We start from the raw sequence: 57,085 nt of genomic DNA, 5'->3' as shown, positions 1-57,085 counted from the left end.
CGAAATGCAGCGTTGCCGCCGTGGGCGTCGCTGCCGGCCTTGCGGGCAGGCCGCGCTGGGCTTCCAGCGCCTCGATCATGTCGCGATGCAGGGCCATCAGCGGCTCCAGGCTGCCGCCATCCTCCAGGCGCAGGTCGGTCTCCCGCTGCGCCCAGAGGCCGAGGGAGATGAGCTGCCCGCGCAGCGCCGGCGGCAGCCTGTTGCCGGGCGACCCCAGATCGCTGATGAAGATGGACCACATGCGGTGCACCTTCTCCAGCGCCACGGCGCGGGATTTCGTGTCGGTGGCTGCGGCCATCAGGCCGTTGACGTAGCGGAAGGCGCGCAATTCGATGTCGCGCGGATGCGCGTGGGCGTTCTGGGTGGCGGCGTAGCGCGCTGCGCTCATGGTCCCTCCGGTTGACGCACATCGGCGGGGGCGCCGGAACCGCCGGCACCCCCGCCGTCTTCGACGACGCTTCAGCCGATCATCGGAACAGGCTGAGCAGCGACTGGCTCTGTTCGTTGGCGATGGAGAGCGACTGCGTCGCCAGCTGCTGCTTGGTCTGCAGGCTGGTCAGTCGCGCGCTTTCCTCCGCCAGATCCGCATCGACCAGGGCGCCGAGGCCTTCCTTGATCGAGTCGTTCAGCTGGGTGGTGAAGGTCGTCAGGCCGTCCACCTGGCGGATATTGGCGCCGAGGTTCGCAAGCCGCGTGCCCATCAGGTCGATGGCACCTTCCACCAGCGCGATCGCCTCATCCTGGCCCGTGCCCGCCGCCGGCGCCGCTTCCACCGTGGCGCCGGTGATGTCGGTGGTGACATCCTCCGAATTGCCGCGGATGTAGAGCTCGCCCTCATTGTTCAGGCCGGCATCCAGCCCGGCTTCCTTCATGCGGGTGATCAGCGCGGTGATGCGCGTCAGCGGGCTGTCCGTCGCCTCGAACTGCACGTCATAGACACGCACATTCGGGTCCGGCGTTGTGCCCAGCGCGGCGGTGCCGTCGCTGAATTCGAACACCAGGTCCACGTCTTCCAGCGCCGTCGCCGGATCATTGTCGAGGTCACGCTGCACCGTCACGGTCAGCACCTCGCCATTCGCCGGCGCCAGCGTGTCGTCGAAGGTCACGGTGCGCGCGGCGGAGGTGACGGACAGGCCCGTCAGGTCCAGCCCCGCGGCCGTGCTGTCCGTGCCCTGCACGGAGGTGACGGAACCCTGGATGTCGCGCACGATGTCGACGGAGGTGTTGGTGACGCCATCCACCGTCAGGCCGTTCACCAGCAGGTTCACGCCGTTGAAGGTGGCGGAACGCGCGAAGGCGTCGATGTTCTGCAGCGCGTTGGTGATCTGGTTGTTGATCTGGTCCGCGTCCAGGCCCTGCTGCTGGCCCTGCGTCATCGTCTGCTTCAGCCGGCCCAGCTCGTCGGAGATCTGCGTCGCCGCGTCACGCGCCACCGTCAGCGCGGACTTGCCGAACTTCAGGCTGTCCTTCACCGCCGTCATGCCGTTCAGGTCGGCGCGCATGTTCTGCGAGATCGCGAACACGGCAGGATCGTCATCCGCCTTGCTGATGCGCAGATTCGTCTCGATCCGCTGCTGGGTCTTGCCCATGTCCTTGCCGATATTGTTCAGCGAGCGGATCGCCGCCATGGCGGCGGCATTGGTGTTGACGGAGGACATTGTCCCCATCTCCTTGATCAGGCGTTCCGTGGTCAGGCCGGCCTTTTGCCTCCCTCCTCACGGGACCGGGCGCACCGCGTCGCTACGACGCCGCCGCTACCGGCCAGAGACCCGCCATCCGCGGGCCTTCCTCCATATCCTGCCACGCGGGGGATGAAGCTTGCGTAAAGCTCCAGCCTGCGTGGCAGGAAAACTATTCGGCGTGCGGCCGCATCGCCGTCGCCGCTGCCGCCGCCGCGGCGACGCCCACCATCGGCATCGGCAGCCCGGTCTGCACATCCAGCCCCAGCACCGTCGCCTCATGCCGCATCACGTGCCGCACCAGCCGCAGCGCCTGGTACCATTCATCCTGCTCCGCCATCGCCAGCGCGCGCTCCAGCAGCTGCCGCGCCATCGATGACGTCGTCGCTTCCTGGAACTCCGCCACCAGCCGGTGCGCGTCGGCCATGGCGGCCTCGCGATCCTCCTCGGGACCGACATAGGCGCATTGCAGGGCGAAATAGATGCGGCGCGCCGGGGTGTTCGCGGCCTCCGGGGCCATCACCTGCTTGCCGAACAGGAAACGCGCCTTGGCAACAAGCTCCACCCGGGTCCGGCTGCGGAAACGCAGCGACGCGCCGTTCACCACCATCAACTCACCGGCACGCATCTCGAGCACCAACGTGGACATGCCACTCTCCCAAGCCTGGCGGCATGGCGGCGGGGGGGTAGCGGCCCGCCATGCCGGGGGGCCGGCGAACGCCGGCCAACGCGAATCTTTCGCCACCACACAGCCTGCGCCGCGTGCTCGATCCTTCGAGGGCGCGCCGCGCGCCCCGGCACTGGTACCGGGGACGCACGTCGCAGACGCATCATCACCCATTCGGCTTAACCAGGGTTGAAGGCGGCGCCCCCGATCCATCCCGTCATCCCTCATGCCATCATCCCCTTCCGGAACCCTGCCACGCCACCGCTACCCCAGCATCGACACGAGCGAGAGGCGGGAGACCATCGTCGTCACGGTGTAGGAGGCTTCGAGCCGCTCCCTCACCTGCGCCAGCTCCGCGGAGGCCTGCGCCAGGTCCACCTCCGCCACGTCGCCGAGCTGCGTGCGCAGCGCCACCAGCATGTCCGCATGCCGCTCCCGCGTCGCATCGATGCGGGCGGAGGCGGCGCCGAGCTTGCCCTGTTCCGCCGCCAGCCCGCCGGTCGCGCCGTTCAGCATCCCGGTCGTGCCCTCCAGCAGCTCCTGCCAGCCCTCCCCGGTGTCGAACTGAGCCTGGCTGACGGAAGCGAGCGTCGCCAGCCCGCGCAGCAATTCGCGACCCCAGGAGGCCGTGACCTCATCCGCGCTGTCGCGGTTGGCGAAGACGCCGATCGAAACCCGTTCCCCGTCCGAGACCTGCAGCGCCCGGCGCGCTTCCGTCGTGCCGTCGCCTTCCAGGAAGGCGGAGAAGGGGGTGGTGGCGGGATCGGTGGCGATCGCCTGCGTATCCGCCAGCACCGTCGCGGCATTGGTGGCATCCAGCGTCGCGACCGATGCGGCGATGGCGGTCGCCATCGGCCCGGTCGTGATGTTCGCGGCATCCGGCACGGGCGGGTTCGTCACATCCGAACCGCCGAACAGGTATTCGCCGCCATGGCGCGTGTTCAGCAGCGCCGCCGCCTCCTCCAGCGCCGCGCGGGCGATGTCGGCCAGGGACTCGACGGCGACCGCGCCCAGGGTGCGCGCGCGCAACGCCTCCGCCGCCACATTGCTCGCCAGGTCGTGCAGCCGTCCGAGCACGGTCTGCGCCGCATCCGCCCGCGCCAGCGCGCGGTCCGCCGCCGCGGTGAAGACCTCCCGCTTGTTGATCTCGACCTTGAGGTCGATGGCCCGCCGCGCATCGAGGCCGAGGTCCCCATGCACCGCGCCCCGCTGCCCGGTGCTGACCTGGCGGGAGATCACGTCCACCCGCTGGCGCATCGACGCCTGTTCCAGCGCCATGCTGCCGATCATGGAGATCGTCGACATGGTCAGCGCACCGCGCCGAACAGCGCGTCCCACATCGCCTGGATGGTGGAGATCACGCGCGCATTCACGCCGTAGGCGGTCTGCAACTGCACCATCGACGCCACCTCCTTGTCCACATCGACCCCCGATCGCTGCTGGAGGCGGGAGGCCAGGACATCCCGCAGCCCTTCCGCGCGTTCCCTGGTGGCGGTCGCGGCCGCGCGGGTGCCCGCCTGTTCCGCGACCAGCGCGCTGCCGTAATCCTCCAGCGTCCGCAGCCCGCTGAGGGGTGAGGAGAGCGTGCCATCCGGCCCGAGCCCGCCGCTGGCGAAGCCAGGCTGCGGCGTGCCCGCGGCGACTTCCGCGCCGAAGGTGAAGTCGAGCACCCGGTCCAGCAGCGTCGCGAAGCCTGCCGGCCCCGTGGCGGTGTTGGGCGTGAAGGCCGTGGGCCCGCCCGGCGCCGCCACCACCGCATGGGTGCCGTCCCGCACCAGGGCGGGGTCCGCCACCACGTCCGGGTTCACCCGGATGGCGCCGGCGAAGCCCACCATGGCGCTGCCGGCATAGGGCTGGGTCACGTCGGGCACCGTGCCGGCATCGTCGGTGAACAGCCGCAGGCCCTGCGCCTCCATCCGGTAGGCCAGCTGAGACGCGGCGACATCCGCTTCCGCCTGCATCCGCGGCAGTGTCGCATCCCGCAATTCCGCCGCCGCGCCCAGCCGCCCGCCGGCGAGCCGGCGCGTCACGTCGATGCCATCCAGCATCACGCCGGGCAGCGTGCCGCCATTGCCGTGCCAGGCACCGGACCCCACCGTCGCATCGGCGAGCGTGAAGGGGCGGCCCCCTTCCTCCAGCGGCAGCGTGATGCCGCCGCGCGCCACCAGCGTCACCTCCCCGTTGCCGCGGCGGATGACCGTGATGTCGAGGCTTTCCGACACCTGCCCGATCACCTGGTCCCGCTGGTCCTCCAGCTCCGCCGTGCTGCGGCCGGACGCGGCCTCCCGCCGGATCGCGTCGTTCAGCCCGGCGATGGCGGAGAGGTTGGCGTTCAGCGCCTCCACCTCCGTCCGCATCGCATCCTGCGCCTGCTGCCGCGCCTCCCCGATCGCGGCGGAGACGCTGTTGAGCCGCCCGGCCAGCGTTTCCGCCGCGGTGACGACGGTGCCGCGGCGGATCGCATCCGCCGGCGCTTCCCGCAGCGCCACGATCGCGTCGCGCAGCCCGCCCATCAGCCCGCCGACGCTGTCGCCATTCTCGGGCGACCCGTGCGCCGCCTCCACCCCGCGCAGCAGGTCCTCCCGCAGCGCGCCCGCCGCGACATCGCCCTTCGCGCGGTCCTGCGCCGCGATCAGCGCCAGGTCCACGTCGCGCGCCACCGGCTGGCTGCGCACGCCGATGCCGGTGCCCGCCGCCGTCAGCGTGCGGCCTTCCAGCACCTTGCGCGTATGGCCATCGACGCCCGCATTGGCGATGTCGTGGGACGCGCGCGCCATCTGGCGCTCCAGCAGCCGAAGGCCGCTGCGCGCGACGGTGAAGGCGAGGTCGAGGCCCATCGCTCAGCTCCCCGGCGGTGCTGCCTCAGCGCTTCATGTTGATGGTGTCCTGCAGCATCTCGTCGCTGGCGGTGACGATGCGGGTGTTGGAGGTATAGGCCCGCTGCGCGAGGATGAGCTTCGAGAATTCCGCCGCGATGTCGACGTTCGACCGTTCCACGGAATTGGTGACGAGCTTGCCGACCCCGTTGGTGGAGGCGTCGGTCACGCGCGCCTCCCCGCTTTCCACGGTGCGCAGGTAGGCCTGGCCGTCCAGTTTCTGCAGCTTGTCCGGATCGTTGAAGGCCACGACGGGCACGCGCGCCACGATGCGCGTCTGGCCATTGTCGTAGTTCACCGCGACGTCGCCATTCTCCCGCACCGTCACGCCGTTATAGGCGCCGAGCGGCACGCCATCCTGCGACAGGTCGCGCACCGAATACTCGGTGCCCGCATACATGGTCAGGCCCGTCGGCACGCCGAAGCCGCCCAGGTTGATCTGCACCTCCTGGTTCCCGTAGCCGTAGTCAACGGTGAAGCCGAGGAAGGCGTTGTCCCCCGTCTCGGTCGGCGCGGGCGTGGTGCCGGTGGTGTTGGCCCGCATGGTGATGGAGGAGATCGTGCCGGGCGCCGCCGTCACCACCGGCGGGCCGGCGGCGATCTGGCCGCCGAACCGCACATCCACGAAACGGCCATCGGCGGGGTTCGTCGTGTCGTTCTCCGGCGTGATGCGCAGCCGCCAGGTGTCGGTATCCAGACGCCACCAGTCCAGCGTCACCTGCTGCTGGTTGCCCAGCGCGTCATAGATCTGGATGACGCTGCTGACCGGGTCCTCCGTCGGTGCCCAGGGGGCTGCGGCGGGGATCGCCGCCACCGCGTCCACATTGCTCGGCAGGTTCGCCGCCAGGTCGATGGAACTGGTCGGCACGGGGTTGTAGACGAGTTCGGAAATGCGGATCGGCGCCAGCGTGGTGCGGTCCGGCTGGCCGGTCGCCAGCATGGTCCAGCCTTCCAGGTAGTAGCCGCTGCCATTCACCATGTAGCCGTCGCGGTCCATGGCGAAGTCGCCGGCGCGGGTGAACATCTGCCGGTCGTCGAAGATCACGTCGGCGCCCGAGCCGCCGCGGGATTGCGCGACGGAAAAGAAACCCTGGCCGGCGATCGCCATGGCCAGCGGGTTCTCCACCTGCTCGATCGTGCCCTGCACGGTGTTGGTGTAGTCCGGCCGCGCCTCCACCGAGCCCGGCAGGTTCACCCGCAGGTTCGACCGCGTCAGCCAGTTGGTGAAGTTGGTGTCGGTGCGCTTGAAGCCGACGGTCTGGCTGTTGGCGACGTTGTCGGAGACATGGCCCAGCGCGCGGGCCTGCGCGGCAAGGCCGCTGATCGCGGTGGTCATCGAGCCGAGCAGCGACATGGTCCGGATGCTCCAGAAGGGTTTTGGGACCGGTGGCGTCGCCGCCCCCCGGGCCCGGTTGTCGCGGTGCCTTCGCACCCCGCCTGGCCGTGCCAGCGCAACCCGCGTGCCAGCGCCTGCCCCCCCGCCGGCAGGACCAGTCCTGCCGGCCGGCGGCAGATCCTGCCGGGCAGGGACCGGCTTCTGCCGCCGGCCGGCGGCCCGGCCCTGGCATGGCCGTTGCGCTGGCGGCCCCGAACCGCATCCGGCACCCGCATGGACCTTTCCATTCCCCTGGCCAGCCCGCCCGGCAGCGCCACGGCGTCCTCCGGCCCGCCTCCTGGCCCGCCCCCTGGCGGCCCGGCCGGGCGAGGCCGTTTCGGCCAGGTGCTGGAAGGCGCGGTGGCGGCGGGTGGCGAGGCCCAGGTCCCCGACAGGGCGGCCGCCCCCGGGGAAGGCCCGGTTGCGAGCCCCGGGGGCATCACCGGCACGATCGCGGACGCCACCAGCGCTGAGAGTCCCGCCGGTCCGCCGCCGGACATGCCGGCCAGTGCCTCCGAGGGGATCGGGGACGCCGCGGCGGGTGCCATGCCGCCAACCCCCGACCCGGCCGCGGACCTGGTGGCCGAGCCTGCCCCTGGCCTTCCGCCCGATCTCTCCCTGGGCCCCGACCCGGCGCCGGACGTCGCGGCCACGGCCGGACTCCTGCCGGTGACGCCAATGGCGATCGAGCAGGCGATGGCCGCGCTGCCGGTCGCCCCGCTGGCGCAACCCGCCTCGCCCCCGCCCGCCCTGGGCGCGACCACGCCCGCGCCGCCGGCCGCCCCGCCATCGGTGGCAACGAGCGCCAGCGCCCCCGGTGCCGCGGCTGCCCCGCCGGGTGGTGCCGTGCCAAGCCTTCCATCCTTGCAGGCGCCGGCGCCTGTCCTCGCCGATGGTGCCGCGCCGGCGCCCGCCGGAGCGGCCGCGGCCCCCCTTGCCCCATCGCCGCCGGCGGGGCCCGCGGAGGCCGCTTCGGCGCCACTGCCCGAATCATCGATGCCCGCCGCAGCACCGGCCCCGATGGCCGGCCCGGCGGCGGCCCAGGGCGGCGTGACGCGGACGGCGGAGACCCAGCCGGCGGAAACGCAGGCGTCAGCGATCCAGGGGGCAGCGGCCGGGCCTGTGCCCCCGGGTCCCGATGCGGCGCCGGACCCCGCGCGGCTGGCGGAGGCCGTCGCGGCGGCGATGCCATCCGGGGCGCCGGACGGGCCGGATGCCGTCCCGGTCGCGCCGCCTGGGGTGACGGGGGTCGCACCGGCCCCGCCATCCGCCGCCGCCGCGCCGGCTGGCGCGACCCCGGCGCCGAGCGCGATCCCGGCCCCGACCGCGGCCGCGGCCCCGGGCGCCGGCCCGCCATCCCAGGCGGCCAGCCCGGACCAGGCCGCGCTTCCCGCCGCCGCCACCCTGCCCATGGCCGGCGTGGTCGTCGTCGCCGGCCAGGCCGCCGCGGGAACGCGGCCCGCCGCCCCTCCATCCGGCCCTGCCTCCGCGCGGCACGGCAATGCCGTGGCGGTGACCGCCACCGGCGCCGACGCTGCCCCCGCCGTCGCCCTTGGCCCCGCCATCGGTCCCGCCAGCAGCCCCACGAAGCTGGACGCCGCCCCGGTCACCGATCCGGCGCCCCTGCCCGAGGGCGCCGCCCCCCTGGCCGAGGCCCCGGCCGCCGCGACCCCCGGTGCCGAGGCCAGCCGCCCGGTCCCGGCCATCGCCGTCGAGCCGCCGTCGAGCGGCCATCACGCGGCGACGCCGGCTGCCGAGCCGCGCGCCGATGCCGCGGCCACGCCGCCACAACCCCCCGCCGCCACCGATCCGGCGCCGCGCACCCCGCCCATGCTGGCCCGCGCCAGCGCCACGCAGGTCGCCTGGCCGGCCCGCCAGGTCGCGCCCTTCGCCGTCGCCCTGGCGCTGGGCGGCGAATCGAGCCTGACGCTGACGCTGGACCCGGTGGAACTCGGCCGGGTGGAGGTCTCGATCGACCGCAGCCGGGGCGAGGCCCTGGTGCGCGTGACGGCGGAGCGCGCCGATACGCTGGCGCTGCTCCAGCGCGACGCCCGCGACCTGGAACGCGCCCTGGCCGATGCCGGGCTCGGGGAGCGTGGGACAAGCCTGTCCTTCAGCCTCGGCGATGGCGGCGCGGCGCGGGACCAGGCGCAGCGGGATTCCCTGGCCCAGGGCCAGGCGCAGGGCGCCTCATCCCCCCGGGCCGCCGCGCCCCGCGATGCGGTCCCCCCGCTGCCCGGGAACGGGCCCCTCCATCGCCAGGGGGCCGCGCATCGCGGCCTCCTCGACCTTGCCGTCTGAAGGAGAAACGCCATGAGCGGCAGCATCAGCGCCACCAATTCCACCACCTCCGGCGCCCAGGCGACCGCCAGCAGCAACCGCCTGTCGGCCGACCTGAACACCTTCCTGCGGCTGCTGACGACGCAGCTGCAGAACCAGGACCCGACCCAGCCGATGGACGCCAACCAGCTGACGCAGCAGCTGGTGCAGTTCTCCACCGTCGAACAGCAGATGAACACCAACACCACGCTGCAATCGCTGCTGTCGCTGCAGCAGGCCGGGCAGCTGGGCCAGGCGGCGGCGCTGGTCGGCCGGCGCGTGACGGTGGAATCGGACCGCCTGCCGCTGCAGAACGGCCGCGCGGATGTGAACCTGCCCGCCGCCGGCACGGCCCGCGCCGCGCGGATCGAGATCCGCGACACCACCGGCAACCTGGTCCGCGCCCAGACCGTGCCGCTCGGCACCGCCGCCAGCACCTGGCAGTGGGACGGCAAGGATTCCCGCGGCCAGCTGCGCAACGACGGCAGCTACCGCCTGACCGTCACCGGCCAGGCCAGTGACGGCGGCACCGCGGCCATCAGCCACACCGTGACCGCGGAGGTGACGGGCGCGACGCGCGTCGATGGCGCGGTCACGCTGAAGATGGGCGCGGTGAACGTCGCCTATGACCGGATCAGGGACATCGTCGCCGCGCGCTGAGGGCGCGCGGCCGCCGCGCTACGCCTGGAGCCGCCGGATCGCCGCCACCATCGCCGCCGTGGCGGCGTCGAGCGGAGGCGCCGCGGTTGCGGCATCGGCGGCTTCCGCCTGCCCGGCCAGGGCCGGCAGGATGCCGCCGGCCAGTTGCTTGCCCAGCTCCACCCCCCATTGGTCGAAGGGATTGATGCCCCAGAAGGCGCCGAGGCAGGCGACCTTGTGCTCATACAGCGCGACCAGGGCGCCCAGCGTCTCCGGCGTCAGCGCCGGCAGCAGGATGGAGACGCTCGGCCGGTTGCCTGGGAAGGTCCGGTGCGGCGCCAGGCGGTCGATCTCCGCGGCGGGCAGGCCCGCCCGCGCCATCTCCGCCCGCGCCTCCGCCTCCGTCCTGCCGCGGGCCAGGGCCTCGGCCTGGGCGAGCGCATTGGCCAGCAGGATGCGGTGGCTTTCCGCATGCGTATGGTCCGGCCGCGCGACCAGCACGAAATCCACCGGCACCGGCGTGGTGCCCTGGTGGATCAATTGCAGGAAGGAATGCTGGGCATTCGTCCCCGGCTCCCCGAACACCACCTGCCCGGTGGCATGGGCGACCGGCGCGCCCTCCACCGTCACCCGCTTGCCGAGGCTCTCCATCTCCAGCTGCTGCAGATGGGCGGCGAAGCGCGACAGGCGTTCGTCATAGGGCAGCACGGCGCGGGCGGGGTAGCCCAGCGCATTCACGTGCCAGACCTCCACCGCCGCCAGCAGCAGCGGCAGGTTGGTGGCCTCCGGCGCCGACAGGAAATGCTCGTCCATCGCGCGCGCGCCGGCCAGCAGGCCCTCGAAGGCCGGCATCCCGCAGGCCAGCGCGATGGAAAGCCCGACGGAAGACCACAGGCTGAACCGCCCGCCGACCCAGTCCCGGAAGCCGAAGACGCGGTCGGGCGCGATGCCGAAGGCTGCCGTCGCGGGCAGGTTGGTGGACAGCGCCGCCAGATGCGCGCCCGCCGCCGCCTCCCCCAGCGCCGCCGCCAGCCAGGCCTTCACCAGCCCCGCATTGGCCATCGTCTCCTGCGTCGTGAAGGTCTTGGACGCCACCAGCACCAGTGTGCGGGCGGGGTCCAGCGTGGGGCGCAGCGCCTCCCACGCATGGGCGTCCACATTCGCGAGGTAATGGGCCCGCATCGGCATGCCATGCCGCCACAGCGCCCGCGTGACCATGGCGGGGCCGAGGTCCGATCCCCCGATGCCGATATTCACGACATCGGTGAAGCGATCCCCCCGCGCGCCGCGGAGGGTGCCGTCATGCACGCCGCGCACGAAGCCCGCCATGGCCGCCAGCGTGCCATGCACGACGGCGGAGGCATCCTCCGCCCCCGCCTGGAAGGCGCCGGCCGGCCCGCGCAGCGCCAGGTGGAGCGCGGCGCGCCCTTCCGTGCTGTTCACCGCCTTCCCCGCCGCCATGGCGTCCCGGAAGGCCAGCACCCCCCGGGCCCGGGCCAGGGCCAGCAGCGCATCCAGCACCGGGGCCACCAGCGCCGTGCGGGACAGGTCGAGCATCAGCCCCGCGGCATGGTGGGTCAGCGCGGCGGCGCGGGCGGGATCGGCATCCAGCTTCGGGCGGATGGCGGCGGCACCGGGCTGGCGGCCAAGCGCCATCAGCGCCCCCCAAGCCTCTCCATCCGTCATGGCTGCCCTCCGCTATGCCGCCGGCCAATGTTCCGGCCGCGCCCTAACGAGCGTGTGCCGGGTCCGGTTCTCGGTCTAGATACCGTTCCGACGGAGGACTGCGAAGGGAAGCGGAATGGCGGGACGGTCGGTGGGCCAGCCGGGTCGGGGCCAGGGGGGGCAGGTCCCCGCCGTCCAGGGGCGCGCGGCGGCCCGGGGCGGGCGGTGGCTGACGCTGAGCCTGGCGGCCTTCGCGCTGACCGCCACCTGGCTCTTCGCCGCCACCGTGCTGCTGGATCGCCAGTCGACGCTGGAACAGGGCTGGACGGATGCGGAGAACACCGCGGCCCTGCTGGCGCAGCACACCGACCGCGTGCTGCGCATCGCCGCCATCACCGCCGAACGGGTCGAAGCCCTGCTCGACCGCCATGGCATGGAGGAACTGGGGGAACGCCGGCAGCCCCTGCTCGCCGCCCTTGCCGCCAGCACGCCGGAAGTCTCCAAGCTCTGGATCATGGATGGGCAGGGCCATGTCGCCGGCAGCAGCGAAGGCACGCTGCTGCTGGGGCGGGATTACTCGAACCGCGCCTATTTCGCGCCGCTGCTGCAGGGGGGGCGCGACCACATCTCCGGCATGCTGTTCAGCCGCCCGGAAAGCGGCTGGTACTTCACCTGGAGCCGCGCCCGCCGCGACGAGACGGGCGCGCTCTCCGCCGCCATCGTCATTGCCATCGGCAGCGCGGATATCAGCCAGGTGGCGGCCGGGCTGGCACTCGGCCCCGGCGCCATGCTGCGCCTGTCCCGCGAGGATGGCACGGTGGCGATGCAATGGCCCGTGCCGCCGGTGGGCCTGGCGGTGCCGGCGCCCGACCCGCTGCCCGGCCCCATCGGGCGGCGGGAGGATACGGCCGCCGATGGCAGCCGCCGCCTGGTGGCCTGGTCCAGCACGCCCGGCCTCGCCCTGGTCGCGACCGCCGCCATGTCCCGCGACCATGTGCTGGCGCCCTTCCATGCCAGGCTGCTGCGCAACGGGCTGCTGTTCGGCGCCTCCATCGCCATCGCCGGGCTGCTCGCCATCGCCGCGCTGCGCGCCGCGCGGCGCGAGGGGCAGGCGCTGGCCTCCGCCGAGGAACGCGGCAGCGCGCTGGCCTTCGCGCTGGCGGAGCGGGAGGATCTGCTGGCCTCCGTCCAGGAAGGGGAGGCGCGGCTGCGCCTGGCGGAACAGGCCGGCGGCATCGGCCTGTGGGACTGGGACCTGCGTGATGGAAGGCTGACGCTGATCGGCGATGTCTTCCTGGCCTGGGGCCTGCGAATCCGCCGGCGCGTTTCCACCCGCGCCGCGCTGCGCGCCGTCCACCCGCAGGACCGCCCCGCGCTGCAGGCGGCGCTGGATGCCGCGGTGCGCGGGGATGCGCCGCTCGACATCGAATTCCGCCTGGCGCCACCCTCGACGTCCCGCGGCCCCGGGATGCGGGACGCCGAGCCCGATCGCTGGATCGGCGTGCGCGCGGAAGTGCGGCGCGCCATCGGCGGGGAGGCGCGGCGCCTGCTCGGCATCGCGCTCGACGTCTCCGCCCGGCGGCGGGAAGCCCAGGCGCTGACGGAAGCCAACGCCATCCTCGAACGCCGCGTCGCCGAACGGACCCGCGCCCTGGCCGATGCCAATGCCCGGCTGCGGGAAGGGGAGGCGCGGTTCCGCGGCATCTTCGACGCCACCTTCCAGTTCATCGGCCTGCTGTCGCCGGATGGCACGGTGCTGGAGACGAATGAGGCGCTGCTGCGCCTGGTCGGCACCAGCGGCGCCAGCATCGCCGGCCGCAAATCCTGGGAAGCCCCCTGGTGGCCGGAGGAGGAGGTGGAGGCCGTGCGCGCTGCCATCCGCCAGGCGGCCGAAGGCGGCTTCGTGCGGCGGGAAGCGCGGATGCGCGCCGCCGATGGCAGCATCATCACGGTCGACTTCTCCATCAAGCCGGTGCGGGGGGAGGATGGGATCGTCTCCCTCCTGGTGCCGGAGGCGCGCGACGTCACCGACCTGAAGGCCACGCAGGCGCAACTGCTGGAAGCGCAGAAGATGGAGACGCTGGGCCGCCTGACCGGCGGCGTGGCGCATGACTTCAACAACCTGCTGATGGCGGTGCTGGGCAACCTCGCCTTGGCCCGCAAGCGCCTGGGGGAGGCACCGCCGCCGGCCGTCATCCGGCACCTCGATGCCGCGACGCTCGGCGCGGAGCGCGGCGCGCAGCTGACGCAGCGGCTGCTGGCCTTCGCGCGGCGGCAGGACCTCAGGCCCTCCGCCGTCGATCTCGCTGCCCTGCTGGCCAATCTCCGCGACCTCATCGCGCGTTCCGCCGGCCCGCGCGTGACGGTGGCGGTGCAGGCACCCGCCGGCCTGCCGCCCGCGCTGGTCGATCCGCATGCGCTGGAACTGGCGCTGATCAACCTGGTCGTGAATGCGCGGGACGCCATGCCCGATGGCGGCCGCATCGAGGTGGTGGTGGAGGAGGCGACGCCCCCGCAGGGCGTCGCCCCCCCGCAGGCCGGCGTCGTGCCGCATGCGGCGGCGCCCATGCTGCGCATCGCGGTCAGCGATACCGGCCATGGCATGGATGCGACCACGCTCGCCCGCGCGGTGGAGCCCTTCTTCTCCACCAAGGGGCCGGGGCAGGGGACGGGGCTCGGCCTGTCCATGGTGCATGGCCTGGCGCACCAGTCCGGCGGCGCCTTCACCATCGACAGCGCGCCGGGGCAGGGCACCACCTGCACGCTCTGGCTGCCGCGTTCCGGCGCCCCGGCGCTGCCGCTGGCCGCCGCGCCGGAAGTGGTGGCGCCGCATGGCACCGGGCGCGTGCTGCTGGTGGATGACGAACCCCTCGTCCTCGACAGCACCGCCGCCCTGATCGAGGAGCTGGGCTACGAGGTCGCGACCGCCACCTCCGGAGAGGCGGCGCTGGCCGTGCTGGATGCGGCGGCCGAGCCCTTCAGCGCCGTGGTCACCGATTTCGCCATGCCGGGCATGACGGGCGCGGCGCTGGCCGGGCGCATCGCGGCGCTGCATCCGGGCCTGCCGGTCATCCTGGCCACCGGCCATGCCGGCCCCTGGCCCGAGGGCCCCGGCCCGCTTCGCCTGGCCAAGCCCTACAGCCTGGCGGAACTCGCCATGGCGCTGGACAGCGCACTGGCCCGCGCGGCGGCGTGATCCGGCGTCGACCGCGTGGCGCGGTCGTAGAGTTGCGTTGACCGCGGGGGAGGCTTCGGCATATTCCTCCTATCCATAGAAGGATTGGAGGAAGCGCATGAGCGGTGCATTGCGGGCGGGGGGCCAGGGCGAATACCGGCTGGAGGGCCGCGTCGCGGTCGTCACCGGCGGCAGCAGCGGCATCGGTGCCGCCACCGTCCGCCGCCTGGCCGCTGCCGGCGCTTCCGTCGTCATCGGCTACAACAGCGGCGCGGACCGCGCGGCCGCGCTGGTCGCGGAACTGCCCGGCCCCGGCTGCCACCTGGCGCTGCACATCCCGATGGAGGACAGCGCCGCCATCCGCGCCGCCGCGGCGAAGGTCGAAGCCGCCTATGGGCGCTGCGACGTGCTGGTGAATTCCGCGGGCGTGACGCGCGCGGTGCCGCATGCCGACCTCGAAGGGCTGGACGATGCCAGCTTCGACCGCATCCTGATCACCAATGTCCGTGGCCCCTTCTCCACCATCCGCGCCTTCGCGCCGCTCATGAAGCGGGGCGGCGATGCGGTGGTGGTGAATGTCTCCTCGCTCTCGGCCTCCACCGGCCTCGGCTCCTCCATCGCCTATTGCGCGTCGAAGGCGGCGCTCGACACCATGGGCATGTCGCTGGCCCGCGTGCTGGGGCCGGAGGTCAGGATCATCAGCGTCTCCCCCGCCGCCGTCGCCACGGATTTCGTGCCGGGCCGCGGGCGGGAAGGGGTGGAGCGCCAGGCCGCGACCACGCCGCTCAAGACCGTCGCCGAAGCCGATGACGTCGCACTCGCCATCATGGCGGCGGCCACGCATCTGCGCCTGACCACCGGCACCGCCATCCTCGTCGATGGCGGGCGTCACCTGTAATGAGAAGGGATGTTCCGATGCCCGACACCGTGCTGATGCCGCCGAGCGAGGCGGTGCTCTCGCCGTCCGACGGCACGCTGGCCTACATGACCGGCTTCGCCAATTCCTTCGCGACGGAGGCCGTGCCCGGCGCGCTGCCGGTCGGCCGCAATTCGCCGCAGAAGGCGCCCCGCGGCCTCTATGCCGAACAGCTCAGCGGCACCGCATTCACCGCGCCGCGCCACGCCAACAAGCGCACCTGGTTCTACCGCATCCGCCCGAGCGTCCGGCACGGCAACGGCTTCCGCCGCATCGATGCCGGGCTGATCCGCACCGCGCCCTGCCGCGATGAAAGCGACCTCGGCATCGGGCAGCTGCGCTGGCACCCCATCGCGATGCCGGAGGAACCCACGGATTTCATCCAGGGGCTCCGCACCATCACGACCTGCGGCGACGCGCAGATGCAGGCGGGCATGGCGAGCCATGTCTACCTCGCCAACCGATCGATGGATAACCGCTACTTCTACAACGCGGATGGGGAGATGCTGCTGGTGCCGCAGATCGGCGCCATCGAGGTCTTCACCGAATGCGGCCGGCTGCACGCCACGCCCGGCGAGATCGTCCTCATCCCCAAGGGCATGAAGTTCAAGGTGGACCTGCCGGATGGTCCCGCACGCGGCTATGTCTGCGAAAACTATGGCGCCTACTTCACCCTGCCGGAACGCGGCCCGATCGGCGCCAACTGCCTGGCCAATCCGCGCGACTTCCTGACGCCCGTCGCGGCCTATGAGGACCGGGAGGAACCCTGCGAGCTTCTCGTGAAGTCGCAGGGCAAGCTCTACACCACGCAGCTCGCGCAATCGCCGCTCGATGTCGTCGCCTGGCACGGCAATTTCGCGCCCTGCAAGTATGACCTTCGCCGCTTCTCCCCGGTGGGATCGGTGCTGTTCGACCACCCCGATCCCTCGATCTACACGGTGCTGACAGCACCGTCCGAAACGCCCGGGACCGCGAACGTCGACTTCGTCATCTTCCCGGAGCGCTGGGTGGTGATGGAGGACAGCTTCCGGCCGCCCTGGTACCACATGAACGTCATGAGCGAGTTCATGGGCCTGATCTACGGCCAGTACGACGCCAAGCCCGAAGGCTTCAAGCCGGGCGGCATGAGCCTGCACAACGCCCTGATCGCCCATGGCCCGGATACCGAGGCTTTCGAGAAGGCGTCCACCCGCGAACTGAAGCCAGAACGCCTGTCCGGCACCATGGCCTTCATGTTCGAGACCCGTTACCCGATGTCCCCCACGGGCTACGCCTCCTCGCTCGAACTCATGGATACCGGCTACCCCGATTGCTGGGACGGCCTGACGCGCGACTTCCGGCCGCGATGAGCGGTGACGAGGCGGGCACGCTCTGGCCCGCGCCCGCCTCCTTCGGCCGCGACCTGCCGCTGCGCTACCAGGTCCACCAGCATCTGCTGGCGGCGATCCGCGCGCGGCCACGCCAGGCGCAGGCGATGCGCCTGCCGACCGAAGCCGAGCTCGCCCGCCACTACGGCGTCGGTGTCGTGACGGTACGGGAGGCACTGAAACCGCTGGAGGCGGAAGGCGTCATCACCCGCCACCGCCGCCGCGGCACCTTCGTCGCCGCCGATGCACCGACCGCGCCGCCCCTCGAACTCCGCGGCTCGCTCGATTCCCACTTCGCGCAGCACAGCGCGGAGGAATTCGAACTGCTGGAACAGGCGGAACTGCCCGTGCCGCCGCGCCTGGCCGCGCAGTTTCCCGGCGCCGCGGCGCTGTCCATGTTCCGACGCCTGCGCCGCAACGCGGGCGAGGTCGTCAGCCACGCCGTCAACTGGCTTCCCGTCGAACACGGGCGCCGCGTGCCGCTCGACGTCCTCGCGAAATGGCCGATGACGCGCGTGCTGCGCGATGCGCTGAACCTGCCCGTCTCCCGCATCGAGAACAGCATCGAAGCCCGCGCCGGCAGCCCAGAAGTGACGCGCCTGCTCGGCGTGCCGCCGCTCAGCCCCATCCTGTTCTTCACGGGCATCAGCCAGGACGCGCAACGCCGCGTGCTGGACCTGGTGGAGATCGACTACCGCGCGGACCGGTTCCGCTTCGGGGTGAGCTTCGACGTGGCGCAGAACGAATAAGGGTGAGGCTCCGCCTCACACTCCGCCGGGGGGCGTGGCGCCCCCCGGACCCCGCCGTCAAGAAACAATCAGGAGGAACGACAGGAAATGACCATCATCAGCAGGCGTGCGGCGCTCGCGGCCCCACTCGCGGCGCTTGCCACACCCAGCCTCGCGCAGACCTGGCCCGACCGGCCCATCACGCTGCTGCACGGCTTCGGCGCGGGCGGCAACGCCGATGTCATCGCCCGCGTCATCGCCGCCCCGCTCGCCGAGGCGCTGGGCAAGCCCGTCGTCGTCGAAGCCCGCACCGGCGCGGGCGGCAACATCGCCAGCGAAGCCGCCGCCCGCGCCCGGCCCGATGGCCACACGCTGATCCTGCTGACCGGCGGCCACGCCGTCTCCGCGGCGCTGTTCCGCACGCTGCGCTTCGACCCGATCGAGGATTTCAGCTTCATCTCCACCGTCTCCGTCTTCCCCTTCGTCGTCGCCACGCGCGCCGATGGCCCCATCACGTCACTGGCGGACATGGCGGCGCGCGCGCGGCGCGATCCCGGCGGCCTCACCTTCAGCTCCGTCGGCGTCGGCTCGACGCAGCACCTCACGGGTGAATTGCTGGCGCAGACGCTCGGCGTCTCGCTGACCCACGTGCCCTATCGCGGCGGCACGCAGCCGCTGACGGACCTGCTCTCCGGCCGCATCGACATGATGGTGGACAGCGTGACCGTGACGGGCGCGGGCATCGCCGCCGGCACCGTCCGCGCGCTCGGCGTCACCAGCGCCACCGCCTGGCCCAGCCTGCCGGAGGTGCCGACCGTCGCCAGCGCCGCGCCGGGGTTCGAGGTGGTCTCCTGGGTCGGCCTGGCCGCCCCCGCCCGCACGCCGACGCCCATCGTCGAACGCCTCAACGCCGAACTCCGCCGCGCCGTCGCGATCCCCGCCGTGCGCGAAAGGCTGGAGGCACTCGGCACCCGCGTCGCCCCCAATTCACCTGACCAGATGCGGGGCTTCGTGGCCGGGGAGGTCGCTCGCTGGAACCAGGTGATCGACCGCGCGCGCCTCGAACGGCAGTAGCGCCAAGCTGGCGAGGGAGGCAGCCGCCTACCCCGCCAGTACCCGCAGCCCCCAGGTCGCGGCGATCCCCGCGATGATTGCCGCGCCCATGTTCCGCGTCGCCACCTGCACGCCCACCACCACCGCGGCGCCCATCCAGCCCGGCCATCCCAGTGCCAGCAGCGGCGGCGCGACATAGGCGGCGAACAGGCACCCCGGCAGGTGTCGCAGCACCATCTCCACCCAGGGCGGCGGGCGCACCGCGCGCAGCACCGCATAGCCCCCCGCCCGGCAGGCATAGGTCACCAAGGCCATGCCGGTGATGGCCGCCAGCACGTCCCAGCGCACCATCCACATCTCAGCCACGGCGCGCATCCTCCCGCGGTGGCATCCCCCGGCCGCGCAGCTCCATCCAGGCGCCCAGCCCCGCACCGGCAAAACTGCCCAGCAGCAGCGGCAGCGGCACGGGCAGCGCCGCGCGATGCGCCGCGATGGCGACGATGGCCGCGACGCCCCAGGGCAGCAGGTCGAGCCGCGGCCCGCGCCACAGCGGCACCAGGATGGACAGGAAGGCCGCGATGGAGGCGAAGAACAGCGGATGCCCCGGCGGCACCCGCACCAGGCCGCCGCCCAGATGCCCTGCCGCCACGGTGCCCACCCAGCCGACCCAGATGCAGAGGCCGACCCCCAGCAGGAACCCCGCATCCCGCCCGCCCGCCCGCTGTTCCGCGACGCCGAGGGCGAAGGAATGGTCCACCAGCGTGGACAAAGTGCCCCACAGCTTCCAGCCCCGCAGCTTGTCGAGCCACGGCGCCAGCGCCGCCCCCATCGGCGCCATGCGGATGTTCACCACCGCCGCCGCGATGGTCGCCGCCAGGATCGGCGCCGGATCGGTCCAGAGTTCCAGCACCACCAGCTGCGCCGCGCCGGCGAAGACGAAGCTGCTCATCAGCACCGTCTCCGCGAAGCTCAGCCCCTTGGCGGCGGAGAGCACGCCAATGACGAGTCCGAAGGGCACCATGCCGATCAGCAGGGGCACGGAGGTCACGGCACCGCGGCGAACGCCGTTTCGCGTGAAGGTGACGGGGCCGCGGATGGTCATGGCGCAGGCGGGGAAGGCGCTGCCTTCCCCGGACCCCATCCGTCAGGAGGCAGAGACTCCTGGACCATCATCCATGTCCTGGGTTTCAAGGGCGCGCTGGCACTTGGCATGGGGGGTATCGGGGGGAACGGCCTTCCCCCCGGGCCAAGACGCACCGTCACCCCTGTCTTGCCGCCAGCAGCCGATCCTCCGCCTCGCCGGGGTCCATCCCCAGCGCCCGCCCCGCCACATCCCGCCCGAAGCCACCCCGCGCCAGCGCCGCCATCGCCTTCCGTCGTTCCTCGATCGGCGTTTCCGCCGGTCCGAACGGCCCGATCCGCCGCCGCCGGCAGAAGGCCAGCGCCGCATCCAACTCCGCCCCTTCCTCCTCCGGCAGCGCGGCAGCGGCGGTTTCGGCATCCACGCCCTTCGCCGCCAGGTGGGCCAGCGCCGCGCGGCGGGACTTGCCGCCGCGCAGCAGGCGCCGCGCCCGGCTTTCCGCGAAGGCCGCGTCATCCACGCTGCCTGTTGCCACCATCTTCTTCGCCACCTCCGCCGCCGCCTGCCGGCCCGCGGCGACCGCGGCCTCGGTATCCGTCATCCCGAATGCTTCCGCCGCGCGCTTCCAGCGATCCACGCGCCGCATCAGCACGCGTCGCAGCCCGACCTCGGTCGCGGCAAACCGCGCGAGGTGCGCCACCGCCGCTTCCTGCAGCCGCGCGGCGCCGGGCGGCGGTCCAGGCGGACGCGGTTCGGAGGGGGAGTGCCCGGCGCGGGGGTTGCGGCGCCGCTCTTGTGCCATGGGCTTATTCTGCCATGGTCCGCCCCCTCATGGCGACCCTCACCCCCGACTCCCCCATTGATGCTACGCACCCCGCCTGGCGCGGCTTCGTCGCGCTGACATCGCGGGAGACGAAGCGCTTCCTGAAAGTCTGGGCGCAGACGCTCGGCGCGCCCGTCGTCACCACGCTGCTCTTTCTCGCCGTCTTCGTGCTCGCGCTGGGCGAGACGAAGAAGGAGGTCGGTGGCATCCCCTATCTGGAGTTCCTGGGCGCGGGGCTGGTGGTCATGGCGCTGGCGCAGAACGCCTTCTCCAATTCGGCGTCGTCGCTGATCATCATGAAGGTGCAGGGCAACATCGTGGACCTGCTGATGGCGCCGCTGCCGCCGGCGGCGCTGCTGGGCGGGCTTGTGGCGGGGGCGGCGCTGCGCGGGCTGGCGGTGGCGGCCGTGGTGGTGGCGACGATGTGGCCCATCGTCGGCTTCTCCATCCCCGCGCCGTTCACCGCGCTGGCCTTCGCCGTGCTGGGATCGACGCTGATGGCGATCCTCGGCGTGCTGGCGGGGCTCTGGGCGCAGAAATTCGACCAGATGGCGACCATCACCAATTTCGTGATCACGCCGCTCGCCTTCCTGTCCGGTACCTTCTACTCGGTGGAGCGCCTGCCGGAGGGCGTGCGGATGGTGGCGCATGCGGACCCGCTGTTCTGGATGATCGATGGCTTCCGCGCCGGCATCGCGGGCCATGCGGAAGGCAATACCGCGCTCGGCCTGCTCGCGCTGGCGGCCACCACGCTCGGGCTGTGGTTCGTCGCGCTGCGTCTGGTGCGACAGGGATGGCGCCTGCGCGCCTGAGGCGCGGGGATGGCGCCTGCGCGCCTGAGGCGCGGGGATGGCTACTGCGCGCCTGAGGCGCGGCGGGATGGCGGGTGGTTGACGGGACGCCTTTCGCAACCACCGGGGCTCTCGCCGCGTTGGGGTGGCATGGCCGGGATGTGACGCCCCGGCCCGCAATCCCGGGAGACCCCACGCCATGTTCACCAGCAAGACGATCCTGACCATGACCACCGCGGCCGCGCTCTGCGCCGCGCCCATGCTGGCCTTCGGCCAGGCGAATCCGGGCGGCACCAGCCAGCAGCCGCCGGCCACGCAGACCCGCCCCGCGGGTGGCACGCCGGGCAACCCGCCCTCCACCGCGACCCAGCGCGCGCTGGATGGCGTGACCGGTAACCGCACCGATCCCGACGGCACCGGCAACAACCCGCCCGGCACCGCCGCCGGCCGCGCGGTCGACCGCGCCGCGGGCAATGCCCCCACCGCCACCGGCGCCACCACCGGCGCCACGAGCCCGGGCATGGCCGTGGACAGCATGCGCCTGCGGGAGGGCCGCCGCGCCAGCCAGGTGATCGGCAGCACCGTCTACAACGAGAACAACGAAAGCATCGGTGAGGTCGACGACCTCATCGTCCCGGCCGCCGGTGGCCAGCCCGTGGCGGTGATCTCCGTCGGCGGCTTCCTCGGCATCGGCGCCCGCCTGGTCGCCGTGCCGTATGAGCGCCTGACCCACAATGGCGAACGCAACCGCTGGATGCTCCAGGGCGCCAGCAAGGAGAGCCTGCAGTCGCTGCCGGCCTTCACCTACGACAACGCGACCCGCCGCGGCTGATCCCGCCCGCCTGTCGTCCCTGACCGTGCCTGCCTCCAACGGAGACTGAACCGATGAAGCGTACCCTCTTCGCCCTGGCGGCCCTCGCGCCGCTGGTCGCCTGCGCCAATCCGCAGGATGGCCGCCCGGGCAACCCGCCCTCCACCGCCAGCCAGCGCGCCTATGACCGCGCCACGGGCAGCCCGCCCACCAGCGCCGACGGCACCGGCAACAACCCCTCCGGCACCGGCGCGACGCGCGCGCTGGACCGCGCGGCGGGTACCAACACCTCCGGCGCCTATCCGTCCCAGTCCGATGGAACCCGCGCCAACCCGCCCGGCACGGCGGCGGAACGCGCCTATGATCGCGCGACGGGTTCCAACACCTCCGGCGCCTATCCCGCCAACAGCGGCGGCGTGCGCCAGTAGGCTCAGCCGCCCAGCCTGGTGGAGATCGCCTGCGCGCAGCGCAGCGCGCCGTCGCGCAGCGCGATCTCCCGCATGGCCTCCGTGCCGTCGAGATAGGGAATGCTGAGGGCCGCCACGCAGGCGCCGTCCGGCCCGAAGACTGGCGCGGCCACGGCGCGGATGCCCGGCGCATATTCCCCGGCATCCGTCGCGCATCCCGCCGTCCGCGCGTCATCCAGCGCGCGGCGCAGCGCGGCGCGGTTCGTCAGCGTCGCCGGCGTCCGTTGCGGCAGCGGGCCTGCCAGCAGGCGTGACCGCAGATCATCCGGCGCGAAGGCCGTCAGCAGCTTGCTCGCCGCCCCGGCATGCAGCGGGAAGCGCCGCCCGACCTGCGTCGTCACGGCGTAGCTTTCCGGGCTTTCGGCGATCGCGACCACCAGCGCCTCCATCCCCTCCAGCACCGACAGCTTAACGGTGCAGCGCAGGGCGCGCGCCGCCTCCTCCATCGGCCCGCGCGCCAGCGCCACCAGGTCGAATCCCGACGGCACCGCCCGCGCCAGGCGCAGCAACAGGGGGCCGAGGCGATAGGTATTGCCGTCGCCGCGCACCACCACCCCCCGCGCTTCCAGCGAATTCAGCACGCGATAGACCGTGGACCGCGGAATGCCGAGGCGGAGCGCGAGGTCGCGGATCCCCGACGGCCCGCCGGCCAGCGCCTCCATCACATCGACCGCCCGGTCGATGGCGGGGATGCGGTGGGCCATGGCGGGGGCGGCGTCGTCCCCGGACGCACGGATTTCCATTGACCGCTCGCCCTCGGATCGGGTTGAGTTATACCAGATAATAACTGGCAGTTCAAATAATAACTAATATGCCGAGCATCGGCAAGGGGAAGGAACCGTCCATGATCCGCCGTCGCCATCTGCTGGCCGCAGGCCTTGCCGCGCCCGCGCTGCCCGCCCGCGCCCAGGCCGCCTGGCCCACGCGCCCGATCACCTTCGTCAACGGCTTCGCGCCGGGCAGCACGATCGACATCGTCGCCCGCACCATGGGGCGGGAGATCGAGGCCCGGCTCGGCCAGCCCCTGGTCATCGACAGCCGCCCCGGCGCGTCGGGCAACATCGCCGCGCTGGCGATGCTGCGGGCGCCGGCGGATGGCTACACGATCGGCCTCGCGCCCATCACGCTCGGCACCAATCCCTGGCTGATGAATGTCGGCTACGACCCGCAGCGGGACATCACGCTGGTCGCGCGCATGACGGCCGTGCCGGTGGTGATCGCGGTCGCGGCCTCCACGGGTTTCCGCACGCTGGCGGACCTGCTGGCCTTCGCGCGGCAGTCGCCGGAACGGCTGACGCTCGGCCATGGCGGCGTCGGTGCCTCCGGCTTCCTGGCCGCGCATCTCTTCGGCCGCGCCGCGGGCTTCCAGCCGCTGATGGTGCCGTTCAGCGGCACCACGCCCGTCTACCAGGCGATGCTGGCGGGCACGGTGCACGGCACCTTCACGCCGGTCGACAACGTCCTGCCCGGCCAGGTCGCGGCGGGCGCGATGCGCGTGCTGGCGGTGATGCAGGAGACGCGCATCGCCATGCTGCCCGACGTGCCGACGACCCGGGAACTGGGCTTCGGGCCGGAGGTCGATTTCCGGTCCTGGCACGGCGTCATGGTCCGCGCCGGCACGCCTGCGCCGGTGATCACGCGGCTGTTCGAGGCAACGGTCGCCGCCGCCGCCAACCCGGCCGTGCAGGAAGCCCTGCTGCGCGCCGGCGTGGAGCCCGCGCCGAGCGCCAGCATGGAGGAGGCGCAGGCCTTCTACCTCGGCGAGGTTGCGCGCTGGGGCGACCTGATCCGCGCCCTCGGCATCCGCCCGCAATAGGGGCAGGCACCATGGAACTGACGATGCTGCTGCCGCCGCATCCCAATCGCAGCTGGCGGTTGGCGCGGCAGATGGGGATCACTGCCGCCATCTCGAAATGCGCGCCGGAGCTGACGGGCGATGCGGCCCCCTGGCAGCCCGGCGTGCTGGCCCGGGTGCGGGACCGCTTCGCGGATGCCGGCATGCGCCTGATCGGGCTGGAGGGCGACCAGTTCGACCTCTCCCGCGTCAAGCTCGGCCTGCCCGGCGCGGACCAGGATGTCGCGCGGTACTGCGCGATGGTGGAGGAAGCCGGCCGTCTCGGCATCGGCCTCATCTGCCAGAACTTCATGGCCACCGGCTGGAACCGGACGGAGGCTGCGGCACCCGGCCGCGGCGGCGCGCATGTCTCCCGCTTCCGGCTGGCCGATGCCGGCGTGCTGCCTGATGCGGTGGACAGGACCGTCACGGCGGCGGCGATGTGGCGCAACCTGGCCGCCTTCCTGACCGCTGTCGTGCCGGTGGCGGAACGCGCGGGCGTCACCATCGGCCTGCATCCCGACGACCCGCCGGTGCCGATGCTGCGCAATGTCGCGCGCGTGCTGATCTCGGCCGCCGACCTGGAACGCGCCTGCGCCATCGCGCCCTCGCCCGCCCTCGGCATCACCTTCTGCCAGGGCACGCTGGCCGTGGCGGGGGAGGACCTGCCTGCGCTGGTGGCGCGATGGGGCAGGCTGATCCGCTTCATCCATGTCCGCGACCTCCGCGGCACGGCCGAGGCCTTCGAGGAAACCTTCCCGGATGAGGGCATCACCGACATGCCCGCGCTGTTCCGCGCCTATGCCGCCGCGGGCCTCGATGTGCCGATCCGCCCCGATCACGCGCCGTCGATGGAGGGCGACGCACCCGGCAGCCTGCCGACGCCCGCGCAGGCGATGACCGCGGGCTACGAGCCGACCGGCATGGTCTTCACCGTGGGCTGGATGCGCGGGCTGATGCGCGCCACCTGCCTCGGTTGATTCCCCCACACAACAGGCAGGAACCGCCGCCATGGCCGACCACGACGTCGATACCCAGGCCCTCCAGAAGGAGGCGAAGATGATGAAGCTGGAGGCACTGATCGCCGAGCGGGAGGTGCACGAGATCACGCCCCTGCCCATCCCGGACGACGAATTGCTGGCGCGGTATGAGAAGCTCTACACCGGCGCCATCTCCGACGTGCTGCGGGAGCATGTGCTGATGGACCAGGCGCTGCCCGGCCATCTCCGCCCGCTGCGGCCCGAACGCACCGTCGCGGGCTTCGCCTTCACGGTGAAGAGCGCGCCGAACCTGAAGGTGACCGGGGAGCTGACCTTCCGCACCGGCATGATCGAGCAGATGGGCCGCAACGACTTCGTGGTCTGGGACGCGACCGGCGACATGGAAGGCACGCAATGGGGGGGCGTGATGACCGCGACCGCGGTCGGGCTCGGCGTGCGCGGGGCCGCGATCGATGGCGGCATCCGCGACACCGCGCAGATCCTGCAGAAGGATTTCCCGGTGTTCTACCGCTACCGCTCCCCCAACGGGTCGCTCGGCCGCTGCCTGATCTCCCACTACCAGGTGCCGATCAAGGTCGGCTCGGTCTGGATCCGCCCCGGTGACATCGTGGTGGGGGACATGGACGGGGTGATGGTGGTGCCGCGCCGCCTGGCGGTCGCGGTGCTGGAACGGGCCGAGCAGATCCTGGGCAATGAGCGGGAGATCTTCCGCTGGGTGGCGGAGGGCGACAGCGTGCGCCAGATCACGGAGAAGGGCGGGTATTTCTGACCGCCTGGCCGCCAGGCCGCATCGGGTGGCGCGCGGGGTTTTGACCCCGGCGCGCCTTTCGTGCAATTTCCACCGCTTCCACGCCCGCCTTGGCGAATGGACGTCCAAGGCCGCGCGGACCGACGGAGGATGGATCACGTGATCCCCGCCCTGATGCCGACCTACAACCGCGCCGACCTCGCCTTCGAGCGGGGCGAGGGCGCCTGGCTGTGGACGACGGATGGGCGACGATACCTCGATTTCGGCGCGGGCATCGCGACCTCCAGCCTCGGCCACGGCCACCCGCATCTCACGAAGGTGATCGCGGAGCAGGCGGCCAAGGTCATGCACGTCTCGAACCTGTATCGCGTGCCGCAGGCGGAGGAACTGGCCGCGCGCCATGTCGCGCATTCCTTCGCCGACAGCGTCTTCTTCTGCAATTCGGGCGCCGAGGCGAACGAGGGCATGGTGAAGGCCGTCCGGAAGTACCATGCGGAGCAGGGGCATCCCGAGCGCTTCCACATGATCTGCTTCGAGGGCGCCTTCCACGGCCGCACCCTCGGCATGCTGTCGGCCACGGGCAATGAGAAGTACCTGGCCGGCTTCGGCCCGCCCGTGCAGGGCTTCGATCATGTGCCCTTCGGCAACATGAACGCGGTCCGCGCCGCCATCGGCCCGCAGACCGCCGGCATCATGATCGAGCCGGTGCAGGGGGAGGGCGGCGTCCGCCCCGCCGATCTCCGCTTCCTGCGCGAACTCCGCGCCGTCTGCGACGAATTCGGGCTGCTGCTGGCGCTCGATGAGGTGCAGACCGGCATGGGTCGCAGCGGCAAGCTCTGGGCGCATGAATGGGCGGGGATCGAGCCTGATGTCATGTCCTCCGCCAAGGGCATCGGCGGCGGCTTCCCGCTGGGTGCCATCCTGGCGAGGGAGAAGGTGGCGAAGTACCTGAAGCCCGGCACCCATGGCACCACCTATGGCGGCGGGCCGCTGGCCTGCGCCGCGGGCAATGCGGTGCTGGACGTGGTGCTTGCGCCCGGCTTCCTGGACCAGGTGGACCGCGTCGCCCGAGTGCTGTGGCGCGGCCTGCTCGACCTGGCCGCGAAGCATCCCACGGTGATCTCTGGCGTGCAGGGCGCCGGGCTGCTGCTCGGCCTCAAGCTCCGGCCGGAGGTGAACAACGGGGAGATGCAGGGCGCCGCCGTGGCGGAGGGCCTGCTGACCGTCGCCGCGGGGATGAATGTGCTGCGCCTGGCGCCGCCCCTCATCATCACGGAGACGGAGGTGGAGCAGGCGCTCGCCCTGCTCGACCGCGCCTGCCTCCGCATGACCCCTTCGCAGGCGCAGGTCGCCGCGAAGTGAGCCTGGCGTCCGATCGTGTCGCGGGGGGCGGCAGGCCCGCCCCCCGGCATTTCCTCGAACTGATGGACCATGACGCCGCCACCCTGCGGCGCATGCTCGACCTCGGCGTGCAGGCCAAGCGCGGGCAGGTCGAGGGCAAGCCGCTGGCCGGCAAGACCGTCGCCCTGATCTTCGAGAAGCCCTCCACCCGCACCCGCGTCAGCTTCGAGGTCGGCATCCGCCAGCTCGGCGGCGATGCCATCGTGCTGTCCTCGAAGGACATGCAGCTCGGCCGGGGAGAGACCCCGGCCGATACCGCCCGCGTGCTGTCCCGCTACGTCGATGCCATCATGCTGCGCACCGACAATGTCGCGAAGATCCGCGAGCTGGCGGAACACGCGACGATCCCCGTCATCAACGGCCTCACCGACGTCTCCCACCCCTGCCAGCTGATGGCGGACCTGATGACGTTCGAGGAACATCGCGGCCCCATCGCCGGCCAGGTCGTCGCCTGGACGGGGGATGGCAACAACGTCGCGCAATCCTTCATCCAGGCCGCCGCGCGCTTCGACTTCACGCTGCGGCTCGCGACGCCTCCGGAACTCGCGCCCCCCGCGCAACTCGTCGACTGGGCGCGGCGCGAAGGCGCGCGGATCGAGCTGACGGCCGACCCCCACGCCGCCGTCGCCGGCGCGCGCTGCGTGGTGACCGATACCTGGGTCTCCATGTCGGATGAGAAGGGGGATGCGCAGATCAGCCGGCACAACCTCCTCGCCCCCTACCAGCTCAACGCCGCCCTGCTGAAGGGCGCCGCGCCGGACGCCATCGTCATGCACTGCCTGCCCGCCCATCGCGGGGAGGAGATCACCGATGAAGTCATGGACGGCCCGCAGAGCGTGGTGTTCGACGAGGCCGAGAACCGCCTGCATGCCCAGAAGGGCGTGCTGCTCTGGGCTCTCGGCGCGGCCTGAAGCTGTCTGTTCAGTGAAGATTAAGTAAACTTCCTGCATTCTCGCTGGCGGCCGGCCCTGGACGGGGCGGGCTGCGGCACCTCGGCCCGGCGCCTGTTGGCGCCTGGCTGCGGGATATCCGACATGACGCTCTCCTTCGACCCCAGGTCCATGGTGGCGGGTATCGGGGTGCGAACACGCATCCTCGTCCTGTCCGTGCTGACGCTGCTGGGCAGCTTCGCGGTGCTGGGGGCCTGGAGCCTGCGGAATCTGGAAGGGCATGAGCGGGCGGCCGCCGAGGCGCGGCTGGAACGCAGCCTGGTGCTGATGAACGCGCTGCTGGCCGATACCGGCGCCACCTGGCGGCTGGAGGACGGCAACCGCCTGTTCCGCGGCGACACGCTGATGAACGACAACAACCGTATCCCCGACCGGGTGCGCCAGGGCGGCGGCGGCGTCGCCACCATCTTCGCCGGAGAGACCCGCATCGCCACCAACGTCGCCCGGCCCGATGGCGGCCGCGCCGTCGGCACGACGCTGGGCGCCGGGCCGGCGCTGGACGCGGTGCGGCGGGGCGAGACCTATCGGGGGGAGGCGATGATCCTCGGCCGTCCCCACCTCACGATCTATGAACCCATCCGCGATGCGTCGGGGCGCCAGATCGGCATCCTCTTCGTCGGCCAGGACCTGGCTGCCGTGACCGCCGTCCTGGATGCGCAGACCCGCGACATCATCGTCGCCGGCAGCATCCTGGCACTGGTCACCGCCGCCATGCTCTGGGCGATGCTGCGTGGCGCGCTGCGCCCGCTGGGCCTGCTGGCCGGGTCGCTGCGCGCCATCGGCGCCGGCCGCCTGGATGCCGCCGTGCCCTGCCTCGACCGGCGTGACGAGCTGGGGGAGATCGGCCGCGCCGTCGCCGTGCTGCGCGACCGCGCGGTCGAAGCCGGCCGGATGCAGGCGGCGGCCGAGGCCGAGCGCCACCAGGCCGAAGCCGCCCGCGACGCCGCCCGCCACACTGCGGCGGATGAGATGGAGCAGGCCGTGGGCGGGATCGCGCAGGATGTCGCGGGCGCCGCCGATGCGCTGCTGGCGGCGGCGGGTTCGGTGGGGGAAGCCAGCAACCGGATCAGCCTGCGCGCCCGGGAAAGCGCGGCGCGCATCGGCCAGGCCACGCGCAACGTGCATGCCGTGGCCGCGGCGGCGGAGGAACTCTCCGTCTCGGTCGCGGAGATCACCCGCCAGGTCACCGAAAGCGCCCGCAGCGCGCAGGATGCGGCGGAAGCGGCCCGCGCCTCCGACGCCACCGTGGCGGGGCTGGCCGAAGCCGCCGCGCGCATCGGCGATGTCGTGAAGCTCATCAGCGATATCGCCGGCCAGACCAACCTGCTGGCGCTGAACGCGACGATCGAGGCCGCGCGCGCCGGCGATGCCGGCAAGGGCTTCGCCGTGGTGGCCCAGGAAGTGAAGGCCCTGGCCGCCCAGACCGCCCGCGCGACGGAGGAGATCGGCAGCCAGATCGGCGCCATGCGCGGCGCCACCGACCAGGCCGTGGGCGCGGTGCGCGCCATCGCCGGCGCGGTCGGGCGGATGGAGGAGGTCACCGGCACGATCGCCGCGGCGGTGGACCAGCAGGGCGCCGCGACGCGGGAGATCGCCCGCAACGCCGCGGAAGCTGCGCAGGGCACCGAGGCCGCCGCCACGGATATCGAGGGGCTGAGCCAGGAAGTCGCCGCCGGCGCCGCGGGCATCGAGACGTTGCGCGCATCCGGCGCGGCTGTCGGCACCCAGGGCGGCACGCTGCGGACGGAGGTGGCGAACTTCGCCCGGCGCATGCGCGTGGGCTGAGCGATCTTCAATCTTCTTTCATCCACGTAACGTAGACGGGAGCCTCCGACCACCCGCCGGAGGCTCCCTTGCTCGCCATGATCCCGCCGGCGCTCGCGCGCCTGTTCCGCCCCTCCCTCCGGGCGGGCCTGTTGGTCGTGGCGCTGGCGATGCTGGCCATCAGCGCCGTCATCCCCATCGCGATGATCCTGTCCGACAACCGGGAGCAGGAGCGCCGGCAGGAACAGGCCGCCATCCGCGCCAACCTCGCCCTGCTGGCGGAAGTGGTGAGGCCGCTCGGCACGCAATGGCGGCTGGAGGGCGAGACGCTGCGGCTGGGCGATACCACGCTGAACGGGCGGCATGACCTGGTGGACACCGTCCGGCGCGTCACCGGCGGCGTCGCGACGATCTTCGCGGGCGAAGTCCGGGTGGCGACCAATGTCATGCGCCCCGATGGCAGCCGCGCCGTGGGCGCCCCCATCGGCCCGGGGCCCGTGCGGGATGCCGTCTATGGCCGGGGCGAACGCTATGAGGGCCGCGTGGAGATCCTCGGCCAGCCGCATCTCGGCGCCTATGAGCCGGTGAAGGACGCCAGCGGCCGCGTCGTCGGCATGATCGGCGTTGCCGTGTCGATGGCGGAAGCCGATGCCCGCGCCGATGCGCTGCTGAAGCGCGCCCTGCTGGCCGCGGGGCTGACGCTGGTCCTGGCGGGGGGGCTGCTGTGGTGGCTGCTGCGCCGGTCGCTGCGCCCGCTGCAGGGCCTGTCCATCGCGCTGCGCGCCATCACCGCCGGCAAGCTCGATGCCGATGTCCCCTGCACCGACCGGCACGACGAACTCGGCGATATCGGCCGCGCCGTCGCCGCGCTGCGCGATGCCACCGCTGTCGCCCAGGCCCAGGCCCGCGCGGCGGAGGTCGAGCGCCAGGAAGCCCAGGCCGGTCGCATCGCCGCCCGCGCCGCGACGGCTGGCCAGCTGGAGGAGGCGGTCGGCGCCATCGCCGCCGAACTCGGGACCTCCGCCGATGCGCTGCTGGCGGCGGCGGAGACGGTGGGGGACGCCAGCAACCGCACGGCCAGCCGGGCCGGGCAGAGTGCCGCCCGCATCAGCCAGGCCACCGGCAACGTCAACGCCGTGGCGGCGGCGGCCGAGGAACTTGCCGTCTCGGTGGCGGAAATCACGCGCCAGGTCGCGGAAAGCGCCCGCACGGCGCAGGAGGCGGCATCCGCGGCCCGGGCGTCGGACACCACCGTCGCCAGCCTGGCCGAGGCCGCGACGCGCATCGGCGATGTCGTGAAGCTCATCAGCGATATCGCCGGCCAGACCAACCTGCTGGCCCTGAACGCGACGATCGAGGCCGCGCGCGCCGGGGAGGCCGGCAAGGGCTTCGCCGTGGTGGCCCAGGAAGTGAAGGCCCTGGCCGCCCAGACCGGCAAGGCGACGGAGGAGATCGCGAGCCAGATCGGCGCCATGCGCGGCGCCACCGACCAGGCCGTGGGCGCGGTGCGCGGCATCGCCGACGCCGTCGGGCGGATGGAGGAGGTCACCAGCAGCATCGCCGCGGCGGTGGAGGAACAGGGCGCCGCGACGCGGGAGATCGCCCGCAACGCCGCGGAAGCCGCCGCCGGAACGCAGGATGCCGCCGCCGACATCAACGTCCTGACGGAAGAAGTCGCCGCCGGCGCGGCGGGGATCACGACGCTGCGCGAAGCCGGCGCCGCGGTCGGCCGCCAGGGGGCCGCCCTACGGTCGGAGGTGGCGAGCTTCGCCAGCCGTCTGCGCGCCGCCTAGGGCCTGTGGACAGGTAGCCCCGGGATGCGGGCGGCGAGGGATTTTTCGTGCCTGCCAGGGCCGCGGCAAGCCGCCTGACGCCGCAGGCGCGGAAAAGCGCCGCCGAACGCGCCCGCAGGCTAACGGTCCACAGGCCCTAGGGCGCGCCAGGCGGCATCCAGCACCACCATCCCCACCAGTACGAGGAGCGGCGCCACCGGCATCAGGTAGCGCTGCTCCACATGCACCGGCACATAGACGCCGAGGAACCCGCCGCAGATCAGCCAGGCGCCGAGCATCGCCGGGAAGCGGGGATCGCGCCGCAGCAGCAGCGGCGCCAGCATGGCCGCCCCCGCCAGCGCCAGCGCGATGGCCCGGCTGCCCGACAGCGCCAGAAGCGCCGCCAGCGCGGCGGCCGAGCCGCCCTTCAGCCGGTCCATGATGGCATCGATCCTTCCGTACCAGGGCCGCGGGCGGTCGAAGCGCAGATGCAACTCCGCCACCGCATCCACCGGCATGAAGCCGATCTGGAACAGCTTCACCGGGGTGCGGATCATCATGGCCCGCAGCATCTCCGCGGGGTGCTGCCGCCAGGCGCGCCAGTAGCGGTCGCCCGCCACCGCCGCGATCTCCGGCGCCGTCATCCCCGCGGCGAAAAGCGCGGCGTTCATCGCATCCAGCCCCTGGTAGCCGCGCGGCACCACATGGTCGCGCACTGTCCGGTCGAACAGGTCATCGCCATCGAAGACCGGCACGCCGCGGGCCAGCAGCGGCAGCACCGCCTGCACCATCACGATCTGCTTCGTGGTGGACAGCACCGCATGGCCGCTGCGGCGGTGGTTTTCCGTCATCAGCCAGCCCGCCGACAGCAGCACCGGCGCCAGCACCAGGCCCACGCCGATGATGCGCCGTCCGAGCGCCCTTCCTGCCGCGATGGCGGCCGCCGGCAGGAAGGCCAGGACCAGATAGGCCGTCGCCTCCCGCACCAGCAGGCCGGCGCCCAGCAGCAGCCCCGCCAGCGCCACGTCCCGCAGGCTGCCGCCCCGGAGTCCGGCGCGCAGCAGCAGCAGCGCGGCACTGCTGGCCAGCGCGCCGTAGAAGGCATCCGTCATCACCGCGACCTGCATGGCGATGGTGACGCCCAGCGCCGGCATCAGCGCCGCCGCCGCCGCCATCCAGGGCCGCAGCCCCAAGGCGAGGGCCACGCGATGTGCCAGCCCTGCCACCCCCGCCTGCGCCGCCATCTGCAGCGCCACCAGCAGCCCCACCCAGCCCGTGGGCGAGACCGCCTGGAGCATCGCGATCACCGCCGGGTAGCCCGGCGTGCGGAAGAGCGTGGCGGGCGCCGATCCCTGGCGCAGCAGCGCCTCTCCCTCCGGCAGGGGGCCCGCGCGCAGCGCCTCCGCATAGGCCAGGTAGGTCGGGCTGTCCGGCGTCATCATCGGGCCGAAGGCCAGCAGCGCCAGCAGCGACGCGACCAGGGAGGCCAGCACCACCAGCCCCGTCGCGCGCCATCCCGCATCGCGCGGCGGCGCGGGGAACAGGGCAGGGGGGGCTGCCAGCGCGGGCCGGACATGCATGGCGGTGCATCGCGGAACGTTACGTGTCCGCCCTACCACGCGGCCGGTGGCGGGGCGAGCGCGCCGATACACACCGAAACCATGCCGCCTTTGCGTGGCGCCGATCCGGGCCCATCTTGCGGGCATGAACCCGATCACCCGCCGCACCTGCCTGCAGGCCGCGGCCGCCGCCACCCTGATCGCCACCCCGCTCGCCGCCCCGGCCGCCCTGGCCCAAGGGGCGGGCCAGGGGGCCGCCGCCCCAGGCACGTCGCTGGAGGACCGGCCCCTCTTCGGTGCCACGCTCCGCACCCTGCCGAACGGGCTGCGGGTGGCGCATGTGGAGCAGCGCCGCGCGCCGGTGATCGCCAACTACGCCTATGTCGCGGCGGGGGGCGGGGAGGATCCGCCGGGCCTGTCGGGCATCGCCCACTACCTCGAACACATGCTGTTCAAGGGCAGCCCGCGCGTCGCCTCCGGCGAATTCTCCCGCCGCGTGGCGCGGGAAGGGGGCAATGACAACGCCTTCACCAGCCGCGACGTCACCGGCTACTTCCAGCATGTGGAGGCCAGCCGCCTGCCGCTGGTGACGATGATGGAGGCCGACCGCTTCGCCGGCGCCCTGATCCCGGCGGCCGAGATGGAAAGCGAACGGCGCGTGATCCTGGAGGAACGCGCCCAGCGCACCGGCTCCTCCCCCCGCGCGCTGTTCTACGAGGGCTTCGACGCCGCCATGTGGGGCCGTCAGCATTGGCGCGGCCGCCCGATCATCGGGTGGGAGGAGGAGATCCGCGCCATCTCCCATGCCGACCTGCTGGCCTTCTTCCGCGCCCGCTATGCCCCGGGCAATGCCGTGCTGGTGGTCGCCGGCGCCGTCTCGGCGGAGGAGTTCTGGAAGGTGGCGGAAGCCGAATGGGGCGCCCTGCCCGCCGGCCCCGCCGTGCCGCGCGACCGCGCGCCGCCCCCCGCCAGCCCGCCCGAGCCCCGCTTCGTCCGCAACGATCCGCGCCTTCGGGGAGAGGCGAATTTCGTCCGCTCCTGGCAGGCGCCGTCCATGACCGCGGGCGATTCCGCGCTGGCCGATCCGCTGGAGGTGCTGCGCCACCTGCTCGGCGGCGGGCAGGGGTCCCGCCTGCACCGCGCGCTGGTGGAAGGCGGCATCGCGCTGGCGGCCTCGGCCAGCTACGACGGTGACGTCGCCGGCTGGACCGATTTCGACATCGCCGCGACGCCGCGGCGCGAGGTCGCGCCCGAACGGGTGGAACAGGCCATCGCGGCGGAGGTGAAGCGGCTGCTCGATGCCGGCGGCCCGACCGAGGCCGAGGTCGCGCGCAGCATCCGCCAGATGTCCGCCGGTTCCCTGCTGGCGCTGGATGGGCTGGGCGCCGCGCCGCGCATGATCGGCAACGCACTCGCCATCGGCCTGTCCATGGACACGGTCGAATACTGGCCCCGCCGCATGCGGGCCGTGACGCGCGACCAGGTGGCCCGCGCCGCCGAAACCGTGCTCGGCCGCGCCCCCTCCGGCAGCGGGTGGCTGCTGCCCGAAGGCGTCGCCGCCCCGGCGGAGGTGCGGCTGTGAATACCCCCTTCAGGCTCGACATCCAGACCGTCACCGCCGGCCCCTTAACCGCCTGGCTGATCGAGGACCACTCCGTCCCCGTCGTCTCCCTCGCCTGGGGCTGGGGCGGCGGCGCGGCGCTGGATGCGCCGGACCACGCCGGGGCGCTGGCGTTGGGCGCCGCGCTGCTGACGGATGGCGCCGGGGAGCTCGACAATGTCGGCTTCGCCGATGCGCTGCGGGACAATGCCATCGGCCTCGGCTTCGACGCGCAGCGGGACGGGTTCGAGGGTTCGCTCCGCGCCCTGCTGCCGGCGCTGCCGGAAGCGGTGCGCCTGGCCAACCTGGCGATGACGGCACCGCGCCTGGCGCCGGACAGCGTGGCGCGGATGCGCGCCCGGGCCGTGGCCGGCGCGCGGTCCCAGCTGGAGACGCCGCGCGGCCAGGTCGGCCGCGCCTTCTGGGCCGCCGCCTATCCGAACCACCCCGCCGGCCGCCCCACCGGCGGCACGGTGGAGACCCTGTCGACCCTGCCCGAGCAGGCGATCCGGGACGCGCTGGCGCGCCAGCTTCGCGCCGGCGGCGTGCTGGTGGCGGCTTCCGGCGCCATCACCGCCGCCGATCTGGCCGCGCTGCTGCCGCGGCTCTTCGCCGGGCTGCCGGAGGGTGCGCCCGCCACGCCGCCCCCCCTGCCGGATTTCGTGCCCTTCGCGCCCCGCATCATCGACGTGCCCGCGCCGCAATCCGCCATCCAGTTCGGCCAGCCGGGCCTGGCGGTCAGCGACCCGGATTGGGAAGCCTTCCAGGTCGTGCTGCGTATCCTGGCCGGCGGCGGCTTCTCCTCCCGCCTCATGGAAGCCGTGCGGGTCCAGCGGGGCCTGACCTATGGCATCGGCGCCGGACTCGACACGCTGTTCGGCCAGGGCTTCGTGGTGGGGTCCTCGGCCACCGACAACGCGAAGGTGGGGGAGGCGATGGCCGTCACCCGCGCCGAATGGGCGCGCATGGCGGCGGAAGGCCCGACGGCCGAGGAACTGGACGATGCCGTCGCCTTCCTGACCGGCAACCTGCCGCTGCAATTCACGGACAGCCGCCGCATCGCCGGCACGCTGCTGGCGCTGCGGCGGAACAACCGGCCGATCGACTGGCTGGACCGGCGGAGCGAACGCCTGCGGGCGCTGACGGTCGAAGGGCTGCGCGGCGTGGCGGGGCGACTGCTGAAGCCGGAAGCGCTGTCGGTGGCGATCGCGGGGCGGCCGGAGGGGGTCTGATTCCGCTGGCGTTCGGCAGTTCGTTCTGGTTATGTTCGTGGGGCAACGGCGGTGATTCCGGGAACGGCGCTGCCTTTCCCGGACCCTATCCGCCCAAAGGGACCAGGGGCCCGAGACGGGCCTGGACCGTCGTCAGTTGGAGCCGGGCAGGGAGGCGGAGCCCCCATGCGAAAAACGGTGCTAAAGGCACCTAATTGGCATAATCGGCTAAATCCGCTGTAGGTTTAGTGACCTCAAGGCCACAGCCCGGCCCGCCGCTTGACCCCGGCGCCTCCGCCTCCGCATATGGTCGCATGTTCCGGCAGCCCGCCCTTCGAATTAGCGGCCCGGCCCTCTCCTGAGGGTCGGGACACGCCGCGCGCCGAACACCCCCTTTCGCGCCCGCCCGCCGGGCCGCCCGAGACCGCACCGATGACCGACGCCGCGACCCCTGAGACCTCGGCCCGCGACTACCGCGGCACCGTCTTCCTGCCGAAGACCGCCTTCCCCATGCGCGGCGACCTGCCGAAGCGCGAACCCGAATGGATCGCCCGCTGGCAGAAGCTGGATCTGTGGAACCGCATCCGCGCCCAGTCGAAGGGCCGCCCGACCTTCGTGCTGCATGACGGCCCCCCCTATGCGAACGGCCCGCTGCATATCGGCCACGCCCTCAACAAGATCCTGAAGGACGTCATCAACCGCGCCGCCCAGATGGCCGGGCATGATGCCAACTACGTGCCGGGCTGGGACTGCCACGGCCTGCCGATCGAATGGAAGATCGAGGAGGAGTACCGGTCCAAGGGCAATGACAAGGACAGCGTCCCGACCCTCGATTTCCGCGCGGAATGCCGCGCCTATGCGCAGCACTGGCTCGGCGTGCAGCGGGATGAGTTCACGCGCCTCGGCGTCTTCGGCGACTGGCAGGGCCGCTACGCCACCATGGACTTCCCCTCGGAATCCGTGATCGCCGGCGAGATCGGCAAGTTCCTGATGAACGGCTCGCTCTATCGCGGGCTGCGGCCCGTGATGTGGAGCCCGGTCGAGAAGACCGCGCTGGCCGAAGCGGAAATCGAATACCACGACCATGTCTCGCCCACGCTGCACGCGCTGTTCCGCGTGCTGCGCGCCCCGGCCTCCCGCCATCTGGTCGGCGCCGATGTGGTGATCTGGACGACGACGCCCTGGACCATCCCGGGCAACCGGGCGCTGGCCTATGGGCCGGAGATCACCTACGCCGAGATCCATGTGGACAGCGTGGCCGATGGCGCGCTGGTGAAGCCAGGCGCCAGGATGCTGGTGGCGCTCGCGCTGCTGCCGCAATTCTGCGCGGACGCGAAGATCGCCACCCACACGCTGGTGCGTACCTTCCCGGGTACGGAGTTCGAGGGCGCGGCCTGTGCCGCCCCCCTTCGTGGCCACGCCGGCGCCTACAACCACGATGCCCTGATGCTGGCCGGCGACTACGTCACCGATGATGCCGGCACCGGCATCGTCCATATCGCGCCGAGCCATGGCGAGGAGGACTTCGCCCTCGTCGTCGCGCATAACCGCCTGCATCCGGACAGCCGGATCGAGATTCCGGAATGCGTCGGCGATGACGGCACCTACACCGTCCAGGCCCCGGGCTTCGAGGGCCAGCACGTCTTCAAGGCGCACACATCGGTCTATGCCGCGCTGACCGCGCTTGGCACCCTGGCGGCGACCGGCAAGTTGCAGCACAGCTACCCCCATAGCTGGCGCTCCAAGAAGCCGGTGATCTACCGCGCCACGCCGCAATGGTTCATCGCCATGGATGATGAGCGCCAGATCCGCGCCAAGTCGCTCGACGCCATCGCGAAGACGCACTTCGTCCCCGATATCGGCCGCAACCGCATCGGCAGCATGGTCGCCGCCCGGCCGGACTGGTGCATCAGCCGCCAGCGCGCCTGGGGCGTGCCCATCGCCGTCTTCGTGGAAAAGCGCACGGGCGAGCCGCTGCGCGACCCGACGGTGATGACCCGCATCCTGGAAGCCTTCCGCGTGGAGGGTGCCGACGCCTGGTACCAGCCCGGCGCCGCGCAGCGCTTCCTTGGGAATGAGCGGAACCCGGATGACTACGAGCAGGTCATGGACATCGTCGATGTCTGGTTCGAATCCGGCAGCACCCACGCCTTCGTCCTGCCGCCGCGCGGCCTGCCCTTCCCGGCGGACCTCTACCTCGAAGGCTCCGACCAGCATCGCGGCTGGTTCCATTCCTCGCTGCTGGAAAGCGTCGGCACCAATGGCGTCGCGCCCTTCAAGGCGATCCTGACGCATGGCTTCGTGCTCGATGAGCAGGGCCGGAAGATGTCGAAGTCACTCGGCAACGTCACCGCGCCCCAGGACGTGATGAAGCAGTATGGCGCGGATATCCTGCGCCTCTGGGTGATGAACGCCGACACCTCGCTCGACCTCCGCATCGGGCCGGAGATCCTGAAGCAGCAGGCGGAACTGTATCGCCGCATCCGCAACACGCTGCGCTGGCTGCTCGGCAGCCTGGATGGCTTCTCCGAGTCCGAGAAGCTGCCGCATGACCAACTGCCGGAACTCGAACGCTGGGTGCTGCACCGCCTGACGGAGCTCGACACCAAGCTCCGCGCCGCGGCCGATCCCGCCAGCCCGACGCGCTTCGACTGGACCGGCGTCTATCCCGAGATCCACAATTTCTGCTCGACCGATCTCAGCGCCTTCTACTTCGACATCCGCAAGGACGCGCTCTACTGCGACGCGCCGGACAGCCTGCGCCGCCGCGCCGCGCGGACGGTGCTGGATGTGCTGCATCGCTGCCTCTGCGCCTGGCTCGCCCCGGTGCTGTCCTTCACCGCGGAGGAAGCCTGGCTGGCGCGCTTCCCGTCGGAGGATGGGTCCATCCACCTGGAGGATTGGCCCGCCATCCCGGCCGCCTGGCGCGACGAGGCGCTGGCGGAGAAGTGGGATCGCATAAGGAGTATCCGCAGGCTGATCACCGGCGCTCTCGAACGGCTGCGGGCGTCAGGTGTGATTGGTTCAAGCTTACAGGCAGCGCCGACCGTCCGCCTTCCGCCTGCAGACGCAAAGTTACTCTCGGCGGATGACTGGGCCGCCGTGTGCATTGTGTCAGCAATGAAAATCCAGCCAGAGGACGACGGTTTCCCGCCGGGTACGATTAGCGCGATGATCGATCATGCCGTCGCCCCCGGCGAGAAGTGCGAGCGCTGCTGGCGCGTGCTGCCGGAGGTCGTCGGGCATTCAGGAAAACTCTGCCGCCGCTGCGATGCGGTGGTCGGCGCCGCCTGATGCTGCGAATCGGCCTGATCCTCGCCATCGCGGTCCTGGTCGCCGACCAGGTCTCCAAATGGTACATCCTCTATGAGGTCGGGCTGCCGCAGGTCGGGCACATCCCGCTTTTTGCCTGGGGGCCCTTCGGCTTCGACCTGACCATGGTCTGGAACCGCGGCGTCACCTTCGGGATGTTCGCGGGCGACGGCCTCTGGACCCAGATCGCGCTCGGCGTCATGGCGCTCGCCATCGCGGGCTTCCTGCTGCGCTGGATGGCGCGGGCGGAGAACCGCCTCACGGCCCTGGCGCTCGGCGCGGTGGTCGGCGGCGCGATCGGGAACGTCATCGACCGCGCCCGCTTCGGGGCCGTGGCGGATTTCGCCGACGCCCATGCCTGGGGGTGGCACTGGTATGTGTTCAACGTGGCGGATGCCGCCATCGTGATCGGCGTCTGCTGCCTGCTCGCGGATGCCTTGTTCCGGCCCTCAGGCGGCGGTAAGGATCAGACGCCATGAACCGTATCCGCACCCTCCTGCTCGGCTTGCCGCTGGTCGTGACGCTCGCGGGCTGCGGCGGCGACACCGCCCGGTCCCTCGGCTTCACGCGGGACCCGCCGGATGAATTCCAGGTCACGACCCGCGCGCCGCTCTCCGTGCCGCCGCGCATGTCGGACCTGCCGCCCCCCACGCCGGGCGCCCCCCGGCCGCAGGACCAGGCCCGCGCGCCGGCCGCGATCCTCGGCGGCGCGGCGGGTGCCACCGCCGCGGCGCCCTCGGGGGCGGAACGCGCGCTGCTGGCCCAGGCCGGCGGTCCCGTCAGCGGCGATGTCCGCCGTGCCGTCGATGCGGAAAGCCTGCGGCTGGACCGGCCGGAGCGCAGCGTCGTCGACCGCCTGATGTTCTGGCGCGAGGCTCCGCCGCCCGGCACCGCCGTCGACTCGGCGCGCGAAGCCCAGCGGCTGCGGGAGAATGCGGCGCTGGGGCGGGAGACGACGGAGGGCACCACGCCCATCCAGCAGCCCGCCACCACCAACAGCCGCACCGGCATCCTGAACCGGCTGTTCTGATCCCGGCGTGACGGGCGGCGGGCGGCGGGCGCGCCCAGCCCATGCGCCACGCCCCTGCGCCCAGCCCCTGGGCCTTCGCGCGCATCGCCCCTATCTAGGCAGCTTACCCTCCCCGACTGGTAGCTGCCCGTGATCGATCCGACGTCGTCCCCCGCCACGCCCGCCTTCCTGAACCATGACCGCCCGCCGGTGCCGGATATCGTCGTGCCGCGCGGCGTGCTGCCCTTCCACCTGGAGGAACAGCCCGTCCGTGGGCGCCTGGTGCGGTTGGGTGCGCTGGCCGATGCGCTGCTCGGTCGCCACAGCCAGCACCCCACCGTGCTGAAACTGATGGGAGAGGCGCTGGCGCTGACGGCGGCGCTGGCCACGGCCCTGAAATACAAGGGCTCCTTCAGCCTCCAGGCCAAGGGCAATGGCCCGGTCACCATGCTGCTGGCGGATTGCACCGATGGTGGCGCGCTGCGCGGCACGGCCAAGGTGGATGCGGAAAAGCTCGACGCCCTGCTGGCCGAACACCCCCAGCCCAGCGCCAAGCAATTGCTGGGCGATGGCTACCTGGCCTTCACCTGCGACCAGGGGCCGGACATGGATCGCTACCAGGGCATCGTCGCGATCGAGGGCGACAGCCTGGCCAGCATGACCGGCGCCTATTTCGAGAATTCCGAGCAGCTGAAAAGCCAGGTGTGGCTGGCCTGCGGCCGCAGCCTCTCCGGCTGGCGCGCCAGCGCGCTGGTGATCGAACGCGTCGCCGCCGATGGCGGCATCGGCGCCGCGCTGGATTCGGAGGCGCATGAGGAAGCCTGGCGCACCGCCCAGATCCTCGCCTCCACCGTCACGCCGGCCGAATTGCTGGATGATGCGCTGACGCCCGACCAGTTGCTGCATCGCCTGTTCCATGCGGAAGGCGTGGCCGCCGCCGGCGCCCGGGCCCTGTCCTTCGGCTGCCGCTGTTCCCGCGCGCGCCTGGCCTCCGTGCTGGAAAGCTTCGGGCAGGAGGATCTGGACCACATGGCGGAAGCCGGCGCCATCACCATGACCTGCGAGTTCTGCGCGGTGGATTTCCGCTTCGACCGCGCGGAAGTGCGCGGCCAGGCCGGGCGGGCCTGACCACGCCCGTTGCCCATCGGGCGCGCCCCGTGTCTAGTCTCGCCCATTCCTGCCGGAGGCCCCCCATCCCATGCCCCCGAATACGACCATGATGCGCCGCTCGCTGCTGAAGGCGCCGCTGTTGCTGCCGATAGGCCTTGCCGCCTGTGGCGGGGATTCCGAACCCGTCGCCCTGCCGCCCCTCGTCTCCGGCTACCGGCACCTGACGCCGCTGCGCCTCAATGTGCAGGATATCGAGGTCGCGGACCCGCTGCCCGGTGCTGTCCAGCTCTCCAACCCCGCGCCCGCGCTGCGGCCGGATGTGGAGATGCGGCGCATGGCGGATGAACGCCTGGTGCCTGTCGGGACGGAGGGCCAGGGCCGCTTCATCATCAGCCAGGCCCGCTTCACCCGCGAACGCCTGTCGGGCGGGGGTGGCCTGACCAGCCTGTTTGCCGGGGAACCCGGGGAACGCCTGACCTGCCAGCTGCTCTGCCGGCTGGAGATCCTGTCGCCGGAGGGCCGGCGCGTCGCCTTCGTGGAGGCCGAGGCCCGGCGCGGCCGGACGCTGCCCGATGGCGCCACCCCCGGCGCCCGTGCCCGCGCGGCGGAGGATGTGGTGCGGGAGGCGATGGACCAGCTGAATGTGGAGTTCGAGTTCCAGGTCCGCCGCACGCTGCGCGCCTGGATGCAGGAAGCCGTCACCACCCCCGCCGCGCCCGCGCCGGAGACGGTGGAGCGCGAGGACCTCTCCGCCACCCGGCCCCGCTGAGAGACTCTGAGGAGCGACATCATGCCCGTCACCTTCACCAACCCGGACGGCGTCCATGCCCCGGGGTCTCGCTACTCCCATGCCGCGCTGGTGGAGGGGCCGGGCCGGCGCCTCGTCATCTCCGGGCAGATCGGCGTCCGGCCCGATGGCAGCATCGCGTCGGGCGGGGAGGCGCAGATCGCCCAGGCGCTGGCCAATCTCGGCGCCATCCTGGCCGCCCATGGCATGGGGCCTGCCAATATCGTGAAGATGGGCGTCTTCCTGACCGACCGCGCCCTGATCGGGCCGTGGCGGGCGGAGCGGGAGAAGTTCCTCGGCACCCTCGCCCCCACCAGCACGCTGCTGGTCGTGGCGGGCCTGGCCGACCCGCGCTTCGTGTTCGAGGTGGAAGCGGAAGCTGTCGCCTAGCCATAGAGGGCCGCCAGCTGCGGTTCGCTGAACTGCTGCAGCTGCGCCTGGGTGAAGGCGGCAACCTGGCGGGCGCGGATCGCGGCCAGCTGCGCCGTCGTCACCGCCGCCAGCTGGCCATGATCCAGCCCGGCCAGCGTCCCGGGCTGCATCGCGGCGAAGGCCTCCGCGCCCAGCACGCCGATATCCGTGGGCGCCAGCGCCTGGAGCTGGAGCGTGGTCAGCCCCGGCGTATCCTCCGGCCCCAGCGCCGCCAGTGCCTCCGTGGTCAGCGACGCCACCTGCGCCGTGGTCAGGGCGGCGATCTGCGTCGTTGTCAGGGCGCGCAGCTGGGTGGTGGTGAAGGCGCCCAGCTGGTCCGTGGTCAGCGCCAGCATCTGCACCGTGCCCAGCCCGGCGATCTGCGCGGTGTCGAGCACGCCGATCTGTTCCGTCGTCAGCGCCCGCGTCGCCGAATAGCCCAGCGCGCCGATCTGCGCGGCGGATAGCGCGCCCAGCGTCGCCGTCGTGAAGGCGGCCATCTGCGCGGAGCCGAGGCCGCGCATCTGGGCGCTCGTCAGCCCCGTGATCCCGCTGCCGAGCGCCGCGAGCGAGTCGGTGCTCAGCCCCGCGATCGCGCTGGATCCCAGCGCGGCGAGGGCGGTGGAGGCAAGGCCCGCGACCGCCGAGCTGCCCAGCGCCGCCACCTGCGTCGAGACAAGCCCCGCGACCTGCGTGGTGGTCATCGCGCCAAGCCGGGCGGTGACGCTGTCCGGGTCGAGCCCACCGATCGCCGCCGAGGACAGCGCCCCGAATTGCGCGGAGGACAGCGCCGCCACCTGCGTGGAGGACAGTGCCGCCAGGGCGGCGGAGCCCAGCGCCGCCACCTGGCTCGTGCCCAGCGACTGCAATTGTGTGCTGGCCAGTGCCGCCACCGCGCCGGGTTGCAGCCCGCCGATCACGGCCGGCGCCAGCACGGCCAGCCGTGCCGTGCCCTGCGCCACCACCGCGCCAGCCTGCAACGCCGCACCCTGGCTGGAGGTCAGCGCCGCGAGTCCCGCCGTGGACAGGGCGGAGAGGAAGCCGGCATCCAGCGCCCCGATCGCCGCCGTGGACAGGCCGCGGATGGCGCTGCTCGACAGCGCGACAAGCCCGGCGGTCCCGATGGCGGCCATGTCCTCCGCCGCCAGCGCCCCGGCCTGCCCGGCATCGAGGGCACTGACCTGCGTGGTGTTGAGCGCCGCCAGATGCGCCGTGCCCAGCGCGGCGAGCGTGGCCGGGCGCAGCGCGCCGATGGCGGCGGAGGACAGGGCGGCGACCTCCCCCGGGTCCAGCGCGGCAATCGCCCCCGATGACAGGCCGGCGACCGCCTTGCTGGACAGCGCCGCCCATTGCCCGGTGGAGAAGCCGGCCAGCACGGTGGAGGTCAGCCCCGTGGCCTGCACGCGGGTGAGGGCGCCGAGCTGCGTCGTCGTCAGCGCGCCGATTCGGGCGGAATCCAGCGCCTCGACCTGGGAGGCCGTCAGGCCGGCGATCTGCGTGGTCGAGAGCGATGCCAGGCGTTCGGTGGACAGGCTCGCCAGCCTTGTCGGCAGCAGGCCGGAGAGGGCGCTGGGCGGCAGGGCGGCCAGGCCCGCCGTGCCCAGCGCGGCCAGGGCCTCGGTCGTCAGCGCCGCGCCCTGGGTGGCGGTCAGGCCGCCGATCTGGGTCGTCGTCAGCGTGGCGATCTGCGTCGTGGTCAGCGCGGCGAAGGCGGTGCTGGACAGGGCGGCGATCTGCGGCCGCCCCAGCGCCGCCAGGCCCATGGTGGACAGCGCCGCGGCCGCATCGGCCGACAGTCCCGCGATGCCGGTGGAGGAGAGGGCCGCGACCTGGGTCGTGGTCAGCGCCGCGATGGCCGTGCTGGCCAGCGCCGCCACCTGGGCGGAGCCGAGGCCCGCCAGCTGCCGCGGCAACAGCCCCGCCACCTGCGTGGTGGACAGCGCCGCCAGCGTCGCGGGCGGCATTCCACCCAGCGCGCCGGCGGACAGCCCATCCAGCGCATCGACGGTCAGGCCCCGCACCGCCGTGGTCGACAGGCCCGCCAGCGCGGCGGAACCCAGCATCGCCACCTGGCTGGCGCTCAGCGCGGCCAGGCTGGCGGAGCCGAGGGCCGCCATCTGCGTCGATCCCAGCGCGCGGATCTGCGGCAGCCGGAGCGCGGCAAGCGTTTCCGTCCCCAGCGCCGCGAAGGCATCGGAGGAAAGCGCGGCCAGCGCAGTCGGCGACAGCGCGGCCACCTGGTCCGGTCGCAGCGCGGCGATGGCCGTGGATGACAGGGCGCCGACCTGCGCGGCGCGGAGCGATGCCATCTGCGTGCTGGTGAAGGCGCGGAGCTGATGACTGGAAAGGGCCGCGAAATCCTCCGCCTCCAGCCCCGCCATCCCCGCGGCGGACAGGGCGACGAGCTGCGCGGTTTCCAGGGAGGCGACCTCCGCCGCCGAGAAGGCCTCGACCTGCGCGCGGCCGAGGGCCCTGATCTGCCCGGTGGTCAGCGCGTCCAGATCCTCCGTGCCCAAGGCCGCCATCTGGCCCACCGTCAGCAGCGCCATGGCGGAGGCACTGATGGCGGCGAGCTGGGCGCCCGAGAGATCCGCGAGATCATCGGCGGCGATCGCTGCCAGCTGCCGCCCCTCCATCGCCGCCAGCTGGGCGGTGGACAGCGCGCCCAGCGCATCCGCGGAGAGCCTGGCGACGGTGATGGTCCTCAGCCCGGCCGTGGCGGTGGGGGAGAGGGAAGCGATCTGCGCCGTGCCCAGCGCGGCCACCTGGGCGGGCTTCAGCGCGGCGGTCTGCTGGCGCGTCAGGCTGCCCAGCTGCGCCGTGGACAGGGCCGCGATCTGGTCGGTGCCGAGTGCCGCGATGCTGCCCGTCTGCATGGCCGCCAGCGCCGCGGTGCCGATCGCGCCGAGGGCCTCCGCACTGAGCGCGGCGGCCGCCACGGGCCGGAGCGCCGCGACCTGCCGGGCACCCAGGGCGCCCGCCTGGGTGGCGGAGAGGCTGGCGATCCGGTCCGGGGAGAGGGCGGCGATGCCGGTGGGCGGGATGGCGGCGACCTGGGAGGGGGCGAGGGCCGCGAGTTGGGTGGAGCCCAGGGCGCCGACCGTCTGCGGCTGCAGGGCGGCGATCGCCGCCGTCCCGAAGGCAGCGAGTTGCGCGGTGCCCAGCGCCGATGCCTGGGTCGAGGAGAGGCCGGTCCAGGCGCGGGCCTGGATCTTGCCGATCGCCGCCGGCGTCAGGGCTGCCAGCTGGTCATTGCCGAGGGCGGCGATCGCCTGCGGCGTGATCCGCGCCAGGAAGGCATCGCTGAGGTTGCCGACCTGCTCGGGCGTCAGGGTATTGACCGTCAGGGTCTGCCCGGCGGCCCGCAGGATGATGGACGTGACCTGCATCGCCCTCTGCCCTCGTCGCGGCCGGGCGGATGGGGTGCCCGGCGTCGTCCAGCGAAGCGGCCGCGCAGCAGGGCGGCAGGCTTATCCTGCCGTGGCGATGGTGAAGATTCCGTTGGTGGCCGGCTGGTCCGGCCGGCAGCGCGCCATCAGGGCGGGCCGTCTCCGCCGCCGGGCCGGCGGCGGGGATGCGCGACCTGCGGCCATTGATGGCGGCCGCAGGTCGATCGTCCGGGGTGGCGGGGCTACCCCTCCGCGCCGAGGCGCGGGGAGCCGATCATCGCGAGGAACTCGCGGCGCGTGGAGGCATCGTCGCGGAAGGCGCCGAGCATGCGGGACGTGACCATGCTGACACCGGGTTTGTGGATGCCGCGGGTGGTCATGCACTGGTGCTGCGCCTCGATCACCACGGCGACGCCCTTGGGCTTCAGCACCGTCTCGATTGTGTTCGCCACCTGCGCCGTCAGCTTCTCCTGGATCTGCAGGCGCTTGGCATAGGCTTCCAGCACGCGGGCGAGCTTGGAGATGCCGACGACCCGGCCATCGGGGATGTAGGCGATGTGCGCGCGCCCGATGATCGGCACCAGGTGATGTTCGCAATGCGATTCCAGGCGGATGTCGCGCAGCACGACCATCTCGTCGTAGCCGTCCGTCTCCTCGAAGGAGCGGGCGAGGAGTTCGACGGGGTCGACCTCGTAGCCGCCGAAGAATTCCTCATAGGCGCGGGCGACGCGGGCGGGGGTATCGACCAGGCCCTCGCGGTTCGGGTCGTCGCCGGCCCAGAGCAGCAGGGTGCGGACGGCGGCTTCCGCTTCGGCCCGGGACGGGCGCTGGATGGTGGATGCCTGGGGGTCGGCGAGGCTGGCGGGGGTCTGGATGTTCACGGTCTTGCTTCCTGATGGCGTCTGGATGCGGCGTCTGTCTTGTCGCGCCGCCGCGTCACGGCGCCTTCCTCAGCAGGCCAGATGGGGGTGGTCCCGCGTCGCGCAATAGTGGGCAGGAGCGTGCATGTCGCCCCCGCGCTGGCGGCATGGACGCCCCCCCGGACCATGGCTTGAACCCTTCGCCTCAGACGGGTGGCTCCCCCTGCACGGGCTGGCTGCCGATGGCGCGCAGCAGCATGGTAATGGCGGCGGAGGCCGCGTCCACCGCGTCCGGGTCGCTTCCCTTGGCCACCAGCGCCACGCCGCCGCCGCCCATCCGGTAGTAGGGGTAGCTGCCGATATCGAGGTCGGGCCACCGCTGCTGGATATCCGCCAGCCCCTCCGCAATCCGCCCCTCCATCACGCCATTGGCGTGCACGGTGCGCGACGCGATGGGCGGCCCGCCCTGGAGCGTGGGCGCCAGCGCCTCGAACATCGCCTGCATGATGCGCGGCACGCCGGCCATGACGTGGACATTTTCCATCGAGAAGCCCGGGGCGATGGAGATGGCGTTGTCGATCAGCGCCGCGCCGCGCGGCATGGTGCCCATGCGCTGGCGGGCGGCGTTGAACTCCCCGGGCTTGTAGTGGCGCTCCAGCCGTCCCCAGGCCTCCGGATGCGGTTCCCACGGCACGCCGAAGGCGGCGGCGATGCATTCGCTCGTGATGTCGTCATGGGTCGGGCCGATGCCGCCGGTGGTGAAGACATGGTCGAATCTGCGGCGGACCTCGTTCACCGTCGCGACGATGGTGTCCTTCACGTCGGGGATCACGCGGACCTCCCGCAGCGGGATCCCGATCTCCCCGAGTCGCGTCGCCAGGAACTTGATGTTGGCGTCCTGCGTGCGGCCGGACAGCACCTCGTTGCCGATGACGAGAAGGCAGGCGATGGGGTTGGTCTCCGTCATCAGGCGGAATCCTCAGGCTATTCGGTCAGGGTACGATGATGGCCGGGGTCGTGGGGCGGTCGCTACAGGAAATCCCGCAGCAGCGCGACCAGCGGCTTGTCCGCCGGCGGCATGGCGTAGTCGGCCAGCTTCTGCGGCCTGACCCAGGCCAGCGCCTGGCCTTCCACCGCCGTCACCGCGCCCGTCCAGCGCCGGCACAGATACAGCGGCATCAATAGATGGAACTTCTCATAGCCATGGCTGGCGAAGGCGAAGGGGGCGAGGCAGCTCTCGGCGACGTCGATCGCCAGCTCCTCCTTCAGCTCCCTTATCAGGGCGGCTTCGGGCGTCTCCCCCGCATGGACCTTGCCGCCCGGGAATTCCCAGAGGCCGGCGAGCGGCTTGCCCTCCGGCCGCCTGGCCAGCAGCACGCGGCCATCGCCATCGATCAGCGCGCAGGCGGCGACGAGGAGGATCTTCTTCCCCGGCGCATCGGCCGGGCCATCCGCCAGGGCGGGCGCGGCCGGCGGCGTGGCGGAAGGGGCGGGGGCGGGCAGGTCGGCGCGCGTCATCTCGAACAGCTTGACCGGCATCGGGCCGCCGCGGGCCACGAAATCCCGCACGCCGTCGCCGGTTTCCCGGAAGCCGATGCGGCCCAGCAGCTTCTGGCTGCGTTCATTGTCCACCAGGGCGGACGCCACCAGCCGGTCCACGTCGATATTGGCGAAGGCCCAGCTCACCACGCGCCCGGCCGCTTCCGGCCCCACGCCATGGCCCCAGAAGCGGCGGCCGACCCAGTAGCCCAGCTCCGCCTCCCGCTTGCCGGCATCCCGCGTCAGGCCGATGCAGCCGACCAGCACCTCCCGCTCCTCCGGCGTTCCCGCCTGTTCGAGGCCGGTGATGGCGAGGTGCCAGGCATGGCCCGCCGCCATCTGCATCCGGGTGGAGGCGATCCATTCATCGGCCAGGTCGCGGGGATAGGGGAAGGGCACCCGCGCCAGGGTCTTCGCCACCTCCCAGTCATTCACCAGGCGGTGCAGGTCGGCCGCGTCCTCCGGCCGAAGCGGGCGGATGGTCAGGCGTTCCGTCCGCAGCGGCGCGAAGGGCGGCGGCGCGAGCGGATCGGCGTCCTGCGGGGCGGGGGCGTCGGGCGCGAGGGGGAGGGAGGTCGCCATGGGTCGGTGGGAACGGTCCTGCCGGCGTCGTGAAGGGGGAACTGCCGTGCCGCTCATAACGCGAGGCGTGGGGGGCGGTAAGGTCGCCTGGCGGGCCGGCGTGATCGTTTTGTTCGCGACCGCTCGACCGTTGCCCCGGGGCCGCATCGCGGCCCCGGTCTTTACCCCTCGGGGGCCGCATCGCGGCCCCGGTCTTCTTCCCTCGGGGGCCGCATCGCGGCCCCGGTCTTCTTCCCTCGGGGGCCGCATCGCGGCCCCGGTCTTTTCGCCTTGGGGCCCGCATCGCGGCCCCTGCGTCCCGCCGGGCATCCGCTTCGGCGGACGGCGCGGGAGCCTCTACATCCGGGAGGAGGCGCCCCTCAGGAGCGATACGACCCGTTGATGTCGATATAGCCATGCGTCAGGTCGCAGGTCCAAACCCGCGCCTTGCCGCGGCCGAGGCCGATGTCGACCTCGATCATCACCTCGCGCCCCTTCATATGGGCGACCACCGGCGTCTCGTCATAGCCGGCGACGACGCCGCCCTCCCGCGCCATCCAGGTGCCGCCCACGGCGACGGAGAGCTTGTCGCGGTCCGCCGGCTCGCCCGCCTTGCCGACGGCCATGACGATGCGGCCCCAATTCGCGTCCTCGCCCGCGATCGCGGTCTTCACCAGGGGCGAATTGGCGATGGACATGGCGATGCGGTGGGCCGATTTGGCCGAGACGGCGCCCGTCACGTCGATCTGGATCAGCTTCTGCGCGCCCTCGCCATCGCGCGCGACCATGAGGGCCAGGTCCATCAGGACCTCATGCACCGCCCGCGTGAAATCCTTCAGCATGGCGCCACCCTCGGCGGGCACGCGGGCGTGCTTCGTCGCACCCGTGGCGAACATCAGTACCGTGTCACTGGTGGAGGTGTCGCTATCCACCGTGACGCAGTTGAAGGAGCGGTCGCTGCCCTTGGCCAGGATCTTCTGGAGGACCGGCGCCGGGATCTTCGCATCGGTGGCCAGGAAGCAGAGCATGGTCGCCATGTCGGGCGCGATCATGCCGCTGCCCTTGGCGATGCCGCTGACCGTGACCGTCGCGTCCCCGATCCTCGCGGTGCGCGTCGCGCCCTTGGGGAAGGTGTCGGTGGTCATGATGGCGCGCGCCGCGCCCTGCCAGCCATCATCGCCCAGCGCGCCGAACAGGCCGGGAAGCGCCGCGACCAGCTTCTCGGTCGGCAACTTCTCCCCGATCACGCCGGTGGAGGCGAGGAAGACCTCCTTCGGCTTGCAGCCCGCGAGTTGCGCCATGGCGGCGGCGGTATCCGCGCAGGTCTGGCGGCCGGCCTTGCCGGTGAAGACGTTGGAATTGCCGGCGGTGACGACCAGCGCCCGCGCCTTGCCACCCGCCAGCGCCGCGCGGCACCAATCCACCGGCGCGCCCGGGCACTTGTTCTTCGTGAAGACGCCCGCGACGGTCGTCCCCTGCGGGAAGACCATCATCGTCACATCCTCCCGCGTCGTGTAGCGGATGGCGGCACGGCCGGAGCCGAGGCTGACGCCCGGCACCGGCGGCAGTTCCGGCAAGGGCAGCGCGAGGGGAGAGACGGGAAGGTCCTTGCCGGCCATGGTCGGTATCTTCTTCTAGCGGCGGGGTTGGGCGGGGGCGGGCGGCGCGGCGCGGTCCAGCAGCGACGGTGCGGGGGCCGGGTTGCCATCCATGCCGAAGCGCTCGATGCGCGCGGCAGCGCGGATGCGCTCCACCTCCGCGTTCACACCCTCCTCGAAGGCGGTCTGGCGGAGCCCTTCGCGCGCTTCCTCGAAGGGCGGCGGCGGCACGGCGCGGCGTTCCTCCACCTTGATGACGTGCCAGCCGAACTGGGTGCGGACCGGCGCCGTGCTGATCTGGCCGGGCTGCATGGCGAAGGCGGCTTCCGCGAATTCCGGGATCATGTCGCCGCGCTTGAAGAAGCCGAGGTCGCCGCCTTCGCGGGACCCGGGGCCGGTGGAGCGGCGGCGGGCCACCTCGGCGAAATCGGCACCGGCCCGGCGGGCCTCGGCCATGGCGGTGCGGGCCTCGGCCTCGGTCGGCGTCAGGATGTGGCGGGCGCGCACCTCCTCCTCCGCGGGGCGGTTGGCGATGTCACGCTGGTAGCGGGCGCGCAGCGCCTCCTCCGTCAGCAGCGGGGCGACGGCGCGGGTGATGAGGGCCTGCTGCAGCGTCTCCTCCTCCACCCGTCGCAGCCGGGCGGCCACTTCCGGGTCCTGCGCCAGGTTGGCGGCGCGGGCGGCCTGGGTGATCGCCTTCTGGGTGATCATCTGGTCCAGCAGCAGGGGGAAGAGCATCTGCGGGGGCATGTTCCGCAGTTCCTCCGGCAGGCGGCGGGCTTCGTCCTGCACATCGTCCAGGCGGATATCCTGGCCGTCGACGCGCGCGACCACGGGATTGGCGGGGGCGGCCGAGGGGGCGGCCAAGGGGGCAGCAGGCGAGCCCTGCGCCAGGGCCATGCCGGCCGGCAGGATCAGGGCGGCGAACAACAGGGCCGTGCGGCGCATTCGGGGGGTTCTCCGTCAGGGGGCGGAAGATGGCCGATGATGGGGCCTGCCACAAGAATGGGGGCGCGCGGGGCAGGCCCCGCGGCTTCGCGTTGACGCGGCGGGGTCGCCCGCCTATCTCTCCCGCTGCCGCGCCGCCGCCGGCATTGGGCCCTTGCCTGGCCGGCCGCGCCCCCCGATCGATGTCGGCGCGGGCGCCCGCCGGGCGGGTGGACCCGGGCCGGCGCCGCGCCGGCCGGAGACCCCAGGACCCCATGTTCCAACGCCTCGTCCGCGCCTTCTTCGGCACTTCCAACGACCGCCAGGTCAAGCGCTACCAGGCGCGGGTGCCGGCGATCAATGCGCTGGAGCCCAGCCTCGCCGCGCTGTCGGATGACGCGCTGCGGGCCAAGACCGCCGAATTCCGCGCCGCACTCGCCGCGGGCAGGACGCTCGATGACATCCAGGCGGAGGCCTTCGCGACGGTGCGCGAAGCCGCCAAGCGCGTGCTGGGCCTGCGGCATTTCGACGTGCAGATGATCGGCGGCATGGTGCTGCATGACGGCCGCATCGCGGAAATGAAGACCGGCGAGGGCAAGACCCTGGTCGGCACCCTGCCCGTCTACCTCAACGCACTGCCCGCCCGCGGTGTGCATGTCGTCACCGTGAACGACTACCTGGCCAAGCGCGACAGCGAATGGATGGGGCGGCTCTACCGCTTCCTCGGCCTGTCCGTCGGCGTGATCGTCCATGGCATGACGGATGACGAACGGCGCGACGCCTATGCCTGCGACGTCACCTACGGCACCAACAACGAATTCGGCTTCGACTACCTCCGCGACAACATGAAGTACCGGCTGGAGGAGATGGTCCAGCGCGACTTCGCCTACGCCATCGTGGACGAGGTCGACAGCATCCTGGTGGATGAGGCGCGCACGCCCCTCATCATCTCCGGCCCCACCGACGACACCTCGGAACTCTATAACCGCGTCGACCTGGTGATGAAGGAGCTCGTCAAGGACAAGACGCTCTTCGAGAAGGACGAGAAGCTCAAGACCGTCCATCTGCTGGAGAACGGGACGGAGGCGCTGGAGAACGCGCTGCGCGACGCCGGGCTGCTGACGGAGGGCAACCTCTACGACAGTTCCAACGTCACGCTGGTGCATCACGCCAACCAGTCGCTGCGCGCCCATGTGCTGTTCACCCGGGACGTCGACTACATCGTCCGCCAGGACAAGGTCGTCATCATCGACGAATTCACCGGCCGCATGATGGAAGGCCGCCGCTACTCCGACGGCCTGCACCAGGCGCTGGAGGCGAAGGAGCATGTGACGGTCCAGCCCGAGAACCAGACGCTGGCCTCCATCACCTTCCAGAACTACTTCCGCCTGTACCCCAAGCTCGCGGGCATGACGGGCACGGCCTCCACCGAAGCCGATGAGTTCGCGGAGATCTACAAGCTCGAAGTGGTAGAGATCCCGACCAACGTGCCGGTGGCCCGCGTCGATTCGGATGACGAGGTCTACAAGAGCGCGCGCGAGAAGTATGAGGCGGTGGCCCTGCTGATCGCGGAGGCGCGGGAACGCGGCCAGCCGACGCTGGTCGGCACGACGAGCATCGAGAAGTCGGAGCTGATCTCCGAACTGCTGAAGCAGAAGGGCGTGCCGCATCAGGTGCTGAACGCCCGCTTCCACGAACAGGAAGCCGGCATCGTGGCGCAGGCCGGGCGCCTCGGCTCCGTCACCATCGCCACCAACATGGCCGGCCGCGGCACCGACATCCAGCTCGGCGGCAACGCCGACATGCTGGCGCGCGCCGAGGTGGGCAACAGCGACAGCCCGGAATACGAAGCCGCGCTGGCCCGCCACAAGGCGGAGGTGGAGGCGATGCGCCCCGCCGTGAAGGCGGCGGGCGGGCTGCTCGTCATCGGCACGGAACGGCATGAAAGCCGCCGCATCGACAACCAGCTGCGCGGCCGCTCCGGCCGTCAGGGCGACCCGGGGGCGAGCCGCTTCTTCCTCTCCCTCGAAGACGATCTGATGCGCATCTTCGGCAGCGACCGCATGGGCGGCATGCTGCAGAAGCTCGGCCTGAAGGAGGGGGAGGCGATCGTCCACCCCTGGATCAACAAGGCCCTGGAGAAGGCGCAGAAGAAGGTCGAGGCGCGCAACTTCGACACCCGCAAGAACCTGCTGAAATACGACGACGTCATGAACAACCAGCGGAAGGAGGTCTACGCCCAGCGCCGCGCCTTCATGACCGCGCCCGACGTCGCCGAGACGGTTGCCGAGATGCGGCGGGAGACGATCGGCAAGCTGATCGATGCCGCCATCCCGGAAAACGCCTATCCCGAGCAGTGGGACCTGACCGGGCTGCAGGACAAGGTGCTCGCCATCCTCGGGCTCGACCTGCCCGTAGCCGACTGGGCGCGGGAGGAAGGGATCGACGAGACGCAGGTGCGGGAGCGGCTGGAGAAGGCGGCGGACGAAGCCTATGCCGCCCGCGTCGCGAATATCGGCACCGACCTGATGCGCATGGTGGAGAAGAGCCTGCTGCTGCAGATCTTCGACGCGGTGTGGAAGGAACACCTGCTGTCGCTGGACCATCTGCGCCAGGGCATCGGCCTTCGCGCCTATGGCCAGCGGGACCCGCTGAACGAATACAAGTCCGAAGCCTTCAACCTGTTCAACAGCATGCTGGAGGATCTGCGGGAGCGCACCACCAGCGTGCTGATGCGCATCGACATCCGCCCGGACGCGCCGCCGCCCATGCCGGAACCGGTGCAGGTGATGGACCTGCGGCACGACGCGCCGCCGAACGAGTTGGCCTTCGCGGATGGCGGCCCGGCCATGGAATACGGCACGGCGACCCAGGCCGTGCGCCAGCCCATGGTGGCCGCCAGCGTCGACCCGAACGACCCCGCCACCTGGTCCGCCACGCCGCGCAACGCCCCCTGCCCCTGCGGGTCGGGGAAGAAGTACAAGCACTGCCACGGCAAGGCGTGAGCGCCTTCGCCCGGCGACCATGAAAAAGGCCCGGTGCCGATGGCGCCGGGCCTTTCCTGTTTCAGTACCCTCCGCTCAGCGCCCGCGACACCCCTGTCCAGGCCCGTCGCTCGGATCGCTGTCCGTGATGCCCGTGCCGCGGCGCTGGCCACGGCCGTAGCCGGATGGTGATGACGAGACTGGCGCGCAGCGATCCCTGAAGACCGCTGCGCAGGTGTCTCATGCCATGGCGAGCTATCTCAGCTTACTGCGTCCACGGTGCCGTTCAAATCCATGATGCCTGCCACAACAACAAGTGTAGGCTTCCTGCGCCGGACCTCTGCTGAGAAGACGCGCAGTGCTGCCGCGTGAGCCTCTGTTTCCGATTGCCGAGTGGCGACAGCTGCATCACCAAAGGCGAGCTTGGCTGCGCCGCAGTCCCTGTGAGTCAAAGCCACAACTCGCTTGATGTTGTGCAGCTGCACCGTAATGTCCAGGTTATCCCAGAAGGCACCATGCCAGGGCGCAAAGCGCTCATGCACGGCGCCAATCGGACCGCCAGCGATCACGAACTGGCTGTATTTGTCGCGCATGCCGTTCGTGGTCATGTGCTGAAGGCTGTTGGTGGTGAACCGCGGATCAATGCAGTTGACCAGCATCGCCTCGTAATCGCCACTCGCCGCAGCAACTGGGCGACCAAGCAGGGCTGTGCCCATCAGGACGCCTGCAGCTGCGAGCACGCTGCGTCGCGCGAAGCCTGGGGTAGGCTCACCGCACCCGCAAGCGGCGTGATGGATGGCGTGTGGCGCCGTGGATGTGCAATGCAACATGAGAAATTCCTCTAAACTGAGGCAGAGTCCCATGCGCAATGCGCCCTCAACAAGAATAGTTGTGGCGAGTTAAGTCTAGAGATTGCCTAAAGGAATTGAAGTAAACAACTAAATCAATTGGAGGCAAGGTCTGGGGAGGCTGGAATGGCACGCAGCAAACTTGACCCGCGAATAGCGACCAGAGGCGTGCTGCTGTGGAACTCATGGGCTGATCGCGCAGATCATGTCCTTGTGAATAAATGCACAGGCGCTCAGTTCATTGCGTGGTGCTACCGAAGGCGCACCCGAATCAAATTGCGCAGATGTTTGGCTTAAGCGATCTACGCATATTTTAATCAGCGAAAACAGGGCAATAAGTCCCACGCGAACAAGCACAAGAGCTGCCACGGCAAGGCCTGAGGGCCTTCGCCCGGCGACAGTGAAGAAGGCCCGGTGCCGATGGCGCCGGGCCTTTCCTGTTTCAGCGCCCTCCGCTCAGCGCCCGCGACGCCCCTGTCCAGGCCCGTCGGAGGGATCGCTGTCCGTCAGCCCCGTCCGTCGCCCGCGGCCATTGCCGGGGCCGTCGCTCGGGTCGCTATCCGTGATGCCCGTGCCGCGCCGCTGGCCGCGGCCATTGCCGGGGCCGTCGCTCGGGTCGCTGTCCGTGATGCCCGTACCGCGGCGCTGGCCGCGACCGTTGCCGGGGCCGTCACTGGGGTCGCTGTCGGTCAGGCCGGTGCCGCGCGGGCGGCCGCGGCCATTGCCGGGGCCGTCGCTCGGGTCGCTGTCCGTGATGCCCGTGCCGCGCCGCTGGCCGCGGCCATTGCCGGGGCCGTCGCTCGGGTCGCTGTCCGTGATGCCCGTGCCGCGCCGCTGGCCGCGGCCATAGCCGGGCCCGTCGCTCGGGTCGCTGTCATTGATGCCGGTGTAGCGGCCCTGGACCGGCGTCGCGCCCGTCTCCGGCCCTGACTGCCGCGCCGGGGCGGCGGCCGCGCCACCCGCCAGCGCCATGCTCGGCGCCGCGACACCGAGGCGGATGACCAGCAGGCGGCGCCCGAGGCCCTTCGGCGAATTCCCTGTCATGCGATGTGGTTCCTCCCCCGCGTCACCCTGCGGGCAGGCCCCCTCCCAGGCAAGATTATGTGATCGGGAGTTGCGTGAAATCTCGGCAATCTGGTTAAAAAAGGGACGCTCGTCTAATACCAACGCCCTCAACGGTTGACCTGTGCGTAGTCGCGGGTGGCGATGGAGGTGATGCGGCTTGGATCGTTGATGAGGGCGTTCCAGGCATCGCAGCACGCATCGACGATAGCGTCGTAGGTTTCGTAGACCCGGTTGCTGAGCTGGTTCTGGCGCAGGAACTGCCAGACGTTCTCGACCGGGTTCAACTCGGGCGAGTAGGGCGGCAATGGTAGCAGGCTGATGTTCTCCGGGACCTGGAGCTTGCCGCCGGTCTGGTGCCAGCCCGCGCCATCGAGAGTGATGACGGCATGGGCGCCTGGAGCGACATGACGGCT

The 57,085-nt window shown here is 71.9% G+C and carries 47 protein-coding genes (1 of these 47 cut by a window edge); 26 read left to right on the top strand and 21 right to left on the bottom strand.

The features are described from left to right. The 6 genes from BM041_RS24135 to BM041_RS24110 all read right to left on the bottom strand — a co-directional run. On the bottom strand, positions 1-388 hold the 5' portion of the coding sequence (locus BM041_RS24135; RefSeq protein WP_092962477.1) for a flagellar biosynthesis regulator FlaF. Its footprint begins 17 nt before the window's first position; the window shows 388 of its 405 coding nt (coding positions 1-388); its start codon is at positions 386-388; the stop codon falls past the left edge of the window. Between the two features lie 79 nt (positions 389-467). Continuing rightward, positions 468-1,658 carry a flagellin gene (locus BM041_RS24130; RefSeq protein ID WP_175534134.1) on the bottom strand — a complete coding sequence of 397 codons (1,191 nt, stop codon included), beginning with the start codon at positions 1,656-1,658 and terminating at the stop codon, positions 468-470. A gap of 193 nt (positions 1,659-1,851) precedes the next feature. Next, positions 1,852-2,328, bottom strand: coding sequence for a flagellar biosynthesis repressor FlbT (locus BM041_RS24125; protein WP_092962475.1), 477 nt, complete (start codon positions 2,326-2,328; stop codon positions 1,852-1,854). A 282-nt stretch (positions 2,329-2,610) separates the two neighbouring features. Further along, complete coding sequence (locus BM041_RS24120; RefSeq protein ID WP_092962474.1) at positions 2,611-3,651, bottom strand: flagellin; 1,041 nt, start codon at positions 3,649-3,651, stop codon at positions 2,611-2,613. A gap of 2 nt (positions 3,652-3,653) precedes the next feature. Next, positions 3,654-5,183: a flagellar hook-associated protein FlgK gene (locus tag BM041_RS31950; RefSeq protein ID WP_092962473.1), complete on the bottom strand. Its 1,530-nt coding sequence runs from the start codon at positions 5,181-5,183 to the stop codon at positions 3,654-3,656. A 25-nt stretch (positions 5,184-5,208) separates the two neighbouring features. Next, positions 5,209-6,576, bottom strand: a complete 1,368-nt coding sequence (locus BM041_RS24110) for a flagellar hook protein FlgE (RefSeq protein ID WP_092962472.1) — start codon at positions 6,574-6,576, stop codon at positions 5,209-5,211. A gap of 255 nt (positions 6,577-6,831) precedes the next feature. Here BM041_RS24110 and BM041_RS24105 point away from each other — a divergent pair, with 255 nt between their 5' ends. Beyond that, positions 6,832-8,898: a flagellar hook-length control protein FliK gene (locus tag BM041_RS24105; protein ID WP_139226161.1), complete on the top strand. Its 2,067-nt coding sequence runs from the start codon at positions 6,832-6,834 to the stop codon at positions 8,896-8,898. A gap of 12 nt (positions 8,899-8,910) precedes the next feature. After that, positions 8,911-9,576, top strand: coding sequence for a flagellar hook assembly protein FlgD (locus BM041_RS24100; protein ID WP_092962470.1), 666 nt, complete (start codon positions 8,911-8,913; stop codon positions 9,574-9,576). An 18-nt stretch (positions 9,577-9,594) separates the two neighbouring features. On the opposite strand, the gene pgi is transcribed toward BM041_RS24100, so the two are convergent. Further along, a complete protein-coding gene (pgi, locus tag BM041_RS24095) occupies positions 9,595-11,241 on the bottom strand; it encodes a glucose-6-phosphate isomerase (RefSeq protein WP_092962469.1) in 1,647 nt (548 codons plus the stop codon). A 115-nt stretch (positions 11,242-11,356) separates the two neighbouring features. Here pgi and BM041_RS24090 point away from each other — a divergent pair, with 115 nt between their 5' ends. The 5 genes from BM041_RS24090 (at position 11,357) to BM041_RS24070 (ending at position 18,480) form a co-directional block, all read left to right on the top strand. Further along, positions 11,357-14,416, top strand: a complete 3,060-nt coding sequence (locus BM041_RS24090; RefSeq protein WP_092962468.1) for a hybrid sensor histidine kinase/response regulator — start codon at positions 11,357-11,359, stop codon at positions 14,414-14,416. Positions 14,417-14,513: 97 nt separating this feature from the next. Beyond that, positions 14,514-15,293: an SDR family NAD(P)-dependent oxidoreductase gene (locus BM041_RS24085; protein ID WP_092962467.1), complete on the top strand. Its 780-nt coding sequence runs from the start codon at positions 14,514-14,516 to the stop codon at positions 15,291-15,293. A 17-nt stretch (positions 15,294-15,310) separates the two neighbouring features. Beyond that, positions 15,311-16,660: a homogentisate 1,2-dioxygenase gene (gene hmgA / locus BM041_RS24080; RefSeq protein WP_245762249.1), complete on the top strand. Its 1,350-nt coding sequence runs from the start codon at positions 15,311-15,313 to the stop codon at positions 16,658-16,660. Continuing rightward, positions 16,657-17,427, top strand: coding sequence for a GntR family transcriptional regulator (locus tag BM041_RS24075; protein WP_092962466.1), 771 nt, complete (start codon positions 16,657-16,659; stop codon positions 17,425-17,427). Before hmgA ends, BM041_RS24075 begins: the two co-directional genes overlap by 4 nt. An 87-nt stretch (positions 17,428-17,514) precedes the next feature. Further along, positions 17,515-18,480, top strand: a complete 966-nt coding sequence (locus BM041_RS24070) for a tripartite tricarboxylate transporter substrate binding protein (protein WP_092962465.1) — start codon at positions 17,515-17,517, stop codon at positions 18,478-18,480. A 27-nt stretch (positions 18,481-18,507) separates the two neighbouring features. On the opposite strand, the gene BM041_RS24065 is transcribed toward BM041_RS24070, so the two are convergent. The 3 genes from BM041_RS24065 to BM041_RS24055 all read right to left on the bottom strand — a co-directional run bounded on the left by BM041_RS24065 (position 18,508) and on the right by BM041_RS24055 (position 20,342). Continuing rightward, positions 18,508-18,816, bottom strand: coding sequence for an AzlD family protein (locus BM041_RS24065; protein ID WP_245762256.1), 309 nt, complete (start codon positions 18,814-18,816; stop codon positions 18,508-18,510). A 1-nt stretch (position 18,817) separates the two neighbouring features. After that, positions 18,818-19,561 (bottom strand): AzlC family ABC transporter permease, encoded by a 744-nt coding sequence (locus tag BM041_RS24060; RefSeq protein ID WP_092962575.1) that lies wholly within the window; start codon positions 19,559-19,561, stop codon positions 18,818-18,820. Between the two features lie 157 nt (positions 19,562-19,718). Then, on the bottom strand, positions 19,719-20,342 hold the full coding sequence (locus BM041_RS24055; protein WP_092962464.1) for a regulatory protein RecX: 624 nt from the start codon (positions 20,340-20,342) through the stop codon (positions 19,719-19,721). 14 nt (positions 20,343-20,356) lie between these two features. On the opposite strand from BM041_RS24055, the gene BM041_RS24050 reads away from it, so the two are divergent. The 3 genes from BM041_RS24050 to BM041_RS24040 all read left to right on the top strand — a co-directional run bounded on the left by BM041_RS24050 (position 20,357) and on the right by BM041_RS24040 (position 22,393). Continuing rightward, the gene (locus tag BM041_RS24050; protein WP_245762248.1) at positions 20,357-21,175 is read left to right on the top strand and encodes an ABC transporter permease; all 819 of its coding nucleotides are present in this window, start codon (positions 20,357-20,359) and stop codon (positions 21,173-21,175) included. Positions 21,176-21,353: 178 nt separating this feature from the next. Next, on the top strand, positions 21,354-21,986 hold the full coding sequence (locus tag BM041_RS31005) for a PRC-barrel domain-containing protein (protein WP_217648834.1): 633 nt from the start codon (positions 21,354-21,356) through the stop codon (positions 21,984-21,986). Between the two features lie 53 nt (positions 21,987-22,039). After that, a complete protein-coding gene (locus tag BM041_RS24040; RefSeq protein ID WP_175534133.1) occupies positions 22,040-22,393 on the top strand; it encodes a hypothetical protein in 354 nt (117 codons plus the stop codon). 2 nt (positions 22,394-22,395) lie between these two features. Here BM041_RS24040 and BM041_RS24035 read toward each other — a convergent pair whose 3' ends face one another. Continuing rightward, on the bottom strand, positions 22,396-23,136 hold the full coding sequence (locus BM041_RS24035; protein ID WP_217648833.1) for an IclR family transcriptional regulator: 741 nt from the start codon (positions 23,134-23,136) through the stop codon (positions 22,396-22,398). 140 nt (positions 23,137-23,276) lie between these two features. Between BM041_RS24035 and BM041_RS24030 the strand changes: the two genes are divergently transcribed. The 7 genes from BM041_RS24030 to BM041_RS24000 all read left to right on the top strand — a co-directional run bounded on the left by BM041_RS24030 (position 23,277) and on the right by BM041_RS24000 (position 31,923). Then, positions 23,277-24,248: a Bug family tripartite tricarboxylate transporter substrate binding protein gene (locus BM041_RS24030; RefSeq protein WP_175534132.1), complete on the top strand. Its 972-nt coding sequence runs from the start codon at positions 23,277-23,279 to the stop codon at positions 24,246-24,248. Positions 24,249-24,259: 11 nt separating this feature from the next. Next, on the top strand, positions 24,260-25,246 hold the full coding sequence (locus BM041_RS24025; RefSeq protein WP_092962461.1) for a mannonate dehydratase: 987 nt from the start codon (positions 24,260-24,262) through the stop codon (positions 25,244-25,246). Positions 25,247-25,277: 31 nt separating this feature from the next. After that, on the top strand, positions 25,278-26,036 hold the full coding sequence (locus BM041_RS24020; RefSeq protein WP_092962460.1) for an RraA family protein: 759 nt from the start codon (positions 25,278-25,280) through the stop codon (positions 26,034-26,036). A 138-nt stretch (positions 26,037-26,174) separates the two neighbouring features. After that, positions 26,175-27,377, top strand: coding sequence for an aspartate aminotransferase family protein (locus tag BM041_RS24015; RefSeq protein ID WP_175534131.1), 1,203 nt, complete (start codon positions 26,175-26,177; stop codon positions 27,375-27,377). After that, a complete protein-coding gene (gene argF, locus BM041_RS24010; protein WP_092962458.1) occupies positions 27,374-28,327 on the top strand; it encodes an ornithine carbamoyltransferase in 954 nt (317 codons plus the stop codon). The genes BM041_RS24015 and argF overlap by 4 nt, the downstream gene beginning before the upstream one ends. Before the next feature lie 123 nt (positions 28,328-28,450). Beyond that, entirely contained in the window at positions 28,451-30,151 is a 1,701-nt protein-coding gene (locus BM041_RS24005; RefSeq protein ID WP_092962457.1) for a methyl-accepting chemotaxis protein, read from the top strand. A gap of 77 nt (positions 30,152-30,228) precedes the next feature. After that, a complete protein-coding gene (locus BM041_RS24000) occupies positions 30,229-31,923 on the top strand; it encodes a methyl-accepting chemotaxis protein (protein ID WP_245762255.1) in 1,695 nt (564 codons plus the stop codon). Positions 31,924-32,042: 119 nt separating this feature from the next. On the opposite strand, the gene BM041_RS23995 is transcribed toward BM041_RS24000, so the two are convergent. Continuing rightward, positions 32,043-33,482, bottom strand: coding sequence for a hypothetical protein (locus tag BM041_RS23995; protein ID WP_092962455.1), 1,440 nt, complete (start codon positions 33,480-33,482; stop codon positions 32,043-32,045). 124 nt (positions 33,483-33,606) lie between these two features. On the opposite strand from BM041_RS23995, the gene BM041_RS23990 reads away from it, so the two are divergent. From BM041_RS23990 to BM041_RS23955, 8 genes are all read left to right on the top strand, one after another. Next, positions 33,607-35,043, top strand: coding sequence for a M16 family metallopeptidase (locus tag BM041_RS23990; protein ID WP_092962572.1), 1,437 nt, complete (start codon positions 33,607-33,609; stop codon positions 35,041-35,043). After that, positions 35,040-36,293 (top strand): M16 family metallopeptidase, encoded by a 1,254-nt coding sequence (locus BM041_RS23985; protein ID WP_092962454.1) that lies wholly within the window; start codon positions 35,040-35,042, stop codon positions 36,291-36,293. The genes BM041_RS23990 and BM041_RS23985 overlap by 4 nt, the downstream gene beginning before the upstream one ends. Positions 36,294-36,704: 411 nt before the next feature. Further along, positions 36,705-39,566: an isoleucine--tRNA ligase gene (ileS, locus tag BM041_RS23980; RefSeq protein WP_092962453.1), complete on the top strand. Its 2,862-nt coding sequence runs from the start codon at positions 36,705-36,707 to the stop codon at positions 39,564-39,566. Next, positions 39,566-40,063, top strand: coding sequence for a signal peptidase II (gene lspA, locus BM041_RS23975; protein WP_092962452.1), 498 nt, complete (start codon positions 39,566-39,568; stop codon positions 40,061-40,063). Before ileS ends, lspA begins: the two co-directional genes overlap by 1 nt. Next, positions 40,060-40,614, top strand: coding sequence for a DUF3035 domain-containing protein (locus BM041_RS23970; protein WP_092962451.1), 555 nt, complete (start codon positions 40,060-40,062; stop codon positions 40,612-40,614). The genes lspA and BM041_RS23970 overlap by 4 nt, the downstream gene beginning before the upstream one ends. A 129-nt stretch (positions 40,615-40,743) precedes the next feature. After that, the gene (gene hslO, locus BM041_RS23965) at positions 40,744-41,721 is read left to right on the top strand and encodes an Hsp33 family molecular chaperone HslO (protein WP_092962450.1); all 978 of its coding nucleotides are present in this window, start codon (positions 40,744-40,746) and stop codon (positions 41,719-41,721) included. Positions 41,722-41,809: 88 nt separating this feature from the next. After that, positions 41,810-42,472, top strand: coding sequence for a hypothetical protein (locus BM041_RS23960; protein WP_175534130.1), 663 nt, complete (start codon positions 41,810-41,812; stop codon positions 42,470-42,472). A 21-nt stretch (positions 42,473-42,493) separates the two neighbouring features. Continuing rightward, complete coding sequence (locus BM041_RS23955; protein ID WP_092962448.1) at positions 42,494-42,880, top strand: RidA family protein; 387 nt, start codon at positions 42,494-42,496, stop codon at positions 42,878-42,880. Here the strand turns inward: BM041_RS23955 and BM041_RS23950 are convergent. The 6 genes from BM041_RS23950 to BM041_RS23925 all read right to left on the bottom strand — a co-directional run bounded on the left by BM041_RS23950 (position 42,877) and on the right by BM041_RS23925 (position 51,796). Continuing rightward, complete coding sequence (locus tag BM041_RS23950; RefSeq protein WP_092962447.1) at positions 42,877-46,290, bottom strand: beta strand repeat-containing protein; 3,414 nt, start codon at positions 46,288-46,290, stop codon at positions 42,877-42,879. The genes BM041_RS23955 and BM041_RS23950 overlap by 4 nt on opposite strands. A gap of 242 nt (positions 46,291-46,532) precedes the next feature. After that, a complete protein-coding gene (gene folE, locus BM041_RS23945; RefSeq protein ID WP_092962446.1) occupies positions 46,533-47,171 on the bottom strand; it encodes a GTP cyclohydrolase I FolE in 639 nt (212 codons plus the stop codon). A gap of 184 nt (positions 47,172-47,355) precedes the next feature. Further along, positions 47,356-48,117 carry a competence/damage-inducible protein A gene (locus BM041_RS23940; protein ID WP_092962445.1) on the bottom strand — a complete coding sequence of 254 codons (762 nt, stop codon included), beginning with the start codon at positions 48,115-48,117 and terminating at the stop codon, positions 47,356-47,358. Positions 48,118-48,179: 62 nt separating this feature from the next. Further along, entirely contained in the window at positions 48,180-49,271 is a 1,092-nt protein-coding gene (locus tag BM041_RS23935) for a bifunctional GNAT family N-acetyltransferase/(deoxy)nucleoside triphosphate pyrophosphohydrolase (protein WP_092962444.1), read from the bottom strand. A 359-nt stretch (positions 49,272-49,630) separates the two neighbouring features. Beyond that, the gene (argJ, locus tag BM041_RS23930; protein WP_092962443.1) at positions 49,631-50,869 is read right to left on the bottom strand and encodes a bifunctional glutamate N-acetyltransferase/amino-acid acetyltransferase ArgJ; all 1,239 of its coding nucleotides are present in this window, start codon (positions 50,867-50,869) and stop codon (positions 49,631-49,633) included. Positions 50,870-50,884: 15 nt separating this feature from the next. Further along, positions 50,885-51,796, bottom strand: coding sequence for a peptidylprolyl isomerase (locus tag BM041_RS23925; RefSeq protein ID WP_092962442.1), 912 nt, complete (start codon positions 51,794-51,796; stop codon positions 50,885-50,887). 254 nt (positions 51,797-52,050) lie between these two features. On the opposite strand from BM041_RS23925, the gene secA reads away from it, so the two are divergent. Next, positions 52,051-54,780 (top strand): preprotein translocase subunit SecA, encoded by a 2,730-nt coding sequence (gene secA / locus BM041_RS23920; protein ID WP_092962441.1) that lies wholly within the window; start codon positions 52,051-52,053, stop codon positions 54,778-54,780. A 239-nt stretch (positions 54,781-55,019) separates the two neighbouring features. Here the strand turns inward: secA and BM041_RS23915 are convergent, their stop codons facing one another. The 3 genes from BM041_RS23915 to BM041_RS23905 all read right to left on the bottom strand — a co-directional run. Continuing rightward, positions 55,020-55,475, bottom strand: coding sequence for a hypothetical protein (locus BM041_RS23915; RefSeq protein WP_217648832.1), 456 nt, complete (start codon positions 55,473-55,475; stop codon positions 55,020-55,022). 588 nt (positions 55,476-56,063) lie between these two features. Beyond that, positions 56,064-56,651 carry a hypothetical protein gene (locus BM041_RS23910; protein ID WP_092962440.1) on the bottom strand — a complete coding sequence of 196 codons (588 nt, stop codon included), beginning with the start codon at positions 56,649-56,651 and terminating at the stop codon, positions 56,064-56,066. 128 nt (positions 56,652-56,779) lie between these two features. Further along, a partial coding sequence (locus BM041_RS23905; RefSeq protein ID WP_175534129.1) for a transposase occupies positions 56,780-57,085 on the bottom strand: 306 nt, incomplete at its 5' end.

Source organism: Falsiroseomonas stagni DSM 19981 (assembly GCF_900114315.1).
In the GTDB taxonomy this organism is placed as follows: Bacteria; Pseudomonadota; Alphaproteobacteria; order Acetobacterales; family Acetobacteraceae; genus Falsiroseomonas; species Falsiroseomonas stagni.
Note: the sequence above shows the minus strand (reverse complement) of the source record. Positions and strands in the feature narration are given on the sequence as shown.

Excerpts from the sequence above, each read along its gene's own strand:
- BM041_RS23950 (WP_092962447.1), bottom strand. The coding sequence starts at position 46,290 with ATGCAGGTCACGTCCATCATCCTGCGGGCCGCCGGGCAGACCCTGACG.
- BM041_RS24090 (WP_092962468.1), top strand. The coding sequence starts at position 11,357 with ATGGCGGGACGGTCGGTGGGCCAGCCGGGTCGGGGCCAGGGGGGGCAG.
- argJ (WP_092962443.1), bottom strand. The coding sequence starts at position 50,869 with ATGGCCGGCAAGGACCTTCCCGTCTCTCCCCTCGCGCTGCCCTTGCCG.
- BM041_RS24040 (WP_175534133.1), top strand. The coding sequence starts at position 22,040 with ATGAAGCGTACCCTCTTCGCCCTGGCGGCCCTCGCGCCGCTGGTCGCC.
- secA (WP_092962441.1), top strand. The coding sequence starts at position 52,051 with ATGTTCCAACGCCTCGTCCGCGCCTTCTTCGGCACTTCCAACGACCGC.
- BM041_RS31005 (WP_217648834.1), top strand. The coding sequence starts at position 21,354 with ATGTTCACCAGCAAGACGATCCTGACCATGACCACCGCGGCCGCGCTC.
- BM041_RS23910 (WP_092962440.1), bottom strand. The coding sequence starts at position 56,651 with ATGACAGGGAATTCGCCGAAGGGCCTCGGGCGCCGCCTGCTGGTCATC.
- hmgA (WP_245762249.1), top strand. The coding sequence starts at position 15,311 with ATGCCCGACACCGTGCTGATGCCGCCGAGCGAGGCGGTGCTCTCGCCG.
- BM041_RS31950 (WP_092962473.1), bottom strand. The coding sequence starts at position 5,183 with ATGGGCCTCGACCTCGCCTTCACCGTCGCGCGCAGCGGCCTTCGGCTG.
- BM041_RS23940 (WP_092962445.1), bottom strand. The coding sequence starts at position 48,117 with ATGACGGAGACCAACCCCATCGCCTGCCTTCTCGTCATCGGCAACGAG.
- BM041_RS24110 (WP_092962472.1), bottom strand. The coding sequence starts at position 6,576 with ATGTCGCTGCTCGGCTCGATGACCACCGCGATCAGCGGCCTTGCCGCG.
- BM041_RS23970 (WP_092962451.1), top strand. The coding sequence starts at position 40,060 with ATGAACCGTATCCGCACCCTCCTGCTCGGCTTGCCGCTGGTCGTGACG.
- BM041_RS24030 (WP_175534132.1), top strand. The coding sequence starts at position 23,277 with ATGATCCGCCGTCGCCATCTGCTGGCCGCAGGCCTTGCCGCGCCCGCG.
- BM041_RS23935 (WP_092962444.1), bottom strand. The coding sequence starts at position 49,271 with ATGGCGACCTCCCTCCCCCTCGCGCCCGACGCCCCCGCCCCGCAGGAC.
- BM041_RS24035 (WP_217648833.1), bottom strand. The coding sequence starts at position 23,136 with ATGGCCCACCGCATCCCCGCCATCGACCGGGCGGTCGATGTGATGGAG.
- BM041_RS24005 (WP_092962457.1), top strand. The coding sequence starts at position 28,451 with ATGACGCTCTCCTTCGACCCCAGGTCCATGGTGGCGGGTATCGGGGTG.
- BM041_RS24075 (WP_092962466.1), top strand. The coding sequence starts at position 16,657 with ATGAGCGGTGACGAGGCGGGCACGCTCTGGCCCGCGCCCGCCTCCTTC.
- BM041_RS24130 (WP_175534134.1), bottom strand. The coding sequence starts at position 1,658 with ATGTCCTCCGTCAACACCAATGCCGCCGCCATGGCGGCGATCCGCTCG.
- BM041_RS23995 (WP_092962455.1), bottom strand. The coding sequence starts at position 33,482 with ATGCATGTCCGGCCCGCGCTGGCAGCCCCCCCTGCCCTGTTCCCCGCG.
- BM041_RS24105 (WP_139226161.1), top strand. The coding sequence starts at position 6,832 with ATGGACCTTTCCATTCCCCTGGCCAGCCCGCCCGGCAGCGCCACGGCG.
- BM041_RS24000 (WP_245762255.1), top strand. The coding sequence starts at position 30,229 with ATGATCCCGCCGGCGCTCGCGCGCCTGTTCCGCCCCTCCCTCCGGGCG.
- BM041_RS24055 (WP_092962464.1), bottom strand. The coding sequence starts at position 20,342 with ATGGCACAAGAGCGGCGCCGCAACCCCCGCGCCGGGCACTCCCCCTCC.
- BM041_RS24125 (WP_092962475.1), bottom strand. The coding sequence starts at position 2,328 with ATGTCCACGTTGGTGCTCGAGATGCGTGCCGGTGAGTTGATGGTGGTG.
- BM041_RS24065 (WP_245762256.1), bottom strand. The coding sequence starts at position 18,816 with ATGTGGATGGTGCGCTGGGACGTGCTGGCGGCCATCACCGGCATGGCC.
- lspA (WP_092962452.1), top strand. The coding sequence starts at position 39,566 with ATGCTGCGAATCGGCCTGATCCTCGCCATCGCGGTCCTGGTCGCCGAC.
- pgi (WP_092962469.1), bottom strand. The coding sequence starts at position 11,241 with ATGACGGATGGAGAGGCTTGGGGGGCGCTGATGGCGCTTGGCCGCCAG.
- BM041_RS23955 (WP_092962448.1), top strand. The coding sequence starts at position 42,494 with ATGCCCGTCACCTTCACCAACCCGGACGGCGTCCATGCCCCGGGGTCT.
- BM041_RS24120 (WP_092962474.1), bottom strand. The coding sequence starts at position 3,651 with ATGTCGACGATCTCCATGATCGGCAGCATGGCGCTGGAACAGGCGTCG.
- BM041_RS23915 (WP_217648832.1), bottom strand. The coding sequence starts at position 55,475 with ATGGGCACAGCCCTGCTTGGTCGCCCAGTTGCTGCGGCGAGTGGCGAT.
- BM041_RS24085 (WP_092962467.1), top strand. The coding sequence starts at position 14,514 with ATGAGCGGTGCATTGCGGGCGGGGGGCCAGGGCGAATACCGGCTGGAG.
- BM041_RS23925 (WP_092962442.1), bottom strand. The coding sequence starts at position 51,796 with ATGCGCCGCACGGCCCTGTTGTTCGCCGCCCTGATCCTGCCGGCCGGC.
- BM041_RS24100 (WP_092962470.1), top strand. The coding sequence starts at position 8,911 with ATGAGCGGCAGCATCAGCGCCACCAATTCCACCACCTCCGGCGCCCAG.
- BM041_RS24050 (WP_245762248.1), top strand. The coding sequence starts at position 20,357 with ATGGTCCGCCCCCTCATGGCGACCCTCACCCCCGACTCCCCCATTGAT.
- BM041_RS23960 (WP_175534130.1), top strand. The coding sequence starts at position 41,810 with ATGATGCGCCGCTCGCTGCTGAAGGCGCCGCTGTTGCTGCCGATAGGC.
- BM041_RS24020 (WP_092962460.1), top strand. The coding sequence starts at position 25,278 with ATGGCCGACCACGACGTCGATACCCAGGCCCTCCAGAAGGAGGCGAAG.
- ileS (WP_092962453.1), top strand. The coding sequence starts at position 36,705 with ATGACCGACGCCGCGACCCCTGAGACCTCGGCCCGCGACTACCGCGGC.
- BM041_RS23990 (WP_092962572.1), top strand. The coding sequence starts at position 33,607 with ATGAACCCGATCACCCGCCGCACCTGCCTGCAGGCCGCGGCCGCCGCC.
- BM041_RS24025 (WP_092962461.1), top strand. The coding sequence starts at position 24,260 with ATGGAACTGACGATGCTGCTGCCGCCGCATCCCAATCGCAGCTGGCGG.
- BM041_RS24060 (WP_092962575.1), bottom strand. The coding sequence starts at position 19,561 with ATGACCATCCGCGGCCCCGTCACCTTCACGCGAAACGGCGTTCGCCGC.
- BM041_RS24070 (WP_092962465.1), top strand. The coding sequence starts at position 17,515 with ATGACCATCATCAGCAGGCGTGCGGCGCTCGCGGCCCCACTCGCGGCG.